Genomic DNA, 57671 nt, shown 5'->3' on the forward strand with positions numbered 1-57671 from the left:
GTTATCTGGTTGGTGCATTCGATGCGATGCGGGCGAAAAGCGGCATTACGCTACGTTTGTGGGGCGGGGTGTGGGGTACGGTCATATTGACGCTATGGTCAGCGATTGTGGGGGATGTGTGGGGACACGGCCTTATCCGTTTTTTGGCAGGGTGGGCGAGCGGATGGGCGATGGTTCTGGTTGCTGCATGGACAAATGAAAGTCTGGCACACTATGGTAAGCCTGCATTGAGCGCGGCGGTTTTTGCCGGGCCGGGCGCGGGAATATTGATCAGCGGCATGCTGGCTATCGGTGTACAAGGGATGGCGCTGAATGCTGCACAAGCCTGGTTGCTTTATGGGGGCGTCGCCTTGGTGGTTATTGTTGCGGTAAGCCGTCACCTGCCACGGGGAGGTATATCGATCCGACAGGTGGTAACGACGTTCGAACCGCTGGTATTAACACGACCGCTGAAGCGTTTGGTATGGAGCTACAGTCTGGCAGGATTTGGCTATATTTTACCCGCTACGTTCCTTTCGCAAATGGCGGCTGAACGTTTTCCCGGTAGCCTATTTGCACAGCTTGTCTGGCCGTTGTTTGGTGGTGCCGCGGTTCTGGGCATTGTGATTGGTATTACGACACGACATTTATTGACGACACATCAGCGACTTGCGTTGATGCTATGGGCACAGGCTATCGGTATCGTATGTGCTGTCAGTTTTTCTAATCTCAGTGGGTTGATTATTGCCTCCTTGTTGGTCGGTGGTGGTTTTTTAGCGGTGGTACAACTGTCTTTGCAATATGGCCGTGAGTTAGCACCATTGCATGTGCGATACCTTGCGGGATTACTGACCACGGGGTACGCCATCGGACAGTTGGTCGGGCCGTTGGTATCATCGTTGTCCACAATGCTGACTCACCAGTTGGAGCCTTCGCTGTATATCGGGATGCTTGCCCTTGTGGCCGCGGGGGTGTTGGTTTGGAAGGCATGAGAAAAGCTCGTTATCTATCAATAATCATTGAGCGATAGGCTTGTCATCAAGAAAAGAGGAAAACGTCAATGGCGTCTTCCTCTTGTCGTTTTTGGGGGAAAGCGTAATAAAATCAGATCGAATAGGATTATTCGCTTTTGCCTATTATTAGTATCGGTAAAAACAATGAGTTTTTAATTTATGTTTTTGGGTTTTCCCATTACATTGCGCCCGTCTTTATAAATTGCCGATAGCTGGGCGCCCATGTTTTTAATATGGCAATGAATAACAACCGTAACTTCTTTTTTAACCTGAACCAGCAACGGTGGATAAATGTGCTCACGCAGTTGCATCGATTAGTCGCATAGATTAGTGGCATTGATGATTAATAGGTCGCTACTGGTGAAAAATAGATATTTTTTTACAAAAAAATAAAAAAAACGGTGATTGTCATTGATCCCAATGCTGCTTGGCCTTGCAGCCCCGTATTAGGAATTTTCACAAAAACACGTTGTTAAATAAATCAATGTATAAATATGAATGATTTTTATTTTTACCATTAAAAACAGTTGGTTGATGGGATTGTGGCGGCGAGTTCTTTGCGCGGTGAACGTGATTTTCATCGCAGGTGTTTTATCAAGCTAGCGATCGTGAGTAGGTAAAGTGTCAGGCTGATTTGCCGATAATAAACATGTATAGCAAAAATAGCTGTCAATGGCGTCAAACGCCTATTTTTGTCGTAAAGGAGGTTTTAAGTCGGTGAGGTTATCTGCTCACTGGAATTACGCAGTGTCAGTCGGTTTTCAATTAAAAATGTGCACCCTAGTTTGAAAAAGCGCAGGTGAAAATCGCTAAATAATTTATAGGAGTCTTCTGTGAACTTTTTAAAAAATATCACCATCAGGGCAATGCTCTTAACCATACTGGGAATATTCCTACTATTATGGTCAGGTGTTTCACTCTATACGACATCATCGTTAAGCAATATGACGGTGTTATTAGAGTCGAGCGATGCGCAGCGAAAAAATGTAGAAGTATTAGTCAAAGGAAATGATCAATATTTTCGCACGGTTACCCGTTTGCTGCGGGCCATGGACTATCAACAAACGGGTGAAACCGCTGAAGTTGAGAAACTCCTGGTGTCAGCTTCTACTGCATTAAAAAATACCAGCGATGCGCTGACGGCATTTAAAGCAAACACGCATGTCGGCGTCGATAAAACGACGGTCGATGACATGACAAATGCCTGGACGCAATTGATTGAAGATGGTTTGAAACCATTAATGGCGGCTGTCAGCAATAACCGCGCCGATGAGTCTCGCCAGATATTCAGAAACAAATACCCTGCGTTAAGTATCGCGTTTGGCTCCAATATGGAGAAATACCAGACGACCATCATGTCTTCCTCGAATGATTCGTTGAGTCGAGTCTATGTGCTGGTTGATTGGAGTAAGAACATTTTGCTCGCGGCGGTAGTCATTGGTCTGATGATTCTATTCCTCACCGATCGTTATCTGCTGCACTATCTGGTTAAACCATTGAATATGATCAAGGGGCATTTCCAAGTGCTGGCCGATGGTCAATTGGGGTATCCACTGGCGGAATTTGGTCGAAATTGTGCAGGCCAACTAATCCCTTACCTGAAAGATATGCAAAGCAGTTTGATCAATACAGTCACGACGATTCGTGATAGCTCTGGTTCTATTTATCAGGGCGCAAGTGAAATTAGAAGTGGCAACAACGATCTCTCCGCCCGTACCGAGCAGCAGGCTGCGGCTCTGGAGCAAACGGCGGCCAGCATGGAGCAATTGGGTGCAACGGTGAAGCAGAATGCTGAGAACGTGCATCAGGCTAGCAAGTTGGCGCAGGATGCCTCGATTGCGGCTAAAAAAGGGGGAGAAGTGACAACCGAAGTGGTTGAAACGATGGCGAGTATTACCACCAGTTCGAAGAAGATCGCGGATATCACCAGTGTGATTAACGGTATTGCCTTCCAGACGAATATTCTGGCGTTAAACGCAGCGGTTGAAGCCGCAAGAGCCGGCGAACAAGGACGTGGTTTTGCCGTGGTTGCTGGTGAAGTGCGCAATCTGGCCCAGCGTAGTGCACAAGCTGCCAAAGAGATTGAAGGATTGATTGCCGAATCGGTAGAGCGTGTCAATATGGGCTCGCATCAGGTTATGCAAACGGGTGAAGCGATGGAGTCGATCATTTCTGCGATTACCCGAGTGAACGATCTGATGGGCGAAATCGCGTCGGCATCGGATGAGCAGAGCCGTGGTATCAGCCAGATCGGTCAGGCTGTGACCGAAATGGATGGTGTGACGCAACAGAATGCGGCGTTAGTGCAGGAATCTGCTGCGGCAGCGGCATCGTTGGAAGATCAGGCTCGCCAATTGACCGAAGCAGTTGCCGTCTTTCAACTGACGAGTGGTGAAAAACGTCAACGTAATGAAAGCGTGTTGCCCGGCAAACCGACGTCGGCACCGACGAAAACAGCATTGCTTGCTACAGGAACAGGAAGTGCCAAAAAAGGCAAAAACGACAGTGACAACTGGGAAACTTTCTGATTAAGCGCAGAACGGTGCTCATCCATTAAATAGGATGAACCTGCATCACACTCGCTTCTATAAGGCATCGGGTATACGCTCGGTGCCTTTGTTTTTGCTCGATAAGTGAAGATTGGAGTGCCTTGTACCTAGTGATATATCACCATACTTCAGGTTGTCTGCGTTATTCAAAAACGATAACGTGTTGTCATACAGCTCGCAGTATGCCGGAGATAAGCTGAATCTATTTCAACCATCATGACATACAATCACTGGATAATCGTTCCTCTCTCAACTAGAGTGTTGACGGCGTTTGGGGCAACCTTATTCGTCACTATAGGAACCGTGCGTCATTGGCATCTCCGCTTTCGTTGTAAAGATGGATTCTAGTAAGTGAGCCTAAACGAGGTCGGTTCTCAGTAACACCTGCAGGAGAATAATAATGTCATCTTTAAGTAAAGAAGCCGTTTTGGTGCATGAGGCGCTGATGGCGCGTGGCCTGGAAACGCCGTTACGTGGACCATTATTGGATCGGGATACGCGTAAGCAGCGTATTTCCGAGCATATGACGGAAATCATGAATCTATTGAGCCTCGATTTGGAGGACGATAGTCTGGCTGAGACGCCGCATCGTATTGCTAAAATGTATGTCGATGAAATATTCTCCGGTTTGGATTATGCTAATTTCCCGAAAATCACCATCATCGAAAATAAAATGAAAGTCGATGAAATGGTGACCGTGCGTGATATCACCTTAACCAGTACGTGCGAACATCATTTCGTGACGATCGATGGTAAAGCAACAGTGGCTTACATCCCGAAAGAGGGTGTGATCGGCTTATCGAAGATTAATCGTATTGTTCAATTTTTCTCTCAGCGCCCTCAAGTGCAGGAGCGGTTGACGCAACAAATCCTGATTGCATTACAAACGTTATTGGGAACCAGCAATGTCGCGGTTTCAATTGATGCAGTGCATTACTGTGTGAAGGCTCGCGGTATTCGCGATGCGACCAGCGCTACGACGACAACATCGTTGGGCGGGTTGTTCAAATCCAGCCAAAATACGCGTCAGGAATTTCTGCGGGCTGTGCGTCACCACAACTGAATGCGTTTCTGAATAGATGCTGGGGGATACCAATGCTTCCGGCATTTTTTTCGTTCTTACTCAGTGGCAGTAGCATCAGGCGTGTCTCTGCGACGTCTGTTGTATCAATAGAGTATCAGTAGAAAATACGTATGATTTCCCGCGTTCTGTTAATACAATTGCTGTTCCGATGAGTTAACGATCCGAGCATCATGTCTCTTCAATCTGTGCCTTCTCAACCTTTATCTTCCCAAACGATGCCTCCATCGCGGATCGCCACGCTGGATTTTGCCCGTGGAGTGGCTGTACTCGGTATTCTGCTGATGAATATCATTGCATTCGGTCTACCTAAAGCCGCTTATCTTAACCCTGCTTATCTAGGGCTCCCTGATTTGGATGATATCTGGGCATGGGCAATATCAGATCTGTTGGTGCAGGCAAAATTTTTGACCTTATTCTCTATTCTGTTTGGCGCGGGCCTGCAACTGCTGTTATCACGCGGAACCCGCTGGGTTCATGCCCGACTTTTTTGGCTGATGCTGTTCGGACTCATTCATTCCATTTTCTTTTGGGATGGCGATATTTTATTGGATTATGGTCTGATTGGGCTGGTGTGTTATGGCATGATTCGTCTTGCCGACAGCAGTCGCGCCTTGTTGCGAACAGGGATCGTCATGTATTTGGCGGGGATAGGGATCCTGTTTGTACTTAGCCAATTATTGAGTATGCAGCCAGGGCGATTTTGGCAACCAGGGGCAGCCGATATTGCCTATGAAATGTATTGGCAAACAGCGGGCGGATCTGAAGCCTGGCGTAATCGGGTTGATTTACTGGCAGAAAGTCTTCTGTCGCTCGGTGTGCAATACGGCTGGCTACTGGCGGGATCAATGTTATTGGGCGCGGGGTTGATGCGTAGTGGCTGGTTGAAGGGGGAATTTGCCCAGAACCACTATCGCTATGTTGCGCTGTGGTCCATTCCTCTCGCATTAGCGATGAATAGCATTGGTGTGCTTGCACAGTGGTGGGTGCAATGGGAATACCGTTGGAGCGGTTTGCTGTTGCAAATCCCGCGAGAGCTGAGTGCGCCATTGCAGGCTGTTGGCTATCTGGCATTGTGCTATGGCTTCTGGTCGACGCTATGTCAGTGGCGTTTCACCTACTGGATTGTGAATATTGGCCGGATGGCTCTCAGCAATTATTTGCTGCAAACGTTGTTATGTACGATGTTATTTAACCATTTGGGTTTTTTTATGCGGTTTGATCGCTTTCAATTGATGGCGATTGTCCCTTGTATATGGGGGGCTAATCTGGTTTTTTCGCACTATTGGTTACGGTATTTCAGACAAGGTCCACTCGAATGGCTGTGGCGCAAACTCACTGCGGTCGTCGCCAGCAAAGCGTAACGGAACACGTGAGTGTGGGGGCTCTCCAATGGTGATACCGACACCTCTCTGTTAGGGATACGGTTTTTCTGCTGTTTTATCGTGGCTGGTGGCCGATGGGGGTTCTTGAATGAACACTTGCTCAGGCGGAACTGCCGGGTATTCAGGCGCGTCATCGGGAACATTATGTTCGGCAGGAATTGGAATTTGCGGCCCCAGAAAACGAGGTTCCCGCTTCAGAATGTAGAGATCAAATAGCGCGCCTAATCTGGCGCCAAATTCACGAATGCGTACCGTCATCATATTTTTAGGCGAGGGAACGGTATAGCACTGAGCCTGAATGCCCAAATGTAGCGCGATGAACAGCGCTCGCTCACAGTGAAAACGCTGTGTGATGATCGTGAAGTCATTGGTATCGAACACTTTTCTTGTTCTGACGATCGAGTCCAAGGTTCTGAACCCCGCATAGTCCAGCACAATATCAGCCGGAGGAACACCCGCGGCAATTAAATCACGACGCATTGTCATCGGTTCGTTGTAGCTTTGCATCGCGTTATCGCCACTTAGCAGTAAATAACTGATTTTACCGCTGTTATAGGCATTCAACGCACCCTGAATGCGAAACTGGTAATACTGATTAATGGTACCGGTTCGATAGTATTTTGCTGTGCCTAATACCACACCGACCTGTCGTGAGGGCAACGTTTGTAATTCGTCGTAAATAAAAGGGGCGGTTTTCCAACTGATCCAACGATCGAGCGCAAAGGCAGACAGCATGAGTACGCCAATGGTAAGTAACAGGCCGATCATCAGGCGTTTATACATGCTTATGCCTCAGGCAAGGCTAGTAAAGTAGACAGGTTCTCAGGCTACTTTACCTGAACGGTCGACGCAAGACGCAGTCGGTCATGGTGATGTTTATTGACTGATTTTTCAACGATAGTGTGAAAATAGGTAGTATGAAGATAGTTCCATCGCGATTGTCTATCATCGATTGCCCGATTTTCAGGCAACCGATGATAGTTAACGGTCAAATTAGGCTCGGCTGCCCCACAGATCGTATTCGTCGGCGTGTTCGATTTTTACTTTTACAATGTCACCGACGTTAACGCCCGTTTCACCGTTTAAATAAACCGCACCGTCAATTTCCGGTGCATCGGCCATACTGCGTCCGATTGCGCCTTCTTTATCAACATCGTCGATTAATACCCACAGTTCACGGCCAATTTTATCCTGTAAACGTTGGGCTGAAATGCTTTGTTGTAATTGCATGAAACGATGAAAGCGTTCTTCTTTCACTTCTTCCGGAATTTGATCCGGCAGTTCATTTGCCGTTGCGCCTTCTACCGGACTGTATTTGAAGCAACCTACGCGGTCTAGCTGGGCCTCTTTGAGAAAATCCAGCAGCATTTGGAAATCTTCTTCTGTTTCGCCCGGGAAGCCAACGATGAAGGTCGAACGCAGCGTTAACTCAGGACAAATTTCACGCCAGCGCTTGATACGTTCCAGCGTTCTTTCGACCGCGCCGGGGCGTTTCATCAATTTCAGAATACGCGGGCTTGCGTGTTGCAGTGGGATATCCAGATACGGCAAAATTTTGCCTTCCGCCATCAGCGGAATGACATCATCGACATGTGGGTAAGGGTAGACATAATGTAAGCGAACCCATACGCCTAATGATGACAACTGTTCGCACAGGCTCACCATACTGGTTTTCACGGGTTGTCCATTCCAGAACCCCGTACGTTGCTTCACATCGGCACCATAAGCGGAGGTGTCCTGAGAAATAACGAGCAGTTCCTTTACACCTGCATCGACTAAGCGCTTGGCTTCATCCAGTACTGAGCCAATAGGACGGCTATCCAGATCGCCGCGCATTGAGGGAATAATGCAGAATGTGCAGCGATGGTTACAGCCTTCGGATATTTTCAGATAAGCATAGTGACGGGGTGTCAGCTTCACGCCTTGGGCAGGAACCAGGCTGGTAAACGGATTATGTTCCGGTTTGGGAACATATTGATGGACGTGTGACAGGACTTGCTCGTAGCTGTGTGGGCCGGTAATTTCCAGAACCTTTGGATGTACTTCACGGATTTGATTTTCTTTGGCACCCAGACATCCGGTTACGATCACCTTACCGTTTTCATCGAGTGCTTCACCAATCGCTTCTAGCGACTCTTGCACGGCACTGTCAATAAAACCACAAGTATTGACGATCACCAGCTCGGCATCATTGTAACGCGGAACGACCTGATAACCTTCGGTACGTAGTTCAGTCAGGATCCTCTCTGAATCCACTAGGTTTTTCGGGCAGCCGAGGGAAACAAATCCAATACGTGGTTGTTGCATGTTGTTTGCTCACAATTTATTCAAAAAGAAAAACCGCAGAATTCTACACTATAGTTGGATGACCTTATAGTCGATAAGGTAAAACTCAGCACTTTACTGATGCCTTTCTCTTATCCGTATTTAATCCTGCGTCACTTGCTACTTTCTTCAATAAATGTAAACGCCCGTGCGATTTTTTGCACAAACAGCGGAAGGCACCTAAATTTACAGAACTTTTGTTGAATGGAGACAACGTTATGTCTGATTTCACGGTGCCTCATTTATCTTATCGTCCACCTTATCCATTTTTGTCTCAGACATGGCGGCGACATGCTCGTTGGATGTTGATAGGCATGTCCTGCTTGTTTTCTGGTTATCTGTTGGCGGCGCAGCCTAAAGTGATTGAGTTACAAGATAAGCTCGATCATCCATGGTCATTGGCTTTTCTCCCTGGTGAACAAGGGATGTTGATTACTGAGCGATCGGGGAACTTACGTCGTTGGCAGACAATGGGCGGGTTGTCTGAACCTATCTCTGGCGTACCGGCGGTATATGCTCAGTCTCAAGGTGGCTTATTAGAAGTCGCGTTGTCTCCGAACTTTGCTCAGAATCGACGCATTTATTTGAGTTTTGCTGAAGAGGGCAGTGAAGGTAAAGCGGGAACGGCTGTCGGCTATGGTCGCCTGTCTGACGATTTCCAACGTCTGGAAAATTTTACGGTTTTCTTCCGTCAGACACCTAAATTGTCTACCGGAAATCATTTTGGCGGCAAGCTGGTTTTTGATCAAACCGGACATCTCTATATTGCATTGGGCGAGAATAACCAACGCCCGACAGCGCAAGATTTGGATAAGTTGCAGGGAAAAATAGTACGTTTGACGGCGGATGGGAAGGTGCCATCAGATAACCCATTCGTGAATAAGCCGCAAGCTCGTCCAGAAATCTGGTCATATGGTCATCGTAATCCACAGGGATTGGCTATTAATCCGTGGACGGGGACGCTATGGGAGAATGAACACGGCCCGAAAGGAGGCGATGAAATTAACCTCCCTCAGCCTGGTAGCAATTATGGCTGGCCTATTGCGACCCACGGAATCAATTATTCTGGCCTGAAGATCCCTGAAGCGAAAGGTGAGCAGGTCGCTGGAATGGTAGACCCCGTTTTTTACTGGAAGAAATCACCGGGTATCAGCGGCATGGCGTTCTACAATAGCGATCGTTTTCCTCAATGGAAAAATTCGGTGTTTATTGGGGCGCTGGCAGAGAAAAACCTTATCCGTTTGACGTTGGACGGTGACAACGTTATCGCGGAGGAGCGTTTGTTACAGGATCGCGGAGAACGTATCCGCGAAGCCAGAGTCGGACCTGACGGCTACCTTTATTTGCTGACCGATCATGACAATGGCAAATTACTGAAAGTAGGCTTGGAATAACGAACTAGCCACAGGCATCGTGAGATGCCTGTGGTGAAGAGAACATCAGGTAAGCGGGATCATTACCGTATTCTGGTAGGCTGGGCGCTCGGTAAGCTGTTGGTACCAGCGTTCCAAATGCGGATGTGGCTGACGAACAATATCCATGTTGAACCAGGCATAAGCGATACAGCCTAATGGGATGTCTCCAATGCCAAAGGTATCACCCGATAACCACGGCTGTTTTGCGAGTGCGGCATCCGCAATGGTCAGTAATCGTTCGCACTCAGCCTGGTTTTTTTCTACCATCGCCATATCGCGTTTTTCCGGGGCGGTACGCACTAGGCTGATAAAAACCCCGCCAAATGAGGCTGCCAGAGTACTTGCCCAGTCCATCCATTTCTCGGCGTTTGCTCGGGCTCCGGCATCGCGGAGGTACAGTGTGTCATGCCCGTACTGTGCGGCCAGATAGCGCACAATGGTATTGGATTCCCATAAGACTAATTCTCCGTCTTGAAGGCAGGGAACCAGACCATTTGGATTCATTGCCAGATAGTCGGCATCACGATTACGTCCAAATTGTCCACCGGCTAAAATAGGCTCATAGGGCAGCGATAATTCTGCCGCACACCAGCGAACTTTCTTAACGTTGGTCGAATTTTCTCGACCCCATATTGTTATCATATTTACCCCCGCATGATGAGAGAAAAAGCGACACTGCAACACGATCAGGAAATACGCGGCAGATGCTCAGTGATGATATGTCTTTTAGGCTTTATGGCTGAGTTTGTCATGCACTAATCATGACAAAATTATGTTTCGGTCTTTTCATTTCTTTGACTATCTTTACAGATTGAACGGTTTCATTGAGAGAAGTGACACGTTACCTTTGGATGTTACTAGCATTTTCAGAAAATATTGAAAATTAGGTGTATTAACAATTTATTACTGATGGATACCTCGGCGATCTCATGAAGACAACTCTTTTCCTCTCCAGTCTCAAATCCTTTACAGCGGGAACGGTATTACTTGTGGGAATGGCTCCGATGCTGCAAGCGGAACAGTTACCCGCTGTGCCGCAAATTGAATCGAAGGCATTTGTTTTGATGGATTACCATAGTGGCGTGGTGTTGGCTGAATCTAATGCGGATGAACGCCTTGATCCTGCCAGCCTGACAAAAATCATGGCGAGCTATGTTATTGGTCAGGCAATTAAAGCGGGGAAAATTCAGCCGACCGATCAAGTCACCGTGGGTAAAGACGCTTGGGCAACGGGAAACCCTGCTTTACGTGGTTCATCGCTGATGTTTCTTAAACCGGGCGATCGTATCCCGGTATCTGAATTGAATAAAGGTATTGTCATTCAGTCAGGCAACGATGCCAGCATTGCATTGGCTGATTATGTTGCCGGAAGTCAGGATGCTTTCGTTAGCCTGATGAACAATTACGCTAACGCATTGAAACTCACTAACACCCAGTTTCGTACGGTACATGGGCTGGATGCGCCAGGTCAGTATAGTACCGCCCGTGATATGGCCATACTTGGACAAGCACTGATCCGTGATGTGCCTGAAGAGTATGCGTTGCATAAAGAAAAAGAATTTACATTCAATAATATACGTCAACCGAACCGTAACAGATTACTGTGGAACACTAACCTGAATGTCGACGGCATCAAGACCGGTCATACCAACGGAGCAGGACATAATCTGGTGGCGTCTGCAACGGAAGGCAATATGCGTTTGATTTCTGTTGTTCTGGGTGCCGCGACGGATGGTATTCGCTTTAGGGAAAGTGAAAAATTACTCACGTGGGGTTTCCGTTTTTTTGAAACGGCTACGCCAATCAAAGCGGGTGTGCCTTTTACGACACAGCGCGTCTGGTTTGGCACGCAGGGAGAGGCTCGACTAGGGGTAGCGAATGATGCGGCGCTCACGATACCCAAAGGTCAGATGAAAAATCTGAAGGCCAGTTTTACATTGTTACAGCCTCAGTTGTCCGCGCCTTTGACCAGAAATCAAGTGGTTGGCACGATTGATTTCCAACTTGATGGTAAAAGTATTGGGCAACGCCAGTTGGTTGCGCTGGACGATATCCCCGAAGCGGGATTTTTCAGCAGGCTATGGGATAGCGTGATGATGAAACTTCAGCAATGGTTTGGTGGTTGGTTTAACTAGCCATCGGCATGGGCTAACAAAATACCGTTATGGTTAAAATAACGAGTGTATTCCGTTGGCGGTGTACGATTGGTAATTAGCGTATCAAATAGGGTGAGCGATCCGATACAGGCAGGCTTAACTTTCCCAAACTTGCTGTTATCGATCACTAAAATCGCACGCTGTGACAGCGCTAGCGCGCGATGCTTCATGCTGAGCTCAGCAAAATTAAAGCAGGTCGCTCCTGCTTTCAGATCGATGCCTGCGGCAGAGATGAACGCTTTGTTCGGGCAAATATGATCGAGTTCACTGCGTTGGCTGAGCGGCGTAAAAATGGCGTTATCGGGATGAAACTCGCCGCCGCATAGCATGACTTTACTGGCAGATTTTTCCTGCAAGGCCAAAAACGTATTGAGCGAATAGCAAATTCCGGTGAAGGGCAGGTCGTCAGGAATCGCATCGATGATAAAAGGTGTGGTGGTGCCGCAATCGAAAAATACCACATCATCAGGTTCGATGAGCCGTGCCGCTAGCTCACCCGCCACCTGCTTTTCTTCCACGTGCTTACTTTGCTGATCGGAAACGAAATAATTAGTGACATTATTGCTTTTCAAATCGCTGACAACATAGCCACCGAGTAGCACAACGGTCGAGGATTCGGCGTTCAGATCGCGTCGCACGGTCATTTCGGACACACCCAACAGTTGCGCGGCGTCTTTAAGACGAAGCTTGTCTGCTTTTTTCAGGGCTTGAGCCAGTTTGTTGATCCGTTCTGCACGCCGAGTTTCCATATAATTCCCTGATGATGAACCCGTTTATGCGGGATGAAGGTTAGTAGCTTCCTGCTGCGGCAGACTGACCCGATACGATAGCCACTCCGGAGCTGGTTCCGATACGCGTTGCCCCAGCGCGGATCATGATTTCTGCCGTGTGGCGATCGCGTACGGCACCAGAAGCTTTTACGCCGACGCCAGAACCGACGGTATCGCGCATGAGTTTGACGTGTTCTTCACGAGCGCCACCAGTGCTAAACCCCGTTGATGTTTTTACAAACGCAACGTTCAAGTCGCGACAGATTTCACAGACCAAAACAATCTGGGCGTCGTCAAGCAGACAGGTTTCTAATATTACCTTCAACGGTATAGCGGCGCAAACCTCGCGTACAGCCTGAATATCTGCTTTCACTGCATCAATATTGCCGCTCTTCAACCAGCCGACATTGATCACCATATCAATTTCTTGTGCCCCTGCATCAATAGCGGCCTTGGCCTCAAACACTTTAGACGCCGTAAGTCCCGCGCCTAAAGGGAAACCAATCACCGAGCAGACGTTAACCGCTGTGTCCTGTAATTGGCTGGCAACCAGAGGGACATAGCCGGAATTAACGCAAACGGCGTAGAAATGATGAGTTTTAGCTTCATCGCATAGCTTGATGATCTGTGCCTCTGTGGCGTCGGCGGCTAACAGGGTGTGATCGATATAAGGGGAGTAATCGCGAGTTTCGCTGTTCATGGTTGATTCCTTTAGCTGTTCAATAAATTTATTTTGTTATAATAATAACATTTAACATCGATTATCAATCTTTATTGTTCTAATTTTTGCATGTCACACGTTTAATCATGCGATATTTGTCACATTAATAACAAATGTGGATTGTTATTGTTACTGTAGTGACATTTAATGTTGAAAAAATGCCAGAGGGAAGTGTTATGGATATTGCAGTTATTGGTTCAAACATGGTTGACCTGATTACCTACATTAATGAAATGCCAAAAACGGGCGAAACGTTGGAAGCCCCTTCTTTTGAGATTGGCTGTGGTGGGAAAGGGGCGAATCAGGCTGTTGCAGCGGCGAAGCTTGGGGCATCGGTCATGATGGTCAGTCGGGTCGGGGACGATCTTTTTGCCGATAATACCGTTAAGAATTTACAGCACTTTGGCGTGGATACGCAGTACGTCACTGCCGTTGCCGGTGTATCGAGCGGCGTGGCTCCTATTTTTGTCGATGCCTCCTCACAGAATCGAATTTTGATCATCAAAGGGGCGAACGCTCATCTTTCTACACAGGATATCGATGCGGCATCTGAGTCACTTAAACAATGCAAGTTGCTGATCCTTCAATTGGAAATCCCGTTAGAAACGGTTTACTACGCCATTGATTTTGCTCGACGTCATCACATTCCCGTGATCTTAAATCCGGCTCCGGCTTCGCGTGATCTGGATATCGGTTATGCCTGTCAATGCGACTTTTTCATGCCGAATGAAACCGAGTTGGAAATTCTGACTGGTATGCCTGTCGATACCGAAGCGAATATTTTGCAGGCTGGTCGTTCGTTATTAGCGAAAGGGTTGAAGAATTTGATCATCACGATGGGGCACCGTGGGTCGGTGTGGATGACGGGCGATCAGGTACACCATGTTGACCCTGTTAGCGTTCATGCCATTGATACCAGCGGAGCAGGCGATGCGTTTATTGGCTGTTTTGCACACCATTTTGTTCGTAACGGAGAAATTAAATCGGCGATGGAATATGCCTCAGCTTTTGCCGCTTATAGCGTTACGGGGAAGGGCACGCAGCGTGCATATCCGGATGCGGCACAATTTCATCAGTTTCTTGCCAGCCATTCGCTTGCTAAATAATCCGGGGAAAACATTATGCGTCAGAACATCATCCAAATGCCTGATGGCTATCTGAATAAGACGCCATTATTTCAATTTATTCTGCTGTCGTGTTTGTTTCCGTTGTGGGGTTGCGCGGCCAGTCTGAACGATATCTTAATCACGCAGTTCAAGAGCGTATTTGAGCTGAGTGATTTCGCCAGTGCATTGGTGCAGAGTGCTTTTTATGGCGGCTACTTTTTGATTGCGATTCCGGCATCGGTGGTGATCCGGAACAGCAGTTACAAGATCGCTATTCTGATTGGCTTAACGCTGTATATTGCCGGATGCAGCCTGTTTTATCCGGCATCGCACATGGCGACCTATACCATGTTTTTGGCGGCGATTTTCGCCATTGCCATTGGCCTGAGCTTTTTGGAGACGGCGGCGAATACGTATAGTTCTATGATTGGTCACCGAGACTATGCCACGTTACGTTTGAATATTAGCCAGACGTTTTACCCGGTTGGGGCGTTAATGGGGATTGTTCTTGGTAAATATCTGGTCTTTCAGGAAGGCGAAAGTTTGGAAAGTCAGATGGCAACCATGACGCCCGATCAGTTGCACGCTTTCCGTCTGCAAATGCTGGAATATACCTTAGAGCCGTATAAGTATTTGATATTTGTGTTACTGATCGTCATGTTCCTTTTCCTGTTGACGCGCTATCCAAGCTGTAAAGCGCAAGCCGATACGCAGAATAAAAAATCACTTCCGTCCTTGGGAGAAACGTTGCGGTATCTGGCAGGGAATAACCATTTTAAGCGCGGTATTGTTGCTCAGTTTTTATATGTCGGTATGCAGGTTGCTGTTTGGTCTTTTACTATCCGTCTGGCTTTAACGCTGGGAGCATCTAACGAACGAGATGCGTCCAACTTTATGATTTACAGCTTTATTTGTTTTTTCATTGGTAAATTTGTAGCGAATTTCCTGATGACGCGCTTCAGTGCTGAGAAAGTCCTGATTGCTTATTCGATCGCAGGTGTTGCGACGCTGGCCTATGTCGTGATGGTGCCCGATTTTAGCGCTGTTTATGCCGCCGTTTTTGTTAGCGTTCTATTTGGACCGTGCTGGGCAACGATTTACGCAGGTACGCTGGATACGGTAGATAAAAAATACACTGAAGTAGCCGGGGCTATCATCGTGATGTCTATCGTGGGGGCGGCTGTGGTGCCAGCTATTCAGGGCTATGTATCCGACCATCTTGGTTCGATGCAAAAATCATTTGTCGTGTCGCTATTGTGTTTTGCCTATGTCGGCTTCTATTTTTGGGGCGAAATGCGCAATAAACAGCGTTTGGCTGCCAGTGATTCCGCTGTTAAACGTGAAGCCTAAATAAGGAAATGAAAATGAAAACGCAGATTCATTTGTCACGTACGATGTTCAGTGAGCATCCACGGATACTGTTGGAAAACGATCATTTTTCAGTCACGTTATTCCGCTATGCTTCAGGTATTGAAGCGATCAAACTGAAAAACTCACGAGGTTACCTCGTCATATTGCCTTTTTATGGGCAGATGATTTGGGATGCGGAATTTGATGGACATTCGTTAAGGATGACGAATCCGTTCACCGAGCCTAAGCCGGGTAGCAGCATTATTGATACTTATGGTTGTTTTGCTTTCCACTCTGGTTTGCTGAGCAATGGTTGTCCCGCCGCGGACGATACCCATCCTCTACACGGTGAAATGGCGTGTGCGACGATGGACAGCGCACGGGTGCTCATCGGCGACGGTTCTCTGTGTGTAACGGGGGATTATGAATATGTGAAAGGGTTTGGTCATCACTATCGAGCAACCCCTCGCGTCACGTTGATGGCCGACAGTACGTTGTTAAATATTGAGATGGCCGTGACAAATTTGGCAAGTGTGGCGATGCCGTTACAATACATGTGTCACATGAATTATGCCTATGTGGCGAATGCGACATTTAGCCAAACCATTCCTGATCAGGCATTTGCGTTGCGAACCTCTATCCCTGGTCATGTTCATCCTACGCCGCAGTGGCTGAACTATACGGAAAAATTAGCGCAGTCACCGGAGCAATTCACCGCGTTAACAGATCCGGATTTTTACGACCCTGAAATTGTCTTTTTTGCTGATGATTTATCGCAGTACGCGAAGAAGGTTGAGTTTAGTCTGCATGCACCACAGGGCCATCGTTTTGTGACTCGTTTTTCGACGGAAGAGTTGAATTATGCGACGCGCTGGATTCTTTATAACGGTGATCAGAAAGTCGCGGCGTTTGTTTTGCCTGCGACATGTCGTCCAGAAGGGTTCAATGCGGCACAACGGGCCGGGACATTAATTGAGCTTGATGCTGGTGAAACACGATGTTTCCGAGTTGAAACCGGACTGGCATGATACGAATGGTCATTGCTGCATAGGGACATCGATATCGTCTCAGAAAAGAAAAGGCCCATCGTTCTTGAACCAAGGTGGCGTGAACGACGGGCTCCTCAATATGGGGATATCAAAGAAAAGCAGTGGCACTTATTGAGACTGTAGGCTGATAAAAAAGTTCTGTTTACGCTAATAAATATTGACGTTTTTTTACATTTTTTATTAGCCAGGTAGTTCAGGCCAGATAATCACGATCAGGGAGCCGGCCAATGTCAATAATACGTTGGCAATGGCATAGGTTCCCGCATATCCCAACGCAGGAATATTGCTGCGCGCGGTATCGCTGATGATTTCCATCGCCGGGGCACAAGTACGGGCACCCATCATTGCCCCAAACAGTAATGCACGGTTCATGCGTAACACGTAGGCACCAAATAGAAAACAAATCACAACAGGTACCAGACTGACGATTAATCCTGAGATCAGCATTTGTGTGCCCACCTCGCCCAAGCTATTGTTGATGGTGCTGCCTGCGCTTAACCCCACACCAGCCATAAACACCATTAGCCCGAACTCTTTCACCATATTCAATGCGCCTTGCGGAATATAGCCGAATGTCGGGTGGTTAGCTCGCAGGAAGCCCAACATGATTCCTGCAAATAGCAGACCAGCCGCGTTACCGATTCCAAAGGTAAAATTACTGAACTGAAAAGTGATTAGGCCGACCATCATGCCAATGACGAAGAATGCACAGAAAGCCAGTAAATCGGTGACCTGACTGTGAATTGAAATAAAGCCGATGCGGTCAGCGATACTTTTCACCCGTCGTGCATCGCCGCTGACCTGCAACACATCGCCTTTATTCAGGACGACACCATCATCAATAGGCATTTCGATCTGGCTACGAATAATGCGGTTCAGGAAACAACCGTGATCGGTTAACTTGAGCTGGCTGAGGCGTTTACCGACGGCATTATGATTTTTCACCACAATTTCTTCGGTAACAATGCGCATATCTAATAGGTCACGGTCGAAGACTTCTTTTCCATCACGGAAGTTCGGGTTCAGCCTTGCATGCGCATCCGGATAGCCAACCAGTGATATTTCGTCACCGATTTGCAGTACGGCATCCCCATCCGGGCTTGCCAGAATGCCGTTGCGGCGGATACGCTCGATGTAGCAACCCGTCTGGCGGTAAATGCCCAACTCACGCAGATTTTTACCATCGGCCCAGGCCACTAACTCCGGCCCGACGCGATAGGCGCGGATAACGGGAAGGTACACTTTCCTCTGGCTGTCGGTATCCAGACCCCGCTCTCGGGCAATTTGTTGGGCGCTGGTTGGTAAATCCTGATGCTGGAGTTTAGGCAGATAACGCGCACCGAAAATAAGGCTAACCAAACCAATCAGATAGGTCAGGGCGTAACCAAGGCTAAGATGATCTTGTTCAACGCCCAACTGCGCACCCAGGCTGGCGGTATTTCGCAGTGTGTCACCGGCACCGACCAGTACAGGAGTGGAGGTCATTGAGCCTGCAAGCATCCCGGCCGTTAACCCAATGCCCCAACCAAACAATTTCCCTAATCCCAATGCTAAAATGAGAGCGCTTCCCACCATGACCAGTGCGAGCATTAAATAATTTTTGCCGTCTCGAAAAAAAATAGAAAAGAAATTGGGACCGGCTTCTACGCCAACGCAAAAAATAAATAACATAAATCCAAGGCTGAGCGCCTCGGTATTAATCGAAAAGTGTTGTTGTCCTAGCAATAACGAGACGACTAAAACACCAATGGAATTACCGAGTTGAACTGAGCCCAGCCGCAATTTCCCTAGGCAAAGTCCTAATGAAAGAACCACGAATAAAAGCAGAATGTAATTCCCGTTTAACAAATTAGCGACGTTTATATTCATGGCATGTAACGTGTTGTTTACCAGTAAGTTCTTGATATAAATGACTATAAGGGCTAGATTTAGTCATCGGATATAATGATCCCGTTGATACTGTCAATTAATGACAGCTGAAAGGAATCAGCCTTGTTTAGTATAAATTATCCATTGGTATTGTTCAGTCAATTATTATTTTTGAAATGATTGTGACGTCGCTATTTTAGCAGTTTGTTGGTTTTGCAACCAGCCAACAGCGAATAACTATCGGTGTAATATACCCCAAATAATTCAAGTTTCAGGAAGGCGGCAAGCGAAGGAATCCCGATGAGCTTACTTGAGTAAGTGATTCGGGTGACTGAACGCAGCCAACGCACATGCAACTTGAAGTATGACGGGTATAATGCATTGGTGCGTTAATCAATAGTGAAAAGACCTCACTTTGTGTCATATCGGGGATATTCGTCATCCATATTTTTTGTGTCGTCAATAACGTTGGACATCAGACAAATATGGTGTGGAGATGTGTACAGAGTTAAGGGAAGCATAGTATGGCAAACGATAGAGGTTGGGGTAGTGTCGCCTGTTGTTTCTTATTGTTTATCGTGGTTTTCTTGAGCCAAAAAATGGATGTATCAGATGTGGCAACAGGGGAAAGCTTACAAGGCGGACCCAGTATGTTGCTCTTTTTGCTGCCAGGCGTGATCGCTAGTTGTTTATCCGCTCGAGGTCGCCTGCTTTACCCATTGCTGGGTGCACTCATGGCTATGCCGCTTTGTTTGATTATTTTGCATCTATGGCGAGCGCCGCTGGGAGCGTTTTGGCAGGAAATTGCCTATGTGCTGAGCGCAGTTTTCTGGAGTGTGCTAGGGGCGTTGGGATTCTTATTCGGGAATGGAATATATCGCCACTATTTTTACAGTAGGACGCGAGGAAAGTAAAAGGCGCCGGTGGCGCCTTTTGTCAGAGATTATTGTTGGAACAGGCTAAGGTTTTCTTTGGCGTATGCTTCAAAATCAGTGCAGCCACCGATATGTTTTTCATCAATGAAGATCTGTGGCACGGTTTCAACGGGCTTGCCGACGGTTTTGGACAGGTCGTCTTTCGTAATGCCTTCTGCATGAATATCCACATAGCGGAATTTGAAATCATCACGTTGTGCAGTCAGTTTTTCTGCTAACTCTTTAGCGCGTACACAGTAAGGGCAGCCAGGACGCCCAAAAATAACAGCGAACATGTAAACTCCTTAGTAAAATTGAGAAAATATGTTTTCTAAACTGTTGGCATTGGCTAATGCCTATCGTTAATAGGGGTTACTATGCCCGCATTGTCCGGTGAACAAAAGTAGTAATTACCTGTTGCACTGATTTGTATTACCTATACCCGAAGGATATGCAGAGTGACGCCGACCATTGACCTACTACAGCGCCATCGTTCTATTCGCGCGTTTACCAACCAAGCGCTAACGGATGCTCAGCGTGCCGCGATTATCTCGGCGGCGCAAAGTGCGTCCAGCTCCAGTTTTTTACAATGTACCTCGATCATCCGTATCACGGATCCCACGCTACGTCAGATGCTGGTTCATTATACCGGAGAGCAGGCTTATGTCGCTCAGGCTGCGGAGTTCTGGGTGTTTTGTGCCGATTTTCATCGTCACGTTGAGATCTCTCCTCAGGCCGAAACCGGATTGGCTGAACAGCTACTCATTGGCTGCGTCGATACGGCCCTAATGGCGCAAAACGCGCTGATTGCGGCGGAGTCATTGGGGCTTGGCGGCGTATTTATTGGTGGGATCCGTAATCGCATTGCCGATGTGACGACATTATTAAAATTGCCACCTCTCGTGTTGCCGCTATTTGGCTTGTGTCTGGGGTATCCGGATGCTGATCCGTTGTTGAAACCGCGGATGCCAGTGACAATGTTGATGCATGAAAATGTGTACCAGCCGCTCGGTCGAGAAACGCTAGCGGAATATGATCAGCAAATGGTTGAGTATTATCTTCAGCGTACGGGCCATCGACGAGATAGCTGGAGCGAGCATGTACAGCGCACGCTGAAAAAAGAGTTACGTCCGTTTATGCTGGATTACTTACATCAACAGGGATGGGCGATACGTTAGTATCTCTGGGTCATTTATGAAGATAGCCATTCTGTCTCGTGACGGTTCGTTATATTCCTGCAAACGGCTGCGTGAAGCGGCGGAAGAGCGCAGGCATTGCATTGATATTATTGATCCACTGTCCTGTTATATGAATATAAACTCAGCGGCACCTTCCGTTCATTATCGCGGCCGACGACTGGACAAATATGATGCCGTTATCCCTCGAATTGGTTCACTGATTACATTTTATGGCACGGCAGTATTGCGGCAGTTTGAAATGCTGGGAAGCTATCCGCTCAACAATTCTGTCGCGGTTATTCGCGCTCGTGACAAGCTGCATTCATTGCAATTATTAGCTCGGGAAGGTATTGATTTACCTGTAACCGGATTCGCTCATTCTCCCGATGACACGGGGGATTTGATCGAAATGGTGGGTGGGGCACCGCTGGTCGTGAAGCTGGTCGAGGGAACGCAGGGAATTGGTGTTGTGTTAGCGGAGACGCGTCAGGCGGCAGAGAGTGTCATTGACGCGTTTCGCGGATTAAATGCGCATATTCTGGTGCAAGAGTATGTAAGGGAAGCGAAGGGACGGGATGTCCGTTGTCTGGTGATCGGGAATCGTGTTGTTGCTGCCATCGAACGGCAGGCCAAGCCGGGGGAGTTTCGTTCTAACTTGCATCGAGGTGGCTCCGCCAGTAAGGTCCGGATTACGGCGCAGGAGCGTGATATTGCGATTAGGGCCGCAAAAACGCTGGGTCTTAACGTGGCTGGCGTGGATATCTTACGTGCCGAACGAGGGCCGCTGGTCATGGAAGTGAATGCGTCTCCCGGTCTGGAAGGCATAGAAACCACAACAGGATTAGATATTGCGGGCATGATGATTGAATTTATTGAGCAACATGTGCGCTCGTTAGCGATATCGACGGCCACCGTGGGTAAACGTTAACGGGATAGGGGCTTGCCGATCAACATTGTCAATCAGATCGCGAGCTAGCATGATTTTAGGCGCTTTTATCATGGCGTAGGAATAAAATATTCCGTAAGCTATGCACCCTTTGGTAAGAACAGTCAGTATGAGGCAAATAACCATGGATTCACTCATCGTCCCGGATCTGAATATGCTACGGCGGTGGCTGGATCAGCTAAACATTCTGTTTTTTGAATGTGATTCCTGTCAGGCACTCCATTTACCTCATATGCAGAATTTTGATGGCGTCTTTGATGCGAAAGTCGATCTGGTTGATAACGTTATCCTGTTTTCTGCTCTGGCAGAGGTGAAACCCAGTGCACTGATTCCTCTGGTGGGAGATTTAAGCCAAATCAATGCCAGTTCGCTGACGGTCAAAGCTTTTATTGATATTCAGGATGACAATCTGCCTAAACTGATCGTCTGCCAGTCCTTTAGCGTGGCTGCGGGGATGTCTCTGGAGCAATTCCGACATTTCATGATGCAGTCTGAAGAACAGATTTCCATGATCATTCTTGAGGCGGGCGCTAATAATCTCCTGTTTATCAGTGAGGATGAAGAGGCCTCTGCTGGGAGATCTTACACATCTAATCTGCATTAATACTATTGCTGCCAACGGCAGCAATCAGTTTTCCTTATTTTCTATAAACCGTCGTTTATTCTAAATTCTATTCTTGCAACCAGATATTCACCGTAGTTACGGCGAAATAGCCGTATCACGTGGGCAAATAGTGAATAAATAATCGATAAAAACCATTTTTTACTTTCGACATATGGTATGCGCGAGTCGCTACGGTTATGCTTAATTTCAGTAACGATCTCGCGAGTCATTCGCCTTTATGTCAGTGTCTACTATGATAAATTTAGTGCATAGTCATTCACCGATATTACCGTGATCGTTTATGCGCAGGATAAAATCCTGTATCGAGATAATACTCGTTTACTCATATGAATCACCCCCTTGTATGGAGGAAGGAACGGATGTTCACCCAACGTAAAAAATGGTTATCGGGTGTTGTTGCCGGCTTGCTGATGGCCGCGTCCGTCACTGCATCTGCGGAAGAAAAAACGTTACATGTTTATAACTGGTCTGATTATATCGCACCGGATACGTTACAGAATTTCCAGAAAGAAACGGGTATAAAAGTCGTTTATGACGTGTTTGATTCCAATGAAGTATTGGAAGGCAAACTGATGGCAGGGAGCACCGGTTTTGATCTGGTGGTGCCTTCTGCTAGTTTTCTGGAGCGTCAACTTGCTGCCGGGGTGTTTCAGCCATTAGACAAGAGCAAACTGCCTAATTACAAAAATCTGGACCCAGAGTTGCTGAAATTGATTGCCCAGCACGATCCGGATAACAAATATGCGCTGCCTTATCTGTGGGCAACAACGGGGATTGGCTACAATGTGGAGAAGGTTAAAGCCGCATTAGGTGCTGATGCTCCCGTGGACAGTTGGGATCTGGTGTTGAAGCCGGAAAACCTGGAAAAGCTGAAAAGCTGTGGGGTTTCCTTCCTGGATGCGCCAGAAGAGATTTTCGCTACCGTCCTGAACTATCAGGGTAAAGATCCCAATAGCACCAAAGCGGATGATTACACCAAGTCGGCCACTGAGTTGCTATTGAAGTTGCGTCCTAGCATTCGCTATTTCCATTCATCGCAATACATCAACGATCTGGCGAACGGAGACATCTGTGTGGCGGTCGGTTGGGCTGGTGACATCATGCAGGCCTCTAATCGAGCCAAAGAAGCAAAAAATGGTGTTAACGTTCATTACAGTATTCCGAAAGAAGGGGCATTGGCTTTCTTTGATGTATTTGCCATGCCAGCCGATGCTAAAAATGCAGACGCAGCCTATACCTTCCTGAATTACCTGTTGAAACCAGAGGTTATGGCGAACATCAGCAACCACGTGTATTACGCGAGTGCAAATAAAGCATCTGTGCCGTTGGTACAGGAAGACATTCGCAATAATCCAGGGGTTTATCCGTCTGAGGATGTTCGTGCCAAAATGTTTACGCTCAAAGTTCAGTCACCACAGATTGACCGTACACGCACACGCGCCTGGACGAAGGTAAAAAGCGGTAAATAATCGTTTTCCAACCTGACTCAATGTGGTAAATAACAGGCGGCTAATACCCGCCTGTTGCGCTATATATGTGTCACAGTTTTTGGATGTACGACGCAGCGTATTCTTTGCACAAAACACGATAGAACGTGGCATTGAAAACCTGTACCAAACATTGTGACTTGTTCTGCTTTTGCCGGAGAGCAATGCTAAGTGAATGATGCTATTCCCCGTCCCCAGCCCAAGCCTCAAAAAGCGGCTACCCCGTTGCTGGAAGTGCGCAATCTGACCAAATCTTTTGATGGTCAGGCTGCGGTTGATGACGTCAGTCTGACGATTTACAAAGGTGAAATATTTGCCTTGCTGGGGGCTTCGGGCTGTGGAAAGTCCACGTTGCTCCGCATGCTGGCTGGTTTTGAACATCCAACACAGGGACAAATTGTTCTTGATGGTCAGGATTTGTCTTTGGTGCCGCCTTATCAGCGCCCCATCAATATGATGTTCCAGTCGTATGCATTATTCCCTCATATGACAGTGGAAAAGAATATTGCGTTTGGGCTGAAGCAGGACAAATTGTCTCGCAGTGAGATTAAGGATCGCGTCGAAGAGATGCTGACGCTGGTGCATATGCAGGAGTTTGCCAGTCGTAAGCCTCATCAACTCTCCGGTGGGCAGCGTCAGCGTGTCGCATTGGCTCGTAGTCTGGCAAAGCGTCCGAAGTTGTTATTGCTTGATGAACCGATGGGCGCACTGGATAAGAAACTGCGCGATCGCATGCAGCTTGAAGTCGTCGATATTCTGGAGCGGGTGGGCGTAACCTGCGTGATGGTGACGCACGATCAGGAGGAAGCGATGACCATGGCTGGGCGAATTGCCATCATGAATCGTGGGAAATTTGTCCAGATCGGTGAGCCAGAAGAGATTTACGAGCATCCGAATACGCGTTTTAGCGCTGAGTTTATTGGTTCCGTGAATATGTTTGAAGGCATATTAACCGAACGCCATGATGACTCGTTGATTATCCGTAGCCCGGGGTTGGTCCATCCGTTAAAGGTGGATTCCGATGTCTCCGTGATTGATGGTGTACCCGTTTATATTGCGTTACGACCAGAAAAAATCATGTTGTGTGAGGACGTTCCGGCCAACGGGTGTAATTTTGCTGTCGGTGAGGTGGTACATATTGCTTATTTAGGCGATTTGTCGATCTATCATGTGCGGCTTGCCAGCGGACAAATCATTAGTGCTCAGCTACAGAACGCTTATCGTTACCGTAAGGGTACGCCTACATGGGGTGATGAAGTGCGTTTGTGCTGGGATGCTGACAGCTGTGTGGTATTGACGGTGTAGTGGGGAATAACGCCATGTCTCTGTTTTCTGAACAAAACACCGAATTTTCTGAACAGCGTCCTTCAGAACCGCCGGATCACGCCAGAAGCCGTTTGCAGTTGTTAGTGGCTCGTTGGCGTCAAGATCATGGGCGTAAACTGGTCATTGCGCTGCCTTATCTGTGGTTACTGCTGCTGTTCATGCTGCCATTCCTGATTGTATTTAAAATCAGTTTTGCAGAAATGGCTCGGGCGATCCCACCGTATACCGACTTAGTCTCGTGGATGGATGACAAACTGGATATCTCCCTGAATCTGGGAAACTATCTGCATTTGTTAGATGATCCGCTGTATATCGATGCCTATCTGCAATCGTTACAGGTTGCGGCTGTTTCTACGCTATGTTGCTTGCTAATCGGTTATCCGTTGGCTTGGGCCGTGGCGCACAGTAAGCCGTCGACCCGTAATATTCTGCTGCTGCTGGTCATCTTGCCATCCTGGACATCCTTCCTCATCCGCGTTTATGCCTGGATGGGTATCCTGAAAAACAACGGCATACTGAATAATTTCTTGTTGTGGTTGGGCGTTATCAATGAGCCACTGGTGATTCTGCATACTAATGTGGCCGTTTATATCGGTGTTGTTTATTCGTACTTGCCGTTCATGGTGTTGCCGATTTACACCGCGCTCACGCGGCTGGATTATTCACTGGTTGAGGCATCGTTGGATTTAGGGGCTCGCCCACTCAAAACCTTTTTCAGCGTGATTATGCCGTTAACCAAGGGTGGCATTATTGCTGGATCCATGCTGGTTTTCATTCCGGCGGTAGGGGAATATGTTATCCCTGAATTGCTTGGTGGTCCTGACAGCATCATGATTGGTCGCATTTTGTGGCAAGAGTTTTTCAATAATCGAGATTGGCCGGTGGCTTCTGCGGTTGCCATTATCATGCTTTTATTGCTGATTATGCCAATTATCTGGTTCCACAAGCATCAGAGCAAAGCAGCAGGAGAAGGCGTATGAATAATCTACCTGTTGTCCGTTCACCATGGCGCATTGTGATTTTGGTGCTTTGTTTCACGTTTCTCTATGCGCCAATGCTGATGCTGGTCATCTACTCGTTCAATAGCTCGAAGCTGGTTACGGTATGGGCTGGTTGGTCAACGCGCTGGTATACCGAGCTGTTCCATGATTCAGCCATGATCAGTGCAGTGTTGCTTAGCCTGACGATTGCCGCTGCATCTGCGACGATGGCGGTGATCCTCGGCACGTTGGCAGCCGTTGTCATGGTTCGTTTCGGCAGTTTCCGCGGCTCTAACGGTTTCGCCTTTATGCTGACTGCACCGCTGGTCATGCCGGATGTGATCACCGGTTTGTCGCTGCTATTGCTGTTTGTTGCGCTCGGGCATGCGATAGGGTGGCCAGCGGAACGGGGAATGTTCACCATTTGGCTTGCCCATGTGACGTTCTGTACGGCTTATGTCACCGTGGTGATCAGTGCGCGTTTACGTGAACTCGATCGGTCCATTGAAGAAGCGGCAATGGATCTCGGTGCCGCGCCATTGAAGGTTTTCTTTATCATCACGGTGCCGATGATTGCCCCTGCGTTGATCTCAGGTTGGTTGCTGGCATTTACACTGTCACTTGACGATCTGGTTATTGCCAGCTTTGTCGCAGGGCCAGGTTCCACCACGCTGCCAATGTTGGTGTTTTCCAGCGTCAGAATGGGGGTTAATCCGCAGATTAATGCTCTGGCATCTTTGATATTGTTGGTCGTAGGGATCATCGGATTTATTGCCTGGTGGTTTATGGCAAGAGCGGAAAAACAGCGTCAACGCGATCTGCAAAAAGCGAGACGCGGTTGATGTGAAAAACGCACGAGCTTAGCCAATCACTGTCACGCCCACATCTTGTGGGCGTGACAGTCCTCAATCAGTGCAACCATGGGCAGTAGAAATAAGGTTTATTCGAACGGAGATCGTTGAAATTCTGTACACCAAAAAGGAAATGTCTCAGCGAAAAGTGTACGCCCCGGTTCCGGTCATGGTGGCGGGAACGGCTATTATTGCAACCCGCTTTTTGGGTGTTTTGTTATTGATATGGGAGCTCGGGCCAAGCGATTTAGGCGATTGGATTGGTCTCAGTGCTGAGGCTTGGGATTCAACGCTGGTCTTGTTACTTTCGTTCATTATCGTCTGTATTGAGATACGTTGTGGTTTTGCCGTGCTGGCAGGGGTTAACTGGGGGAGATGGGGGTATATCGTTTGCCAATGTCTGGTTACGCTATATTTGCTGTTGGCGTCAATGAGCGAATTTCTTCCCTCAATATTCCATATTTCTGGTGAAAACAATACGGCGGTGCTGCATCAATTACTGATCCAGAAGATACCGGATCTGCTGGTGATCGTGCTGTTATTTTTCCCTCATCGCAGTAAACGCTTTTTTTTACGACAGAAATAGGCGGATCGTTTACTCACAGAGTGTATACCCAAAATAATTCAAGTTTCAGGAAGGCGGCAAGCGAAGGAATCCCGATGAGCTTACTTGAGTAAGTGATTCGGGTGACTGAACGCAGGCAATGCACATGTAACTTGAAGTATGACGGGTATAGTGAGTTGAACGGTTAGCCGCACGTACTCTGAAATGTATCAGGACGGTGACCAGGACTGATATAATTCTTCTTATGAGATCTTCATTCAGATAGTTAGATTTTTATGCATTGTGCACGATATAGCGCAGGAACATGTCATTCCTGCCAATGGCTGGAAAAAGATTACTCACAGCAGTTATCTGATAAACAAAAAAATTTGGCTGATTTATTACAATCTCACCCGGTGCCACAGTGGTTACCTGCCTGTTATTCAGCCCAGTCAGCATTTCGTAATAAAGCGAAAATGGTTGTCAGCGGCAGCGTTGAACGCCCGCTGTTAGGTATGTTACATCGCGATGGTAGCGCCGTTGACCTTTGCGATTGTCCGCTTTACCCCATCAGTTTTCTTCCGGTTTTTGCTGTGCTCAAGCAATTTATTGCCAGAGCGGGGCTAACACCTTATAACGTTGCGCGTCGTCGCGGTGAATTAAAATATTTGCTGTTGACGGAAAGCACGCTACGTGGACAGTTGATGCTACGTTTCGTGTTGCGTTCAGAAACCAAGCTGAACCAACTCCGTTCCGCTTTACCCTGGTTACAACAACAGTTGCCTCTGCTTGCGGTTATTTCTGTCAATATTCAACCGGTACATCAGGCGATTCTGGAAGGGGAAACTGAGATCATTCTTAGTGAGACATCGGCGTTGGAAGAGCGTTTTAATCACGTTCCCTTGTATATTCGTCCCCAGAGTTTTTTCCAGACCAACCCGCAGGTTGCATCCCACCTTTATGCGACAGCCAGAGATTGGGTTAGCGAACTGAATATCACCAGCATGTGGGATTTATTCTGTGGTGTGGGTGGATTTGGTTTGCATTGTGCATCGTCTGAGATGCGTCTGACGGGGATTGAAATCAGCGCTGAAGCTATTGCCTGTGCCCGTCGCTCGGCAGAGCAGTTAGGGTTAACGCATGTTGCGTTTCAGGCACATGACTCTACTCGTTTTGCCACGGCTGAAAATGATCTTCCCGAGTTGGTTTTGGTCAATCCACCCCGACGCGGCATTGGCCGCGAACTGTGTGATTACCTTAGCCGTATGGCTCCGAACTATATTCTTTATTCCAGTTGCCATGCCGAAAGTATGGTGAAAGATATGGATGCTCTGGCGAACTATCGTGTTTTGCTGGTGCAACTGTTCGATATGTTTCCGCATACGGCGCATTACGAAGTGTTGACGTTGCTAAAAAAGAAGGAATAAAAGAAGGAACATGTGCTGTCGGGTGGGAAAACCACCCGACCTCGTTTACCAGTTATTGCGGGAACCACTTGTCGTTAATGGACTTATACGTTCCATCAGCTTTGATAGCATCTAAGGCTTTATTCAATTTTTCCAGCAGGGCTTTATCGTCTGGACGGACAGCAATCCCCAAACCCGTGCCAAAATATTCTGCATCGGTAACGTGTGAGCCAACGGTTGCCAGTGTGGGATTGGTTTTAATCCATTCATTAACCACTGCCGTGTCACCGAATACACCATCAATACGGCCATTTTTTAAATCCAGTATGGCGGTTTGATAGCTATCATAAGAAACGGTTTGTACCTCTGGATGCTTATCATGCATGTATTTTTGATGAGTTGTCCCGTTTTCCATGCCGATACGTTTGCCTTTCATAGCGGCGAAATCCGCAAACTTTCCTTTCTGTGCGATAACCACGGCAGAGTTGGCATAGTAGGGCTGGGTAAATGTCACTTGTTTGCTACGTTCCGGCGTAATATCCATCCCAGAAATGACAGCGTCATAGCGACGGAATTTTAGCGCCGGGATCAGGCTATCAAATGCCTGATTGGTAAATGTGCAGTTTGCCTGCATCTGTTTACACAGCGCTTTAGCCAAATCCATATCAAATCCGACGATTTCGTTATTCGCATCCAAAGACTCAAACGGAGGATACGTTGCCGATGAGGCAAAACGAATGTTATCTGCTGCCACTGCGTTGAATGCCGTTCCTGCCAATAATGTTGCGATCAGTAATTTTTTCATCTACCCGCTCCAGGTGTTTATTTTTTATTCATATGAGTCATTGCGCGGAATGGTTCCGGCTTCACGGTAGTTACTGTGACACTTAATGAATTTATATGCAAATAAAATGAGTAAAAAATCACTTTATTTATTGGTAAGGTCAGCAGGCCGATAAGTGACCTGCTGACGAGAGCGATGATGGCGGTGTGTTAGTTACGACGTTCGAAGACGAGGGCCCTGCGTTCAAGCAAACGCATCAATAGTGTGAGTAACCCATTGACACATAGGTAAATCACACCGGCAGCACCAAACACCATAACGTCATAGGTTCTACCGTACATGAGCTGGCTGTAGCCCATCACTTCCATTAGTGTAATGGTGTAAGCCAGTGATGTACTTTTAAATACCAGTACTACCTCATTTGAATAAGATGACAGAGCGCGCTTAAAAGCAAAAGGCAGTAAAATACGCAGCGTTTGTTGCTGAGACATCCCAAGTGCAGCACAGGATTGCCATTGCCCCGCAGGAATAGCCCTAACGGCACCGTAAAATAGCTGAGTGGTATAAGCGGCACTGTTTAATGCCAACGCGACCATGGCACAGAGCCACGGTTGTGACAGTAAATGCCACAACCAGGGAATTTGCTGGATCGATGTAAACTGGCCGGGGCCATAGTAAATCAAAAAGATTTGAACCAGCAGCGGGGTGCCGGTAAACAACGTGATAAAACCTTTTGCCAGAATGGAAAGTACAGGCGTTTTCAAGGTCAGAATCACGGTGAGCAGCAGCGACAGGATTAACGCGACAACAATTGCCACGGCGGTCAGTGTGAGGCTGGTATGCAGGCCTTTTAACAGCTCAGGTAGATAAGTGAGCATCAGGATGGCCTCCGTTCAAAACGCGTCGTGCGTAGCTCAATGCGTTTTAAAACGTACTGGCTTAACAAGGTAATCACTAAGTAAATCGCTGCGGCAACCACATACCAGGTAAAGGGTTCCTGAGTTCGCGTAGCAATACTTTTGGTTTGCAGCATCAAATCATTCACGCTGATCAGTGAAACCAGTGCGGTATCTTTTAATAACACCAACCATTGATTGCCCAGTCCCGGCAGGGCATGGCGCCACATTTGCGGCATAATAAGGCGAATAAAAATGGCCGATTGGCTGAGCCCTAGCGCCTGACCCGATTCCCATTGCCCCTGTGGAACGGCTTTTAATGCACCGCGTAATGTCTGCGATGCATAAGAGGCGTATAACAGGGCCAACGCGATGACGCCGCATAAGAATGGGCTTATTTCGAACATCTCTATGTTCAGTTTTACTGGAATCTGCACGAAATAGAGATTCAGGGTAAAGCCGTCTGCCAGCATCAGCAATAACTGGGATGAACCAAAGTAGATAAACAGCACCACCAAAATTTCTGGCAGGCCGCGGAGTAGCGTAACGAGTGCGGTTCCAGTCCAACTGACCAGTTTCCACCGCGCCGTTTCCCAGATGGCAAACAGCATGGCAAGAATAAGCCCGAGTACCAGTGCACAAATGGCAAGGCCGACGGTCATCCCGGCGGCGCTTGCAAGAGGTTGAAATTCAATCATTGAGCGTCAAATTAAGATTACTTCTGGAACCATTTGTTATAGATGGTTTGATACGTGCCATCCTGCTTGATTTTGTCGAGCGCATCGTTAAATTTCTTCAACAGCTCGTCGTTATTTTGGCGTACCGCGATACCTAAACCGATGCCAAAATAGTCTTTGTCTGTAATACCCTGGCCGACAGCAGACAGATTATCGTTTTGTTTCAGCCATTCATTGACGACGGCAGTATCACCGAATACGGCATCAAGACGACCATTTTTCAGGTCAAGTACGGCATTCTGATAACTATCGTAAGGGACGGTAGTAATTTCTTTATGCTTTTCCATCAGGTATTTTTGATGTGTAGTGCCATTCTGTACACCGACACGTTTGCCTTTCAGGGCGGCCACGTCTGCAACTTTATCTTTTTGCGCGATGAACAAGGCAGAGTTGTCGTAATAAGGCTGGGTAAATGAGACCTGCTGTTGGCGTTCTGGCGTGATATCCATACCGGAGATAACCGCTTCAAAGCGACGGAATTTCAATCCCGGTATCAGACTATCAAACGCCTGATTGCTGAAAGTGCAGGTCGCTTGCATCTCTTTACACAGCGCATTAGCAAGGTCAACATCGAAACCCTGCATATTATTGTTGGCATCCATGAATTCAAAAGGAGGGTAAGACGCTTCAGCCGCAAAACGGATGGTATCGGCGGCACTGGCCGATACGCTCAATCCTGCCAAGAGTGTTGCCACAATCAATTTTTTCATCGTAATTTTCCTGATATTGATCAATGAGATAAATAGCTGGCGAATTCAGGCGTTTGTGGCTGGGTAAAGTGACTGGCGTCCCCTTGTTCCACAATTCGTCCATTCTCCATATACACCACCCGACTGGCGGTCTTGCGTGCAAACTCGACTTCATGGGTCACAATCACTTGCGTGATCCCGGTTTGTGTCAATTCATGAATGATATTCACGACCTGAGCGGTAATTTCAGGGTCTAACGCGGCGGTTGGCTCGTCAAATAACAGCACCTGGGGTTCCATCATTAATGCCCGAGCAATCGCGACGCGCTGTTGTTGGCCACCTGATAGATGAAGGGGATAGCGATCGGCAAAATCGTTCAGGCGTAGACGAGTCAGTAACTTATCGGCACGTGCTTTGGCCGTCTCTTTACTGAGCCCCAGTACGCGGCATGGAGCCTCAATCAGATTTTGTGCGACGGTCAAATGCGGCCACAGATTGTATTGCTGAAAAACCATACCGACATTCTGACGCAATTCGCGGATAGCGCTATCGGCCGGGGCGTGATTGAAATCAAACTGATTACCCGCAATGGACAGATGGCCCGAGCGTGGCATTTCCAACAGGTTAAGCACGCGTAACAAGGAGCTTTTACCTGCGCCGCTTGGACCTAGCAGAACCAGCGTTTCACCTGCAGGACAATCGAGTTTAATGTCAAACAGCGCCTGATGTGCGCCATAGAAACAGTTAATGCTGTTTAGTTGAATACTCATGCGTAAGAATTGAATAGACAGTGATGCGGCGAATGTTAACGTCGGTAGCATAGTTATGCAATCGCCATGGATTAAAATTTGCGAACAAGCGATTTATTGCTTAAATAATAGCACAAAATGGTCGCTTACGGCCTGATGTAGTCGTTTTGTCGGGTAACGAAAACGGTCGTTCGTGTTAATCTGGTGAACCAAGGAGTTTACGATGCAATTATCTACAACACCGAGCCTGGAAGGGCTTACTATCACAGAATATTGCGGAGTGGTGACGGGAGAAGCCATTCTGGGTGCAAACATTTTTCGCGACTTTTTTGCGAGTATCCGCGATGTGGTCGGGGGACGTTCCGGTGCTTATGAAAAAGAATTACGTAAAGCACGGCAGATCGCATTTAAGGAGTTACAAATGCAAGCTGAAGATCTGGGTGCGAATGCCGTTGTAGGCATTGATATTGATTACGAAACGGTTGGCAAAGATGGCAGTATGTTGATGGTCACCGTCAGTGGTACAGCGGTCAAAGTGCGTCGTTAATCACGAGGAACACGTTATGAAGGAAAAGAGGAGATAACGGAAGCGTTATGGGTAAATGCATGATTATGCTGATGCTCTTGGTGTTGGCAGGATGCCAGTCTGCTGCGATCCCACACGATCAACGCGGATATCAGTTAGATACGACACATACCTCACGAGCTCAGGAGTCACGAATTCGCTTTTTAGTGATTCACTATACGGCAGAAGATTTTCCTTCCTCTCTGAATATTCTGACAAATCAGCAAGTCAGTTCACATTACCTGATACCGGCGATGCCTCCTTTGGTGAAGGGAAAACCGGTTGCCTGGCATCTGGTGCCTGATAACCAGGTGGCCTGGCATGCGGGCAGCAGTCGCTGGCGTGGTTTTGAACGCTTAAATCACACATCAATAGGGATTGAGCTGGAAAATCTGGGTTATCAGAAGACGCTTTCCGGTACATATTGGACACCCTTTCCGCCGGCTCAAATTGCATTGCTGACGTCAATTGCTCGTGACATTGTGACTCGCTATCAAATTGCGCCACAGAATGTCGTGGCCCATAGTGATATTGCACCGTTGCGAAAACAGGATCCTGGGCCGCTATTTCCCTGGAAAGCACTGGCGCAGCAAGGAATAGGTGCATGGCCGGATGAGGCCCGTGTGTCGTTTTATTTGCAGGGGCGCGCCTTTGATCAACCGGTGAATGCGGAACGCTTGTTGGATAAGCTGGTCCGTTATGGTTATCCAGTCACTATTGATATGAGTGAGCGACAAAAACGGCAGGTTATTGCCGCGTTTCAGATGCATTTCCGTCCAGAGAATTTCCAGGGGCACGCAGATGCACAAACCGAGGCTATTGCTGATGCTTTGTTGGAAAAATACGGCGCGGCATGACCTCAACTGTCGGGCGAGGCTGCCAATGTGGCAATACGTGCCGCCATACCACGAAAAATAAATAAATGAGCTGGCATCATCAAAAACCAGTAAACCAGGCCATTGAAACCCGCAGGGTGCCAGCGAGCTCGGACATCGAGTGTTCGATAGGCACCGTGATCGGTGATGGTGAACGTGAGTTTCCCCAATCCTGGCGCTTTCATGCCAAATAGCATGACCAACTGTCGTTGTGGTTTGATCGAAATGACTTTCCAACCGTCGATTTTGTCTCCTAGGGTCAATGTCGGACGCTCTGGACGTCCGTAGGTGACGTTGTTGCCTGCGAGATCATCCAGTCTGGCGCGTAAATTCCACAACATATTGGCGTAGAAATAGCCTTCTTTGCCGCCGATTTGCTGGATAACGTGCCACAGCGCCTGGCTGGATGCAGACGTCTTTATCGTGTGTCCAGCCTGTTTAGGGTAAAAACCATAATCCGGTTTCCAACGAGCCCGGACTTCCATATCGTCCCCCCAGTCGGCTCGTTGAGTGCTTTCCATCTCGCTTTGCAGCGTAGCCTGCACCGCCTGATCAAATGTCATCAGCGATTGTGGAATCAGCGCTTGTAGCGCGGAGCCATCCGCCTGAAGGTCATGTTTCAATCCTTGAATAAGCGCTCGGGCAATCGTCGGAGGAACGGAGGTAATCAGGTGTAAAAACCAAACGGAAACGAAATGTGTTGGCATGGGCACGGGGATCAAGACGCGGCGTTTTCCGCTGATGGCGATAAAACGCTCAAACATCGTTTGGTAGCTGATATAGTCTGGGCCGGTTGCGTCCATGATGCGATGTTGCGTTGCCGGAAAGTGGCGTATTTCAGTCAGGTAGACCAGCAAATTCTCCAACGCAATCGGGGCCGATCGTGAGCGCACCCAGCGCGGTGGCGTCAGTATGGGGAGGTTGTACACCATATCCCGCATGATCTCGAAAGCGGCTGAGCCGGTACCAATGATGATGCCAGCCCGTAATTCAGTGACGGGGATGCCACTCGTACGCAATATGTCACCGGTAATCTTTCTGGCTGCCATATGTGGCGTGCTATCGTCTTTTGCCTGTAAAGATCCCAGATAAACGATCTGTTTTACCCGGCTGGAGGAGAGCGCCAGTAATAGATTCATGGCCGACATACGCTCTTTGGCGATAAAGTTTTCACCATCGCCCATACTGTGAACCAGATAGTAGATTGTCTCTGCGCCCCATAGCCCTTCCGGCAGCGTATTCGCTTTGCACAAATCGACTTGCTGGCACTGCACTCCCGGCCAGCGTTGCGCGTCAATGGCTTCTATCTGACGCGCGGCGGCAATGACGGGGAGTCCTTGCTGGCTGAAACGCTTGGTTAAGTGGCGGCCAATATAACCGCTGGCACCCAAAATCAAAATGGGGGCAGGGGATGTCATCACTGTTGGGCTCCGTGGGGCTAATCATCATGCGGTTCACTACTATAGCCGGGAATGGAGAAAACAGCAGCACTGATGCGGTCACAAGGGATAAGTGACGGTGGCAGTTCAGTTCGACCACCATCACGCATGGGTATATGAGGGTAATAAGGGAAGACGGCAATCAAGCCAGAACGGTATCACCCTGCAACTGACAACTACAGGCTAGCACGTAGCCCTGCGCAATCTCAGCGGGTGTTAAGGTCATCGTGCTGGTTGTGGTGTAGTCTCCTGACAAGACCCGCGTTTTACAACTTCCGCAAACGCCAGCACGACAAGCTGCCAGCACGGGGATATGGTTGGCCTCCAGGGCAGCCAATAGACTCACGCCTACCGGTACGCGCAGGTTTTGCAATGGGCGGCTGATCGTTAGCGTTAACTGTTCGCTATCATCGTCAATGTCTTCGTCAACGGTACGGAATTGTTCTTTGAAGAAACAGCTTTCAGGCACCCCAAATTGTTGACTGAGTGTGCCAAGCTGTTTCATATAAGGTGCTGGGCCGCAGGTCATCACCGTACGGCTGGCAATATCAGGCACGTATTCGGAGATCAATTCTTTGCTGATGCGACCAGATAAGAAACCGGCTGTTGCGCCTTCTTCGGCGACGAGCGTTAACCGCAGACGCTGCGGATAATCTTGTGCCAGGCGTTGCCATTCGTCGGCAAAAATAACCTGTTGTGGATTACGCACGTTAAAGATGACGTGAATATCGGTTTGAGGCTTATTGGCCAGCAACCAGCGGCTCATCGACATAATTGGTGTCACGCCGCAACCGGCAGCGGCCATCAGATAGCGGTCACTGATGGTGTTTGCACAGGTGAACTCACCCTGAGCGTCAGATAACCACAGGTAATCCCCAGTTTTAAGTTGTTGCGTTAACCAGCGGGAACCGACGCCGTCATCCAGTCGACGAACCGTTAGGGTAATAAAACGGCTTAATCCTGGAGAGGAGGAAATCGTATAGGCGCGTAAGGTCTCTGGGCTGTTTGCAATGCTGACCAGTGCATACTGCCCCGGTTGGTAAGGGTAGAAATCGTGATTAATCAGAGAAATCGTCCATACATCTGGGGTTTCCTGAGAAATCGAATGTACCTGCATGCGGTTTGGGCAAAGCGATGTAGGCATGGTCATAACACATCTCCATAAGCGAGCGGACTGGCGTCAGGAAAGACTGAAACCCAACGCCATCCGCTCCATTTATCAGGCAGCCAGAATGGTCTTCATATCTTGTTCAACGGTAGTAATTGCGCGCATGCCAAATTTCTCATTGAGAATGGCCAGCAGGTTTTCGGTTAAGAATCCTGGCGCGGTTGGTCCGGTATAAATATTTTTCACGCCGAGAGACAACAGCGTTAATAGAATGACAATGGCTTTTTGCTCGAACCAGGACAGCACCAGACTGAGTGGCAGATCGTTCACGCCACATCCTAGTTTTTCGGCCAGTTTTACCGCCAGAATGATGGCAGAATAAGCATCGTTACACTGGCCGACGTCCAGCAGGCGAGGCAGCCCTTCCAGCGTACCGAAATCCAGTTTGTTGAAGCGATATTTACCACAGGCCAGCGTCATGATTAGGCAATCCTGAGGCACGTTCAATGTAAAGTCCGTAAAGTAGCTACGTTCTTCACGGCTGCCATCGCAACCGCCGACCAAAAAGACGTGGCGCAATTTCTTTTGTGCGACCAGGTCGATAACGGTATCTGCGGCGCTCAGCAGTGTTTCACGACCAAAGCCCACTGTGATTTGGTGTTCAATTTCGTTATAAGGGAAACCCGCCAGACTCTGCGCCTGTGCGATGACGGCACCGAAATCGTCACCTTCCAAATGGTTGACGCCCGGCCAGCCAACGATGCTGCGTGTCCAGATGCGATCGCCATAGTTTCCGACATTAGGATCGATAATGCAGTTGGATGTCATCACGATGGCACCGGGGAATTTAGCAAACTCGGTTTGCTGGTTCTGCCAGCCGCTACCGTAGTTGCCAACCAGATGTTTGAATTTTTTCAGTTCCGGATAACCGTGAGCGGGTAACATTTCGCCGTGTGTATAAATGTTGACGCCTGTCCCTTCCGTTTGCTCTAACAGCATACGTAAATCTTTCAGGTCATGGCCGGAAATCAGAATGGCTTTACCGGCGACAGGGCGCACGTTGACGGACGTTGGGGTCGGATGGCCGTAAGCTTCGGTTTCACCACGATCGAGAATCGCCATCACATTGAAGTTCATCTGGCCGATACCCATTGCGTTATTCAGCAGCGTATCGACATCGGCAGGCTGTGTGCCTAACCAAGCCATAAAGGCATGGTATTGAGCATAGATATTTTCATCATATTGCCCCAGCACATGAGCATGCTCCATATAGGCTGCCGCCCCTTTTAATCCATACAGACAGAGCATACGTAAACCGTGGATATCATCGCCTACGCTGGCTTTATCATTATCCAATGCGAAATCAGCAGCCTGTTGCAATAAGGTTGGAATATCGTCTCCTGCTAATTGCAATTCAGCCATTGGATGATCGACTTCGGCGTGTGCATCAAGCAGACGGCAACGAACCGCCAGCGATTGACGCAGTACGATGGCTTCCTGCGCGTAACCAATAATTCGTTGTGAATCGAAGTTGACATTAGTCAACGTGGAGAAAAACGCGCGCGGTGCAAAACTATCAATGTCGTGATCGATAAGATCTAACTCACGGGCTTTCAATGCCCACGCGGACAAGCCTTGCAGTACGGCGACCAGAAGGTCTTGTAAATCAGAGGTTTCAGCAGTTTTACCACACATGCCCTGAGCGTAAGAGCAACCATTTCCTGCCGGGGTACGAATCGTTTGTTCACATTGCACACAAAACATGATGACTTCCTTTTTTAAGTTGCATTTAAAATGCTTGTTTAAAGCATAGAGGGTCACAGCACCGCAAAAAAGGCTTTTTTTATGCAACTTTAGGTAAATTTGATTTAGCGCAATTTTAGGTGTGGGCAATGAAAATGACTCTCAATCAATGCCCGAAAAAAGGAGGAAAACAGCCAAGAATGGATAATTATGAGGAAAAGAGCGCCATCAATATTGGTGCGGCCAGACTCAGCAAGAAGCCATGAACTATCGCGGCAGGGACCATATCGACCCCTGCACTGCGCTGTAATACCGGTAGCGTAAAGTCCATCGATGTTGCGCCGCATAAGCCAAGTGCGCAAGAACGATTACGTTGTGCCAAAGCCGGAATGAGCATAATAGCGAGTAGTTCGCGAGCCAGATCATTGAAAAATGCGGTGCTACCGAGCACAGGGCCATACGCATCCGTCAGTAAAATACCGGATAACGAATACCAGCCGTAGCCAGATGCTAACGCCAGCCCGGTTTTGAGGGGTAAACCAAGGATCCAGGCCGCGCACAGGCCGCCAACCAGAGCACTGGCACCGACGATCAGTGCGACCGTCATTCCCCGGCGATTTAATACGATTTGGCGTAATGTCATTCCACTGTTGCGTAGCTGTATACCAACGAAGAAAAGTAACAGAATCAATGCATATTCGCTTCCCTGACTGGCATAAGTCAGCCCCGACCATTGCGTGAGCCCCAGCAGAAAGCCACCGAAGACCACCAGACACAGTTTTAGTGAGTCCAAAATCATGTGTAACCGAGAAGGTGGGGGTTCTTGCGCTAATTTTCCCGGCCAGAAATCCCGTTTTTCCCATAACCATAGAGACACAGCATTGGCGGCAATGATGCAAACGACAAAAACGGCGGTATAGCGAAAAATGAGTAACAAATTACTGCCAATATCATCCAAAAAAGCCAGACTAATGCCCATGAGAAACAGGATGACGTATACCATCCAACTCAGCAGTTGGTTAATGGTTCGTAATGCTTTTTTTGCGCGTAAAGGCACCAGATAACCAAAGATTAACGGTACTAAGATAATGAATAACCCTGAATACATCACAGAATTGACGTCCTTAAAGAGAAAAGCCGATAACTGGAGGGAAAAAAGACATAATCTATTAAAATTAAACAATTAATCATCGCGAGTAAAGCGTCGATATTATTGCGTTTCCACCGGTGAAGCAAAAACAGGAGATGCGGATGTATCTGGAAAATATAGAGATACTGGGATTCCGGGGGATTAATCGCCTGTCATTAGCGCTGGATGAAAATACGGTGCTGATTGGTGAGAATGCCTGGGGAAAGTCTAGTTTGCTTGATGCGTTGTCGTTGTTACTCGCGCCAACATTGCCGCTTTATCATTTCGATTTGCAGGATTTCTATTTTAAACCCGGCGACGAGAACAGCCGTGAACGTCATTTGCAGGTTATTTTCACCTTTTGCGAAACGGCACCCGGACATCATCTTGCACCACGTTATCGCCCGCTTAAACGGGTCTGGGTCGAAGGCGATGCATCGCGGCATCGCATTTTCTACCGTCTGGAGGGCGAAGTTGATGAAAGTCAGGCAGTCTTTACCTGGCGCAGTTTCCTTGATGCAGAAGGGCATCCCATCAAGCTAAATGACATTGATAATTTGGCGCGAGAAGTGATTCGTCTCCACCCGGTTTTACGCCTGCGTGACGCCCGTTTTATCCGGCGGCTACGTTCAGGAACGCTGGCCGCAACCATAGAAAGCAGCGATGAAAAGCTGGCGCAGCAGTTTGATCAGTTAATGCGTGAGTTGGTGCAGAATCCACAAAAGCTGACGGATAAAGAGTTACGTCAGGGTTTGGTGGCGATGCGACAATTATTGGAACACTATTTTTCTGAACAAAGCGCGATTTCCAGTGACCGGCATCATCGACATGAGCGGTCGCATAACGGTAAATCATGGCGCTCTCTGGATAACATCAACCGATTAATTGCCGATCCTAACAGTCGTAGTCGCCGCATTATTTTGCTGGAACTGTTTTCCACACTGTTACAGGCGAAAGGCTCGGTGGTGTTGGACCCACATGCACGCCCGCTTTTACTGGTTGAAGATCCTGAAACGCGGTTGCATCCGATCATGTTATCGGTCGCGTGGGGACTGCTAATGCAGTTGCCGTTACAAAAAGTGACGACGACGAATTCTGGTGAACTGTTATCGTTGGTGCCCATGGAGCAGGTCTGCCGTCTGGTTCGTGAATCATCGCGTGTGGCGACATTTCGTATTGGCATGCAGGGGATGAGCGCAGAGGATAGTCGCCGAATTGCCTTTCATATCCGTTTTAATCGCCCGGCATCACTGTTTGCTCGGTGTTGGCTATTGGTTGAAGGGGAAACGGAAGTCTGGATGCTTAATGAGTTGGCGCGTCAGTGTGGCCATCATTTTGAAGCAGAAGGTGTGAAGGTCATCGAGTTTGCTCAGTCGGGACTTCGTCCGTTAGTAAAGTTTGCCCGACGCATGGGAATAGAGTGGCATGTTCTGGTTGATGGCGATGACGCGGGTAAAAAGTATGCGGCAACGGCAAAAAGTATGTTGTCGGCACCGGGAGAGAATGAACGGGACCACTTGACGGTGCTGCCTGCGCTGGATATGGAGCATTATATGTATCGGGAAGGGTTCAGCCATGTTTATCATCGGGTTGCCCAATTGCCTGAAAAAGTCCCGCTCTCGATGCATAAGATTATAGTGAAAGCGATTCACCGCAGCTCAAAACCCGATTTGGCAATAGAAGTGTCGATGGAGGCGGCATCAATGGGACGTGAAGCGATCCCACCTTTAATTCGCAGCATGTTTTCCCGTGTGCTATGGCTGGCCCGTGGACGAGCCGATTAGCGAGTGGCAAAGAGGGCGGCAGGGCGACGGGCGGGTACTGCCATAAAAATCGTCGGAACGTCGCCCGTCATAAAAAATGCCGACCACAAGCGATCAGCATTTTCATTTTACTTGGATTTCTATCAGAAATCGTTGCGAGATAAACGGCCTACGTCAGGAGACCGCTTCGCTTACCAGTGGCACAATCAGGCTGGCATGATTACCTTTGGGTCCTTGGTGAACATCAAACCTGACGACTTGCCCGGCTTTTAGCGTCCGGTATCCGTCCATTTGAATCGTTGAGTAGTGGGCAAAGATATCTTCACCGCCGCCTTCAGGACAGATAAAGCCAAAGCCTTTGGCGTTATTGAACCATTTAACAGTACCTGTCTCCATGCATTGACATCCTTCGCAAGAGCGTTCTTTTAAGTAATTGAGGTGTGGTTATTTGGTTAACGTGGATACAAATTGATTAAAACCTCATCAATTCACATTACACTTTAGTGAAATCGATCTTTGCGTCAAGCGATCTGCATTTAAGGAGTGAAGGGAGTTTTTCAAAGTATGATGCAGATAACGCTATTGATGATGGTAGGTTAGAGGAACATAGCGAATCCGCGAGATGACAACGATTGATTTTTTGCTTTCTGACCACCATTTCGTTACCTGGATGGTAAAATAAAAACCATACGTGCTACTGTAAACATAGTGCACATTTTGATACTGAAATGACGTTGGGCAGAGAATGGGAAACGAGGATATAGGGTCACAATCAGAACAGCAAATTGCCGATCGGCATAAAGAAAAACTACAGCCTCCATCAATGTATAAGGTACTGTTAAACAATGATGATTATACACCGATGGAATTTGTTATTGACGTTCTGCAAAAGTTCTTTTCTTATGACATTGAACGTGCAACGCAACTGATGTTAACGGTGCATTATCAGGGAAAAGCGATTTGTGGCGTATTCAGTGCGGAAGTGGCTGAGACAAAAGTGGTACAAGTTAATCGTTATGCCAGAGAAAATGAGCATCCGTTGCTCTGTACGCTGGAAAAAGCCTGAAGTCAGGCAATTTATTGGGGGAGGTGCCTATGCTCAATCAAGAACTGGAACTCAGTCTCAACATGGCTTTCGCCAGAGCGCGTGAGCACCGACATGAGTTTATGACCGTGGAGCATTTGCTGTTGGCTCTGCTCAGTAACCCGGCCGCGCGTGAAGCACTGGAGGCCTGTACGGTCGATTTAGCCGCACTACGCCAGGAGCTAGAAGCATTCATTGAACAAACCACACCAACGCTACCGCAGAGCGATGAGGAGCGTGAGACACAACCGACGCTCAGTTTCCAACGTGTGTTGCAACGTGCCGTTTTTCATGTTCAGTCATCGGGGCGCAGCGAAGTCTCCGGGGCGAACGTGTTGGTTGCCATTTTCAGCGAGCAAGAATCCCAGGCTGCTTACCTGTTGCGTAAACATGATGTGAGTCGCCTTGATGTTGTGAATTTTATTTCTCACGGTACACGTAAAGAAGAGTCCGGACAGGCTCCGAGTCCGGAAACCCCTGTCAATGAAGAACAGGCCGGAGGGGAAGACCGTATGGAAAACTTCACCACCAATCTTAATCAATTGGCCCGCGTTGGCGGCATCGATCCCCTTATCGGACGTGAGAAGGAATTAGAGAGAACGGTTCAGGTATTGTGCCGCCGCCGCAAGAATAACCCTCTGTTGGTGGGAGAGTCTGGCGTAGGTAAAACAGCGATAGCTGAAGGTCTCGCATGGCGAATTGTACAAGGCGATGTGCCGGAGGTTATGGCTGATGCCACGATTTATTCACTCGATATTGGCTCCCTGTTAGCCGGGACGAAATACCGTGGTGATTTCGAGAAGCGTTTCAAGGCGTTGCTAAAACAGTTGGAGCAGGATAAGAACAGCATTCTGTTTATCGATGAAATCCACACGATCATTGGTGCTGGGGCAGCCTCTGGTGGGCAGGTCGATGCGGCAAACTTGATCAAACCTCTGCTTTCCAGCGGTAAAATTCGTGTCATTGGTTCCACAACGTATCAGGAATTCAGCAATATTTTTGAAAAGGATCGTGCGTTGGCCCGTCGTTTTCAGAAAATCGATATTACTGAACCCAGTGTGGATGAAACCGTACAGATTATTAACGGTTTGAAGCCTAAATATGAAGCGCATCACGATGTGCGTTACACGGCAAAGGCCGTTCGTGCGGCCGTGGAACTGGCGGTGAAATATATCAACGATCGCCATTTGCCTGACAAGGCGATTGACGTGATTGATGAGGCTGGTGCGCGCAGTCGTCTCATGCCCGTGAGTAAACGCAAGAAAACGGTCAATGTGGCGGATATCGAGTCTGTTGTGGCGCGTATTGCGCGTATTCCAGAAAAAACAGTATCGGCTAGCGATCGCGATGTGTTGAGGAATCTCAGTGACCGTCTGAAAATGTTGGTATTCGGTCAGGATAAAGCGATTGAAGCCTTATCGGAATCTATCAAGATGAGCCGGGCTGGATTGGGTCAGGAACGCAAGCCGGTTGGGTCTTTCCTGTTCGCTGGTCCGACGGGGGTGGGTAAAACAGAAGTGACTTTACAGTTGGCTAAGGCGCTGGATATTGAACTGCTTCGTTTTGATATGTCTGAGTATATGGAACGCCACACCGTCAGCCGTCTGATTGGTGCGCCTCCGGGATATGTTGGTTATGATCAAGGCGGTTTACTCACCGATGCCGTGATTAAACATCCGCATTCAGTGTTATTGCTTGATGAGATCGAAAAAGCGCACCCTGACGTGTTTAACCTTCTGCTACAGGTCATGGATAACGGGACGTTAACGGATAATAACGGGCGCAAGGCAGATTTCCGCAACGTTATTGTGGTCATGACTACGAACGCGGGTGTACGTGAAACGCAGCGTAAATCTATCGGTATTATCCATCAGGATAACAGTAGCGATGCGATGGAAGAGATCAAGAAGGTGTTTACGCCGGAGTTTCGTAACCGACTTGATGGCATCATCTGGTTCAATCATTTGTCGCCTGAAGTGATTCAGCAGGTGGTGGATAAATTCATTGTTGAGCTGCAAGCCCAATTGGATGCGAAAGGCGTGTCGCTGGAAGTCAGTGATGAGGCCCGTGATTGGCTGGCAGAAAAAGGCTATGACAAAGCCATGGGCGCACGTCCAATGGCGCGTGTAATGCAGGAGAACCTGAAAAAACCGTTGGCGAACGAGTTGCTCTTTGGTTCATTAGTCGATGGTGGTTCGGTCAAAGTTGAACTGGATAAATCGGCTCAACAGTTAACTTATGGTTTCCAGAGTGCACAGAAACGTAAAGCCGATGAGGGCGCGGTTCACTAGTGTGATGAGCTGATTATTGGTTCATCTCTCCCGTGAAGGCGCTGTCTTTTATATACCCATCCCCGATGCATTCGTCGGGGATTTTTTATGTTGGGTCATCCTTGGCAATGACCACACAGCCTCTATCGTAATAAAACAATCTTTTTAGGGAAAAAATGATGCATAGGTATTACAGCAAACAGGATGTCATGGCATTGATCGCACGAGCACAAACCGGAGACGTTGAGGCTTGGTTCGAACTTAGCAGCATGCATACGTCATTGAGTTGTTTGGGAAGTACGGCAGATTCAGTGTCCGAGACTACGGTGATAACGACTCGGGAGGACGCACAGGCACTAACGGCACGCCTGCTGGATTATTCTGCCAAGCGTCGAGCATTCCTTGAAAAGCATGGCGCTGGTGATGAGCTTGTACAGGCTTGCCATATCACCGATTTTTTCGATCTGATGCTGGTTCAGCGCAAATATGCTTTCGAAAGGGATGGTCGCTGGCAGGTGGAAGATCGCGCACCTGAAGACGGAGAGGCGGGACGCTGGTGCATCGATGTCTATGCTATCTTCCATGCTGGTAACGGACAGCATCATGCCTGCGTGATGTTACCGTTATCTGCTCAGACGCCTGTCGGACTGACGCATCAAAACGATGCCTATATCATTGAGGGCGAACAGGGCGCACCGTATGTTATCCGCATATGGAATCTGTTGTCTTATATCATCGACCAGGAATTGCTCCCACCAGTTGCAACCGAGGAGGAGATAGAAACCTTTTTTCTCGATACGCTGATTGAAAATCCCCGTCCCATTGTGTTGCCTGATTTGGGAACCTTTGAATTTGCACTTGATGCAAAGAAATTTTACGGCACGCTGAATGTGAATGGCGATCGTGTGCGAATTGAGATACCCAGAGCGGATCGTCCGGTTGTCATTGAAATTATTGAGCAGTTTGCCAGGCAATGTGCCCGACAGGAGCAGTCCGCCCGCCGTTATATTATGCAACAGTGGTCAGCATTGTGTGGTGCTGCTGGTGATGGTACGGTTCCGAATGCGGAAACGATGCCAGACCGTTTGCATCTACGGGAGGTATCGCTGAAGCGGAATGGCAGCAGTCAGTGGACATATGGTATAGGCGACGATGAAGATGGGCGCTTGACGGTAGAAGCGATTAATAAACGCTTCAAGTTGACCGGCCTGCAATGCCGTTCTGGAGTGCCTGAAGCATTAAGCGAGCATGTACGGTTATTTGCCGCAGAGCAAGCTGGTGCTTTCTGGAATGGTATATGGCAAGCGACGGATTGTACTGATGTGTTACCTATCGCGGATTTTGTGTCTGCATTGCATTTGTTAGCGGTCAAGCTGGATGACAAAAAACGCTTGTTGTTCACGTTTGAAACGGCTGGTGAGATCGGTTGTGGTATTGAGATAGCCTATACGGCTCGCTACGGTTGTAAGCTGGTGCGGCAATTTGTACGCATTGAAGCTGTTTCAGATAAGGCGATTGCTCCCCATTGCGAAATTGCTGCCCGTTTACGGCAACTGGAAACAAAAGCTCGCCAACAAGCAGCCAAGGACTTATTGATATTCTGGAACGAAGATTGGCGAGATGTCGATTTTGAAGACGAATTGACCGCTGAGCAGTTTGCGGCGCAGTTGGTGCTGCAAGACATCGTATTTGAAGGCCAGAAAAAACTGGCGTTGGAGTACGTTATTTCGGAGCCGCCGATTTCAGTTAATATCAGTTGTACGCCACAGCGTGGTTTTGTTTACGCTTCACTGGGAGAGTAACAACAGTTAGTGATCTTGGATATGGGACGTGGTATCGACCATATCCTGACGTACCTTCATCAGCGCAAATCCCAACAAATTTAGACCGCGCCATAGAGTAGGGTTGCTTGCTCGCGCGTCATCTTGAGCGAGTCCAATCCCCCAAATACGATCTACAGGGCTCGCTTCGACCAGAATACGTGATTTTGTTTGTACCAGATAGTCACGTAGTTTAGGGTTTTGACTGAATTTAGCTTGATTAGCCCGTACTACGATGTTGAAACGTTGAGCTAGCCATTCGGTATCAACAAAATCTCGAACTTGCCGGCCCAGATCTTTGGCTGCTCCCGGTGTGGACGCTAGCAGAATTTTTTGGCGGGTGGGTTCGTCGTTAAAAAGACGGGCTTTTTCCGCCATCATAAAATGTTCAGCACTAGGATAGTGATCACCATCGACCACAAAAGGGGCGCAGAACCATTGGCTGAAGCAACTGGCCGTTACATCGGATTTATCGGATCGGTGGCCCCAGAAAAAAATGTATTTGAGTTTTTCACCTTGACTGAAACGCTGCTGCAGCGCAGTTAAGTACTGAGTATCGTCAACTCGTGGGAAACTTTTGCTGTAGTGATTCATGGATAACCCGGAATAATATGGTCAATGACTGTGGTTTCTACTGAGTAATGTGGCATAAACACAACAACCCTTGCCGATAACGGAAAGGGTTGCGGAGATAGGACATCCTCGGAAATCGCTGAAGGTCAGCGATGGGCGAACCGGTTAACGGCTGCGGAAGACAATGCGGCCTTTGCTCAGGTCGTACGGGGTCAGCTCTACAGTGACTTTGTCACCCGTCAGGATGCGGATATAGTTTTTACGCATTTTACCGGAGATATGAGCGGTAACCACGTGCCCGTTTTCCAATTCAACGCGGAACATGGTATTGGGCAGCGTATCAAGCACGGTGCCTTGCATTTCAATATTGTCTTCTTTGGCCATCGAATCCTCTAGGTCTAACTACCTTTGTTTTTTTAACCGGCAAGATAATGCCGAAAAACCCACATTATGTAAAGAAGCGTTCATAAGCAGAATGTTGTTTACGAACGATGCATTTCTCTATCGTATGGGTTCCGCCAATATTTGGGGTACCCAACAACGGTCAACAACAGGGATATCCCGTAGCTGAAAAAGAAACTGTAAAAAGTGTTCGCGGGGTATTTCACGAACGCCCAATGAGGCGGTATGTGCATTCAATACCTGACAATCAATCAACCTACCGCCGCAATCGGTAAAATGTTGTTGGAACGTCAGCAAGGCATACTTGGAAGCATTCTCTGCGAGACTGAACATGGATTCGCCGCAAAACAAACTGCCTTGTGCGATACCGTATAGTCCACCAACAAGTGCGCTATTCTGCCACACTTCGACAGAATGTGCTTGTCCAGACTGATGAAGTTCGCAATAAGCAGCGATAATTTCCGGTGTAATCCAGGTTCCACCTTCGTGTTCGCGTGAACAGGCCGTAATCACGTCGTTAAAGGCACGATTTATCGTGACAGAATAATCATGCTTACGCAGAAATTTTTTTAGACTACGGCTAATGTGAAACTCATTAGGAAATAACACCGCACGAGGATCGGGTGACCACCATAAAATTGGTTCACCAGGAGAATACCAGGGAAAAATTCCCTGCCGATAGGCGGTTTTTAATCGGACAGGGGAGAGATCGCCACCAAATGCCAATAGTCCGTTTGGTTCATGCAATGCATAACCCGGTTCGGGAAAATGAAGCGGATCAGATGAAAGTTGATACAGTTGCATAACGTTTTAGGTTAGACCCCATGAGAATCAATAGTCTGGCGGAATTGCCAGTAACGTCCCTGTTGCTGGATGAGTGCCTGATGGCTACCTTCCTCAATAATCTGGCCGCCATCCATGATGCAAATGCGATCCATGGAATCGAGGTCATACAAACGGTGAGTGATGACAATGAGCGTCTTTCCTGCACAATGTTGACGCAGTAATCGCAATATTCGCCGTTCGGTTTCAGCATCCAGACCTTCGGTTGGCTCATCAAGAAGCACTAGCGGTGCGGAGTGCAACAATGCCCGAGCAAGACCGATACGGCGCTGTTCTCCGCCAGAAAGTTGGCGGCCTCCTTCTCCATACCAACCGTTCAGCCCCTCATTCTCCAGAAGCCTCTCCAGGCCGACTTGTTGCAATACCTCAACAAGCTGCATATCACTGGCATCGGGCGCTGCGAGGGTGAGATTGTCACGCAACGTAGCGCTGAACAGGTGTACGCGTTGTGGGACGACGCTCATCATGGCGCGTAATTCATTTTCTGCCCAGGATGAAAGTGGCTGGCCATTTAATAGAATTGTGCCTTGATCGCTGTCCCAGGCGCGGGTAAGCAGTTGCAGTAGGGTGGATTTGCCACACCCTGTACGGCCAAGCAGTGCAATGTGTTCGCCAGCCTGAATATTCAATGAAATTCCCTGTAAGACGGGTAAAGGCTGTTCGGGGTAGGTAAAACCGACGTTATGCAAAACTAACGCTGCCTCTGGCACGGCTGATGGCCCCTGTTCAGGAAATGTCACCATCGGTGTTTGACGGATGAGGTGATCGACCCTTGCGGCGGACGCGATCACCTGTCCCATATGTTGAAAAGCGCCTGCGACGGGAGTGAGTGCCTCAAAAAGCGCCAGAGAGGCAAAAACGAAGAGTGCAATCAGTGCGCCAGGTTGCGTATCACCGCCAACGCCGTCTGCAGCGAGCCATAGCATCAGGGTGACGGTCAGCCCGCTGCACATAATCATTATCGCCTGTGAGAGTCCGGTTAAGTTAGTCTGCTGTTTCTGACGCTGTAGCCATTCGCTTTCCAGGGTTGCTAGCTGCTGACGAAATATTGACAACGCGCCAAATACCGTCAATTCAGCCTGACCCTGTAACCAGGTAGTCAGTTGCGTTCGATATTGTGCTCGTAGCGCGGTCAAATCATGCCCGATCGTTTTACCGGCCCGATAAAATACGACAGGAAGAATAAACCACAGCGCCAGCGTGATGGCACATAGCGTCAAGGCCAGTGAGGTATCCAGCCAACTGAGGCCGTAAGAGACCAGGAGAATGACTAATAACGCACTGACCAGAGGGGAAATAACGCGCAGATACAAATGGTCGAGTGTATCCACATCGGCGACCAGACGATTTAAGAGTTCTGCCTGACGAAAGCGTGCGATGCCCCCCGGGGACAGCGGAAGAATACGAGAAAAGGTAAAAACGCGCAGATGCTGCAAGACACGGAAAGTCGCATCGTGGCTAACCAACCGTTCAGCATAACGTCCTGCCGTGCGGGTAATCGCAGCTCCCCGGACGCCAGCGGCAGGCAGCATATAGTTGAACGTAAGAAGGCCCGCAATACCCGCCAGCGCAGCGCCGGCTAAAAACCAGCCGGACAAGGTAAGTAGGGCGATGCTAGCCAATAGCGTAAAAATCGCCAGAACGACCCCGAGGCTTAATCGCCAAATATGGCGTCGATAGAGGGCAAGAAAGGGCTTTAATACTTGTCTTGTCGTTCTGGATGTTGTGACATCGGACATATTATAGCTCTCCCTGTCGCTGTGCTATCAGGTCGGAAAATGCGCCGGATTGTGTGCTGAGCGACAGGTAATCACCTTGTTGAATCAGACGGCCATTCTCCATAACCCAGATAGCATCGTAATTAACCGTATCGTTTAATTGATGTGTGACCAAAAGCGTTGTTTGATGGTGTGAAGCTTCACTTAACGCCGTCATTACACGATGCTCGCTATGGGCATCCAGACTGGCGCTGGGCTCATCCAGCAGCAAAAGCGCACAGGGTTTTATTAACGCCCTAGCCACAGCGACACGCTGTGCCTGACCAACGGAAAGACGAGCCGCTCCATCGCCGATAGTGGTTTCCAGACCGTGTGGTAACAGTGGGAGAAACTCATGGACGTATGCTTGTTCCAGCGCTTTCTGGCAGTCATCATCGGTGGCCTGACGGTTACCCAACAGAATATTTGCACGCAGCGTCTGTTCCGGCAAGTGGGGGTTTTGCCCCACCCAACTGAGTTGTTTACGCCACGAATCAGGGGTGAGTGTATTGAGTTCGATACCGTTAACGGTGAGTGAGCCGCGGTAGGGCAGAAAGCCGAGTAATGCATTCAAGAGCGAACTTTTTCCCGCGCCACTGATACCGACTAACGCAATCCGTTTGCCAGCCTCAATAGTAAATGACAGTGGCTGCGTTAACGGGGTGCCGTCTGACGCCAGTACGACCAGATCGGTGGCCTGAATCTCGATGGGGCCTTGACTCTGGTATTCCCGATCGCCGAAGCCGACCGTTTCTCCCTCTGTTGCTAAAAAGGTGACCAGCGATTCTGCTGCGCCGACTGCCTGTGCCTTTGCATGATAAAACGTACCTAGGTCACGTAATGGCTGGAAGAACTCTGGAGCCAGGATCAGAACCAAAAATCCGGCAAAGAGTGTAACGCCCGTACCGTAGTGTCCGAAATTCAATTCGCCTAAATAGGAAAAGCCAAAATAAACGGCAACGACAGCAATGGAGATGGAGGCAAAAAATTCCAGTACCCCCGAGGATAGAAATGCCATTCTCAGCACTTCCATTGTTCGGCTGCGAAATGCCTCGGAAGCATCATGGATGCGATCGGTTTCTGAACGACCACGATGAAATAATCGTAGTGTTTCCAATCCGCGCAGGCGGTCGAGAAAATGGCCACTTAAGCGAGCCAGTGCCTCAAAATTGCGCCGGTTAGCATCGGCTGCTCCCACGCCAACTAATGCCATAAACAGAGGGATTAATGGCGCAGTGAGAAGCAGAATGAGGCCAGCGGCCCAATTGATCGGGAAAATCGCTATAAGTATCAGTATCGGGATGAGTACCGCCAGATACATTTGTGGAAGGTAGCGGGAATAGTAATCCTGCATATCTTCAATTTGTTCTAGAATCATCGTGGCCCAACTTCCCGCCGGTTTGCCCTGAATCCAGGAGGGACCTAACTGTTGCAATCGGTCCAATACCAGCTTGCGTATCTGCTGTCGTACCGCCTGTCCGCACATAAAACCAACCCGTTCGCGTAACAGGTTATTGAGTGCGCGTAATACGAAAATGGTACCCAGCAATAGAAAAGAAGAAAGTAATGACTCTTTCGGTGCCTGTTCAATAATCAGCGCATGGAGCAACGTCGCTAATAACCATGCCTGTGCAACAATAAATGCACCGCTCAGAAAACCGAGTAAAAGTGAAATGCGTAACCAACGCTGCGCCAATTTGCTTTGTTGTCGGAGCCATTTGGTCAGTTCTTGTTGTCTGGTTTGTTTCATCAGGCACCAGGTTGTCATGTCACATGAAGAGTGTTAATGATAAATAACGCTTACATAACCAACGCTTAACAACTTTATTCATTAATCCTCAGAATGGGGTCATGTTACCTCGACAAGAGCGGACTGCAAATCAAAAGGAGGCATGGAATGAGGGGAATGATCAATTTTGGGCTGATAGGAGGGCACAAGAGAAATGCATCCAGAAAGCGGTGAGTCTTTACCGGATGCAATGAGGAAATGTTATTTCGCTGAGGATAAACCATCCAGATAACGTTCAGCATCCAGCGCGGCCATACACCCTGTACCCGCAGAGGTGATCGCCTGTCGATAGATATGATCCATCACGTCACCAGCAGCAAAAACACCGGGAATGCTGGTTTGCGTGGCATTACCATGAATACCTGACTGGACTTTGATATAGCCGTTTTCCAGTTCAAGCTGGCCGCCGAATACGGCGGTATTCGGGCTATGACCGATCGCAATGAAAACGCCAGCCAGTTCCAGCTCTTCTGTCTTATCGCTGCCCGTATCGCGCAGACGTACACCGGTAACGCCCATATTGTCGCCGAGAACCTCATCCAGCGTACGGTTGGTATGAAGAATGATGTTGCCGTTTTTTACCTTATCCATCAGGCGATTAATCAGAATCTTTTCTGAACGAAAACTGTCACGACGGTGGATTAAGTGCACTTCTGCGGCGATGTTGGATAAATAGAGCGCTTCCTCAACGGCTGTGTTTCCCCCCCCAACCACGGCAACTTTCTGGGCGCGGTAGAAAAAACCATCACACGTCGCGCAGGCAGAAACCCCTTTACCTTTAAACGCTTCTTCTGAAGGCAAACCTAAATAACGAGCCGATGCGCCTGTCGCAATAATCAGCGCATCACAGCTATATTCATCGCTATCACCAAATAAGCGGAATGGTCGAGTCTGCAAATCGACTCGCTGGATATGATCGAACACAATCTCAGTATTGAATTTTTCAGCGTGAGCGTGCATACGCTCCATCAACAGAGGACCGGTTAAATCATCCGCATCACCAGGCCAGTTCTCCACTTCGGTTGTGGTCGTTAACTGTCCTCCTTTTTCCATCCCTGTAATTAATACCGGGTTAAGATTCGCCCGTGCAGCGTAAACTGCTGCAGTGTATCCAGCCGGGCCAGAACCCAGAATCAATAGTTTGTGGTGTTTAACGGTACTCATGCGTGCCTCATTTCATGACGACGGACAATATGACGATTGTAAGGAAATTGCCTGAGTAAAAAAAGTGTGAGAAAAAGTTGTTAGCTATTTGTTTAATTGTTGATAGCTATTAGAGGCACAATCTGCTGATAGAACAGCTATATTCATAAGTAAAATGACTGAAAGAAGGCCTTAAGCACGTTTTATCTTATTTAATCTGGCACTTTCTTCTGATTTTAGTTGTTTTACTTTGACAATCGGCTGGGCTTTTGCGAAAACATCTGGGGAAGAGGAAATTTTTTGTATGTGAACAGCTAAAAGCTCGGCTTTTCGTTCGTGTGCTGTCTGGTTGGCCTTTGTGCCATGGAAACCGTGTTTTTGCTGGGTAGAGTTTGGATTAAACTGGCAGAACAGCGACGGATAAGCGCCGGATGACAAAGGCTTTTGCCATACAAAATAGAGAGTGGGTCTTCTTTAGGGCAGCTCTGATGCATTGAAGTCTGTCGGAGTGTAGCAGGGGCAGGGAAAAGTGAAGAGAGACAATAATAATGGTAGACACTAAAAAACGACCAGGAAAAGATCTCGATCGTATTGATCGTAACATCCTGAACGAACTACAAAAAGATGGGCGAATTTCCAATGTCGAGCTTTCTAAACGGGTAGGGCTGTCACCGACACCTTGTCTAGAACGTGTGCGCCGTCTGGAAAGGCAAGGATTTATTAACGGCTATACCGCATTGCTAAACCCCCATTATCTGGATGCGTCGCTGCTGGTATTCGTTGAGATAACGTTGAACCGAGGTGCGCCGGATGTGTTTGAGCAGTTCAATACTGCGGTGCAGAAATTGGAGGAAATTCAGGAGTGTCATCTGGTTTCCGGCGACTTTGACTATTTGTTGAAAACGCGTGTGCCTGATATGTCTGCGTACCGTAAGCTGTTGGGTGAGACACTGCTGCGGTTGCCGGGTGTGAACGATACGCGTACCTATGTGGTGATGGAAGAAGTTAAGCAAAGCAATCGTTTGGTTATCAGAACACGATAAATGCATGGGTGCAAAACCCGATAAATTCAGTTACACTCCTGTGAATTTATACAGTCCCAGCGCCGGGTTTTTCTCGGCGCTTTGTCATAACCCTTTACAGGCCCCTGGAGAGACGCTTGAGCCAGGAATATACAGAAGATAAAGAGATTACCCTGAAAAAACTCAGTGGTACTCGTCGTTTACTTGAAGCGATTTTAATCGTAGTGGGGCTTTTTGCCGTTTATCTGGGTGTCGCCTTACTGAGCTTTAGTCCCTCTGACCCCAGTTGGTCACAAACTGCATGGCATGAACCGATCCACAATTTTGGTGGCATTGCGGGTGCGTGGCTGGCAGATACCTTGTTTTTTATTTTTGGCGTGTTGGCTTATGCTATTCCGCCGATCATGCTGTGTCTGTGCTGGGCGGCGTTCCGCCAGCGAGATAATCAGAATGCCGTTGATTACTTTACTTTTTCTCTGCGTTTGATTGGTACATTAGCGCTCATCCTTACTTCTTGTGGTTTGGCGGCGTTGAATGTTGACGATCTTTATTATTTTGCGTCAGGTGGTGTATTAGGGAGCCTGCTGAGCAGTTCTATGATCCCGCGCTTTAACAGCGTTGGTGCAACATTAATCCTGTTATGCGTTTGGGCTGCTGGATTGACGTTGTTTACTGGCTGGTCGTGGTTGACGATTGCGGAAAAAATAGGGGCCGGCGTTCTTGGGTGTCTAACTTTCATGTCCAACCGTTCTCGCAGAGAGAATGACTATCTGGATGATGATTCAGCAGATTCTACGCACAGTGCCGATCCACGAGACCAAATGGATTCGCCAGTAATCGATACCGATGATGCGCTGTTTTCTGCCCCTTCAACTGCGGATAGTGCAGTGCCAGCGACGGAAGGGGGAGGGAATGCTGATGTTGCAACAGAGTTAAGTTCGATAGCGGATTTAGATCAGCAGCAATCTGCCGCATCTGTGGCAAGCATACCGGAGCATTCTATCCTTCACTCGGTGCAGGAGCAGTCAGCCGTTCAGCAGAAAATAGATGCATCGTCATCAATGAATCCGCCGTTATATTCCTTTGAACTGCCTACTTCTTCTGATAATTATCACGATCGCGCTGACGTTTCTACGCCCTATGGCGATAAAGACATTTCGCCTACTCTGCCGCCGTTGGTTATACCGCCTGATGAGCATCGACCGAGTCTGGCTCAATCAGAAGCGGCAATGGCGGCAGGAAATACAGAATATCCAGCGAACAATACCTTTATGCCTGCGTTTACCGCTACGAGTGACGGTAATTCACAGGTTAAACAGGTTGATGGCCCTGAATTACCTCGCCCCAACCCTGTTCGTATTCCGACCCGTCGAGAATTGGCTTCCTATGGCATCAAGTTACCGTCGCAGCGGTTAGCCGAAGAACAGGCAAAATTGGCTCAATCCCAGAACGATACGAATGACATCGGGGTGAATCCAGATCCAGATAATGGATATGCTGACGATCCGGATAATATTGCCTTGCAGGAAGCAGCATTACAGCAAGAATATATTGCACAACAGCGTCAGCGCTATGGCGAGGAATATACTCAGCAGGAAGAGGATGAAGATGCGCTTTTACAAGCGCAATTAGCCAGGGATTTTGCGGCTCAGCAAAACAATCGTTATGGTCACTCCGATGAATTGGCGGCAGATGAGCGAGATGTTGTCGCTGAATCTCCTGATGAGAATTCGCTCCCCCGACGCCAAGAGCCTTTCCTGAGTGAAAGCATGCTGGCTGCATTATCAGCAGATCGTCAGGAGTTCGGCTTTTCACCCTATGCCGATCTGGTTGATGACACACCTACTGAGCCGTTATTTACACTTTCTGCTCAACCGCAGGATACTGAGCTTCCGGCATCGGCCGATGATGCAAGCAGAACTGGGGGCATTTCTGAATCAGCGCCCACTGTTCCAGCGGCAAAGGAACCTGTTGCAGAGGATGTGCAATCCTCTGAACGTTCGCCAATTATGGATAGCCTGATCCATCCGTTCCTGATGCGTAATGAACAGCCTTTGCAAAAACCAACAACCCCGCTGCCAACGTTGGATCTGCTAACCGCGCCGCCAGCCAGTGAGGCCCCCGTTGATAATTTTGCACTTGAGCAAACGGCCCGTTTGATTGAAGCCCGTTTAGCTGATTTTCGTGTGAAGGCCGAAGTCGTCGATCACCATCCTGGTCCAGTGATTACGAGGTATGAATTGGATCTGGCGCCTGGCGTGAAGGCTGCGCGTATCTCTAATTTGTCGAGAGACCTCGCTCGCTCGCTCTCTGTTGTCGCGGTGCGTATCGTTGAGGTCATTCCCGGCAAAACGTATGTGGGGCTGGAGTTACCGAATCAGCATCGCCAAACCGTCTATCTACGAGAAGTGCTGGATTGTGCTCGCTTCCGTGACAATCCCTCTCCGCTGACAATTGTGTTAGGGAAAGATATTGCCGGGGAACCCGTGGTCGCCGATCTGGCAAAAATGCCACATTTGCTCGTTGCGGGGACGACGGGGTCAGGGAAATCAGTCGGCGTTAACGCCATGATACTCAGTATGTTGTATAAAGCGACGCCGGAAGATGTACGCTTTATCATGATCGACCCGAAAATGCTGGAGCTGTCGGTTTACGAAGGTATCCCTCATTTGCTGACAGAAGTGGTGACCGATATGAAGGATGCCGCGAATGCGTTGCGGTGGTGTGTCGGAGAAATGGAACGTCGTTATAAACTGATGTCGGCGTTGGGTGTTCGTAATCTGGCTGGTTACAACGAACGAGTGAGAGAAGCGAATGCGATGGGGCGTCCTATCCCCGATCCTTTCTGGAAACCTGGCGATAGCATGGATATGACGCCGCCAGTATTGGAAAAACTGCCCTATATCGTTGTTATGGTTGATGAGTTTGCCGACCTGATGATGGCGGTTGGCAAGAAGGTTGAAGAGTTGATCGCACGACTGGCGCAGAAAGCTCGTGCAGCCGGTATTCATTTGGTTCTGGCGACACAACGTCCTTCGGTTGATGTGATTACCGGCCTGATTAAAGCCAACATCCCAACGCGTATTGCTTTTACCGTATCCAGTAAAATTGATTCGCGTACTATTCTTGATCAGGGGGGTGCGGAATCCCTGTTGGGCATGGGAGACATGCTTTACATGGCACCTAACTCATCCATACCTGTACGTGTTCATGGCGCTTTTGTTCGCGATCAGGAAGTCCACGCGGTTGTTCAGGATTGGAAAGCACGCGGACGACCTCAATATATTGATAACATTGTCAGCGGTGGTGATGATGGTGAAGGGGGAACGCTTGGACTGGATGGCGATGAGGAACTCGATCCTTTATTTGATCAGGCCGTTGCCTTTGTGGTCGAAAAACGCAGAGCATCAATCTCAGGCGTACAGCGACAGTTCCGTATTGGTTATAACCGTGCTGCTCGAATCGT

Annotated in this window: 52 protein-coding genes (2 of these 52 running past the window's edge); 27 read left to right on the top strand and 25 right to left on the bottom strand. The window is 48.3% G+C overall.

From position 1 onward, the window contains the following. Positions 1–971, top strand: partial view of a YbfB/YjiJ family MFS transporter gene (locus ACKPVM_RS10255; RefSeq protein ID WP_409308947.1) — the 3' portion only. 154 nt of this gene lie to the left of the window's left edge; the window shows 971 of its 1125 coding nt (coding positions 155–1125); its start codon lies off the left edge, out of view; the stop codon is at positions 969–971. A gap of 173 nt (positions 972–1144) precedes the next feature. On the opposite strand, the gene ACKPVM_RS10260 is transcribed toward ACKPVM_RS10255, so the two are convergent. After that, positions 1145–1303 carry a hypothetical protein gene (locus ACKPVM_RS10260; RefSeq protein WP_409308948.1) on the bottom strand — a complete coding sequence of 53 codons (159 nt, stop codon included), beginning with the start codon at positions 1301–1303 and terminating at the stop codon, positions 1145–1147. A 522-nt stretch (positions 1304–1825) separates the two neighbouring features. Between ACKPVM_RS10260 and ACKPVM_RS10265 the strand changes: the two genes are divergently transcribed. The 3 genes from ACKPVM_RS10265 to yeiB all read left to right on the top strand — a co-directional run bounded on the left by ACKPVM_RS10265 (position 1826) and on the right by yeiB (position 5986). After that, the gene (locus ACKPVM_RS10265; protein ID WP_409308949.1) at positions 1826–3520 is read left to right on the top strand and encodes a methyl-accepting chemotaxis protein; all 1695 of its coding nucleotides are present in this window, start codon (positions 1826–1828) and stop codon (positions 3518–3520) included. 421 nt (positions 3521–3941) lie between these two features. Next, positions 3942–4604, top strand: coding sequence for a GTP cyclohydrolase I FolE (folE, locus tag ACKPVM_RS10270; protein ID WP_409308950.1), 663 nt, complete (start codon positions 3942–3944; stop codon positions 4602–4604). A 191-nt stretch (positions 4605–4795) separates the two neighbouring features. Then, a complete protein-coding gene (gene yeiB, locus ACKPVM_RS10275; protein WP_409308951.1) occupies positions 4796–5986 on the top strand; it encodes a DUF418 domain-containing protein YeiB in 1191 nt (396 codons plus the stop codon). A gap of 51 nt (positions 5987–6037) precedes the next feature. Here yeiB and sanA read toward each other — a convergent pair whose 3' ends face one another. Further along, entirely contained in the window at positions 6038–6790 is a 753-nt protein-coding gene (gene sanA / locus ACKPVM_RS10280; protein ID WP_409308952.1) for an outer membrane permeability protein SanA, read from the bottom strand. Positions 6791–7000: 210 nt separating this feature from the next. Beyond that, positions 7001–8314 carry a 30S ribosomal protein S12 methylthiotransferase RimO gene (rimO, locus tag ACKPVM_RS10285; protein ID WP_409308953.1) on the bottom strand — a complete coding sequence of 438 codons (1314 nt, stop codon included), beginning with the start codon at positions 8312–8314 and terminating at the stop codon, positions 7001–7003. A 320-nt stretch (positions 8315–8634) separates the two neighbouring features. Here rimO and ACKPVM_RS10290 point away from each other — a divergent pair, with 320 nt between their 5' ends. Beyond that, entirely contained in the window at positions 8635–9726 is a 1092-nt protein-coding gene (locus ACKPVM_RS10290; protein WP_409309034.1) for a PQQ-dependent sugar dehydrogenase, read from the top strand. A 45-nt stretch (positions 9727–9771) separates the two neighbouring features. On the opposite strand, the gene ACKPVM_RS10295 is transcribed toward ACKPVM_RS10290, so the two are convergent. Next, positions 9772–10389: a glutathione S-transferase family protein gene (locus tag ACKPVM_RS10295; protein WP_409308954.1), complete on the bottom strand. Its 618-nt coding sequence runs from the start codon at positions 10387–10389 to the stop codon at positions 9772–9774. 287 nt (positions 10390–10676) lie between these two features. Here ACKPVM_RS10295 and ACKPVM_RS10300 point away from each other — a divergent pair, with 287 nt between their 5' ends. After that, positions 10677–11882: a serine hydrolase gene (locus tag ACKPVM_RS10300; RefSeq protein WP_409308955.1), complete on the top strand. Its 1206-nt coding sequence runs from the start codon at positions 10677–10679 to the stop codon at positions 11880–11882. Here the strand turns inward: ACKPVM_RS10300 and deoR are convergent. Both deoR and deoC read right to left on the bottom strand, forming a co-directional pair. Then, complete coding sequence (deoR, locus tag ACKPVM_RS10305) at positions 11879–12652, bottom strand: DNA-binding transcriptional repressor DeoR (RefSeq protein ID WP_409308956.1); 774 nt, start codon at positions 12650–12652, stop codon at positions 11879–11881. The two genes, ACKPVM_RS10300 and deoR, sit on opposite strands and share 4 nt — an antisense overlap. Before the next feature lie 40 nt (positions 12653–12692). Next, positions 12693–13373: a deoxyribose-phosphate aldolase gene (gene deoC, locus ACKPVM_RS10310; protein WP_409308957.1), complete on the bottom strand. Its 681-nt coding sequence runs from the start codon at positions 13371–13373 to the stop codon at positions 12693–12695. Between the two features lie 197 nt (positions 13374–13570). Here deoC and rbsK point away from each other — a divergent pair, with 197 nt between their 5' ends. Genes rbsK through ACKPVM_RS10325 form a run of 3 tightly spaced genes read left to right on the top strand, consistent with a single transcriptional unit; the run spans position 13571 to position 16878 of the window. Further along, complete coding sequence (gene rbsK, locus ACKPVM_RS10315) at positions 13571–14500, top strand: ribokinase (protein WP_409308958.1); 930 nt, start codon at positions 13571–13573, stop codon at positions 14498–14500. Between the two features lie 15 nt (positions 14501–14515). Then, positions 14516–15850 (top strand): L-fucose:H+ symporter permease, encoded by a 1335-nt coding sequence (gene fucP, locus ACKPVM_RS10320; protein WP_409308959.1) that lies wholly within the window; start codon positions 14516–14518, stop codon positions 15848–15850. A gap of 14 nt (positions 15851–15864) precedes the next feature. Next, positions 15865–16878 carry an aldose 1-epimerase family protein gene (locus ACKPVM_RS10325; protein ID WP_409308960.1) on the top strand — a complete coding sequence of 338 codons (1014 nt, stop codon included), beginning with the start codon at positions 15865–15867 and terminating at the stop codon, positions 16876–16878. A gap of 201 nt (positions 16879–17079) precedes the next feature. On the opposite strand, the gene ACKPVM_RS10330 is transcribed toward ACKPVM_RS10325, so the two are convergent. Continuing rightward, positions 17080–18768, bottom strand: a complete 1689-nt coding sequence (locus ACKPVM_RS10330; RefSeq protein WP_409308961.1) for an aspartate:alanine antiporter — start codon at positions 18766–18768, stop codon at positions 17080–17082. A gap of 524 nt (positions 18769–19292) precedes the next feature. Here ACKPVM_RS10330 and ACKPVM_RS10335 point away from each other — a divergent pair. Further along, positions 19293–19682, top strand: a complete 390-nt coding sequence (locus ACKPVM_RS10335) for an inner membrane protein YbjM (protein WP_409308962.1) — start codon at positions 19293–19295, stop codon at positions 19680–19682. Positions 19683–19711: 29 nt separating this feature from the next. Here the strand turns inward: ACKPVM_RS10335 and ACKPVM_RS10340 are convergent, their stop codons facing one another. Next, positions 19712–19978 carry a GrxA family glutaredoxin gene (locus ACKPVM_RS10340; RefSeq protein ID WP_409308963.1) on the bottom strand — a complete coding sequence of 89 codons (267 nt, stop codon included), beginning with the start codon at positions 19976–19978 and terminating at the stop codon, positions 19712–19714. Positions 19979–20140: 162 nt separating this feature from the next. On the opposite strand from ACKPVM_RS10340, the gene nfsA reads away from it, so the two are divergent. The 9 genes from nfsA (at position 20141) to rlmC (ending at position 29046) form a co-directional block, all read left to right on the top strand. Next, the gene (nfsA, locus tag ACKPVM_RS10345; RefSeq protein WP_409308964.1) at positions 20141–20860 is read left to right on the top strand and encodes an oxygen-insensitive NADPH nitroreductase; all 720 of its coding nucleotides are present in this window, start codon (positions 20141–20143) and stop codon (positions 20858–20860) included. Positions 20861–20876: 16 nt separating this feature from the next. Then, the gene (gene rimK / locus ACKPVM_RS10350) at positions 20877–21788 is read left to right on the top strand and encodes a 30S ribosomal protein S6--L-glutamate ligase (protein WP_409308965.1); all 912 of its coding nucleotides are present in this window, start codon (positions 20877–20879) and stop codon (positions 21786–21788) included. 142 nt (positions 21789–21930) lie between these two features. Beyond that, positions 21931–22410 carry a type III secretion system chaperone family protein gene (locus ACKPVM_RS10355; protein WP_409308966.1) on the top strand — a complete coding sequence of 160 codons (480 nt, stop codon included), beginning with the start codon at positions 21931–21933 and terminating at the stop codon, positions 22408–22410. Between the two features lie 380 nt (positions 22411–22790). After that, complete coding sequence (gene potF, locus ACKPVM_RS10360) at positions 22791–23900, top strand: spermidine/putrescine ABC transporter substrate-binding protein PotF (protein ID WP_409308967.1); 1110 nt, start codon at positions 22791–22793, stop codon at positions 23898–23900. A gap of 189 nt (positions 23901–24089) precedes the next feature. Further along, positions 24090–25223: a putrescine ABC transporter ATP-binding subunit PotG gene (gene potG / locus ACKPVM_RS10365; RefSeq protein WP_409308968.1), complete on the top strand. Its 1134-nt coding sequence runs from the start codon at positions 24090–24092 to the stop codon at positions 25221–25223. Between the two features lie 14 nt (positions 25224–25237). After that, a complete protein-coding gene (gene potH, locus ACKPVM_RS10370; protein ID WP_409308969.1) occupies positions 25238–26224 on the top strand; it encodes a putrescine ABC transporter permease PotH in 987 nt (328 codons plus the stop codon). Then, positions 26221–27066: a putrescine ABC transporter permease PotI gene (gene potI / locus ACKPVM_RS10375; protein ID WP_409308970.1), complete on the top strand. Its 846-nt coding sequence runs from the start codon at positions 26221–26223 to the stop codon at positions 27064–27066. The genes potH and potI overlap by 4 nt, the downstream gene beginning before the upstream one ends. 142 nt (positions 27067–27208) lie before the next feature. Then, complete coding sequence (locus ACKPVM_RS10380) at positions 27209–27661, top strand: YbjO family protein (RefSeq protein WP_409308971.1); 453 nt, start codon at positions 27209–27211, stop codon at positions 27659–27661. Positions 27662–27915: 254 nt separating this feature from the next. After that, positions 27916–29046 carry a 23S rRNA (uracil(747)-C(5))-methyltransferase RlmC gene (gene rlmC, locus ACKPVM_RS10385; RefSeq protein ID WP_409308972.1) on the top strand — a complete coding sequence of 377 codons (1131 nt, stop codon included), beginning with the start codon at positions 27916–27918 and terminating at the stop codon, positions 29044–29046. Positions 29047–29098: 52 nt separating this feature from the next. Here rlmC and artJ (ACKPVM_RS10390) read toward each other — a convergent pair whose 3' ends face one another. From artJ (ACKPVM_RS10390) to artP, 5 genes are all read right to left on the bottom strand, one after another. Then, the gene (gene artJ / locus ACKPVM_RS10390; RefSeq protein ID WP_409308973.1) at positions 29099–29830 is read right to left on the bottom strand and encodes an arginine ABC transporter substrate-binding protein; all 732 of its coding nucleotides are present in this window, start codon (positions 29828–29830) and stop codon (positions 29099–29101) included. A gap of 188 nt (positions 29831–30018) precedes the next feature. Continuing rightward, positions 30019–30687 carry an arginine ABC transporter permease ArtM gene (gene artM / locus ACKPVM_RS10395; RefSeq protein ID WP_409308974.1) on the bottom strand — a complete coding sequence of 223 codons (669 nt, stop codon included), beginning with the start codon at positions 30685–30687 and terminating at the stop codon, positions 30019–30021. After that, positions 30687–31403 carry an arginine ABC transporter permease ArtQ gene (gene artQ / locus ACKPVM_RS10400; protein WP_409308975.1) on the bottom strand — a complete coding sequence of 239 codons (717 nt, stop codon included), beginning with the start codon at positions 31401–31403 and terminating at the stop codon, positions 30687–30689. Before artQ ends, artM begins: the two co-directional genes overlap by 1 nt. Before the next feature lie 17 nt (positions 31404–31420). Next, positions 31421–32152: an arginine ABC transporter substrate-binding protein gene (artJ, locus tag ACKPVM_RS10405; RefSeq protein ID WP_409308976.1), complete on the bottom strand. Its 732-nt coding sequence runs from the start codon at positions 32150–32152 to the stop codon at positions 31421–31423. Between the two features lie 20 nt (positions 32153–32172). After that, on the bottom strand, positions 32173–32901 hold the full coding sequence (gene artP / locus ACKPVM_RS10410; RefSeq protein WP_409309035.1) for an arginine ABC transporter ATP-binding protein ArtP: 729 nt from the start codon (positions 32899–32901) through the stop codon (positions 32173–32175). Positions 32902–33103: 202 nt separating this feature from the next. On the opposite strand from artP, the gene ACKPVM_RS10415 reads away from it, so the two are divergent. Together ACKPVM_RS10415 and ACKPVM_RS10420 are read left to right on the top strand one after the other, a co-directional pair. Further along, positions 33104–33427, top strand: coding sequence for a heavy metal-binding domain-containing protein (locus tag ACKPVM_RS10415; protein WP_409308977.1), 324 nt, complete (start codon positions 33104–33106; stop codon positions 33425–33427). A 47-nt stretch (positions 33428–33474) separates the two neighbouring features. Further along, positions 33475–34302 (top strand): N-acetylmuramoyl-L-alanine amidase, encoded by an 828-nt coding sequence (locus tag ACKPVM_RS10420; RefSeq protein ID WP_409308978.1) that lies wholly within the window; start codon positions 33475–33477, stop codon positions 34300–34302. Positions 34303–34304: 2 nt separating this feature from the next. On the opposite strand, the gene ACKPVM_RS10425 is transcribed toward ACKPVM_RS10420, so the two are convergent. The 4 genes from ACKPVM_RS10425 to ACKPVM_RS10440 form a co-directional block, all read right to left on the bottom strand. Beyond that, the gene (locus tag ACKPVM_RS10425; RefSeq protein ID WP_409309036.1) at positions 34305–35738 is read right to left on the bottom strand and encodes a DUF2867 domain-containing protein; all 1434 of its coding nucleotides are present in this window, start codon (positions 35736–35738) and stop codon (positions 34305–34307) included. Between the two features lie 163 nt (positions 35739–35901). Further along, positions 35902–36909 (bottom strand): NADH oxidoreductase, encoded by a 1008-nt coding sequence (gene hcr, locus ACKPVM_RS10430; RefSeq protein WP_409308979.1) that lies wholly within the window; start codon positions 36907–36909, stop codon positions 35902–35904. Positions 36910–36978: 69 nt separating this feature from the next. Beyond that, positions 36979–38631, bottom strand: a complete 1653-nt coding sequence (gene hcp / locus ACKPVM_RS10435) for a hydroxylamine reductase (protein WP_409308980.1) — start codon at positions 38629–38631, stop codon at positions 36979–36981. Positions 38632–38818: 187 nt separating this feature from the next. Continuing rightward, positions 38819–39718, bottom strand: coding sequence for a LysO family transporter (locus ACKPVM_RS10440; RefSeq protein WP_409308981.1), 900 nt, complete (start codon positions 39716–39718; stop codon positions 38819–38821). Between the two features lie 143 nt (positions 39719–39861). On the opposite strand from ACKPVM_RS10440, the gene ACKPVM_RS10445 reads away from it, so the two are divergent. Next, entirely contained in the window at positions 39862–41523 is a 1662-nt protein-coding gene (locus ACKPVM_RS10445) for an ATP-dependent endonuclease (protein WP_409308982.1), read from the top strand. Positions 41524–41676: 153 nt separating this feature from the next. On the opposite strand, the gene cspD is transcribed toward ACKPVM_RS10445, so the two are convergent. Beyond that, positions 41677–41898, bottom strand: a complete 222-nt coding sequence (cspD, locus tag ACKPVM_RS10450) for a cold shock-like protein CspD (protein ID WP_109055519.1) — start codon at positions 41896–41898, stop codon at positions 41677–41679. A 349-nt stretch (positions 41899–42247) separates the two neighbouring features. Between cspD and clpS the strand changes: the two genes are divergently transcribed. The 3 genes from clpS (at position 42248) to ACKPVM_RS10465 (ending at position 46658) form a co-directional block, all read left to right on the top strand. Beyond that, positions 42248–42568 carry an ATP-dependent Clp protease adapter ClpS gene (gene clpS / locus ACKPVM_RS10455; RefSeq protein WP_409308983.1) on the top strand — a complete coding sequence of 107 codons (321 nt, stop codon included), beginning with the start codon at positions 42248–42250 and terminating at the stop codon, positions 42566–42568. Positions 42569–42597: 29 nt separating this feature from the next. Next, entirely contained in the window at positions 42598–44877 is a 2280-nt protein-coding gene (gene clpA / locus ACKPVM_RS10460; RefSeq protein ID WP_409308984.1) for an ATP-dependent Clp protease ATP-binding subunit ClpA, read from the top strand. Positions 44878–45032: 155 nt separating this feature from the next. After that, complete coding sequence (locus ACKPVM_RS10465) at positions 45033–46658, top strand: hypothetical protein (RefSeq protein WP_409308985.1); 1626 nt, start codon at positions 45033–45035, stop codon at positions 46656–46658. A gap of 6 nt (positions 46659–46664) precedes the next feature. On the opposite strand, the gene ybiA is transcribed toward ACKPVM_RS10465, so the two are convergent. From ybiA to ACKPVM_RS10500, 7 genes are all read right to left on the bottom strand, one after another. Further along, positions 46665–47270 carry a riboflavin biosynthesis intermediates N-glycosidase gene (gene ybiA / locus ACKPVM_RS10470; RefSeq protein ID WP_409308986.1) on the bottom strand — a complete coding sequence of 202 codons (606 nt, stop codon included), beginning with the start codon at positions 47268–47270 and terminating at the stop codon, positions 46665–46667. Positions 47271–47414: 144 nt separating this feature from the next. Next, positions 47415–47633: a translation initiation factor IF-1 gene (gene infA, locus ACKPVM_RS10475; protein ID WP_002211347.1), complete on the bottom strand. Its 219-nt coding sequence runs from the start codon at positions 47631–47633 to the stop codon at positions 47415–47417. 117 nt (positions 47634–47750) lie between these two features. Next, on the bottom strand, positions 47751–48455 hold the full coding sequence (gene aat / locus ACKPVM_RS10480; RefSeq protein WP_409308987.1) for a leucyl/phenylalanyl-tRNA--protein transferase: 705 nt from the start codon (positions 48453–48455) through the stop codon (positions 47751–47753). Positions 48456–48466: 11 nt separating this feature from the next. Beyond that, positions 48467–50233 carry a heme ABC transporter ATP-binding protein/permease CydC gene (gene cydC / locus ACKPVM_RS10485; RefSeq protein WP_409308988.1) on the bottom strand — a complete coding sequence of 589 codons (1767 nt, stop codon included), beginning with the start codon at positions 50231–50233 and terminating at the stop codon, positions 48467–48469. A 1-nt stretch (position 50234) separates the two neighbouring features. Beyond that, entirely contained in the window at positions 50235–52001 is a 1767-nt protein-coding gene (gene cydD / locus ACKPVM_RS10490) for a heme ABC transporter permease/ATP-binding protein CydD (protein WP_409308989.1), read from the bottom strand. Between the two features lie 240 nt (positions 52002–52241). Further along, positions 52242–53204: a thioredoxin-disulfide reductase gene (trxB, locus tag ACKPVM_RS10495; protein ID WP_409308990.1), complete on the bottom strand. Its 963-nt coding sequence runs from the start codon at positions 53202–53204 to the stop codon at positions 52242–52244. A gap of 171 nt (positions 53205–53375) precedes the next feature. Next, positions 53376–53621 carry a hypothetical protein gene (locus ACKPVM_RS10500; RefSeq protein WP_409308991.1) on the bottom strand — a complete coding sequence of 82 codons (246 nt, stop codon included), beginning with the start codon at positions 53619–53621 and terminating at the stop codon, positions 53376–53378. A gap of 110 nt (positions 53622–53731) precedes the next feature. Here ACKPVM_RS10500 and lrp point away from each other — a divergent pair, with 110 nt between their 5' ends. Continuing rightward, positions 53732–54226: a leucine-responsive transcriptional regulator Lrp gene (gene lrp, locus ACKPVM_RS10505; protein WP_196906846.1), complete on the top strand. Its 495-nt coding sequence runs from the start codon at positions 53732–53734 to the stop codon at positions 54224–54226. Positions 54227–54342: 116 nt separating this feature from the next. Beyond that, on the top strand, positions 54343–57671 hold the 5' portion of the coding sequence (locus tag ACKPVM_RS10510; RefSeq protein WP_409308992.1) for a DNA translocase FtsK 4TM domain-containing protein. Its footprint extends 85 nt past the window's final position; 3329 of the gene's 3414 nt are visible here — the first part of the coding sequence; its start codon is at positions 54343–54345; its stop codon lies beyond the right edge, outside the window.

The organism is Pectobacterium hainanensis (genome assembly GCF_046237015.1).
Classification (GTDB): Bacteria; Pseudomonadota; Gammaproteobacteria; order Enterobacterales; family Enterobacteriaceae; genus JBJYIN01.

Excerpts from the sequence above, each read along its gene's own strand:
- ACKPVM_RS10260 (WP_409308948.1), bottom strand. The coding sequence starts at position 1,303 with ATGCAACTGCGTGAGCACATTTATCCACCGTTGCTGGTTCAGGTTAAA.
- folE (WP_409308950.1), top strand. The coding sequence starts at position 3,942 with ATGTCATCTTTAAGTAAAGAAGCCGTTTTGGTGCATGAGGCGCTGATG.
- yeiB (WP_409308951.1), top strand. The coding sequence starts at position 4,796 with ATGTCTCTTCAATCTGTGCCTTCTCAACCTTTATCTTCCCAAACGATG.
- sanA (WP_409308952.1), bottom strand. The coding sequence starts at position 6,790 with ATGTATAAACGCCTGATGATCGGCCTGTTACTTACCATTGGCGTACTC.
- rimO (WP_409308953.1), bottom strand. The coding sequence starts at position 8,314 with ATGCAACAACCACGTATTGGATTTGTTTCCCTCGGCTGCCCGAAAAAC.
- ACKPVM_RS10290 (WP_409309034.1), top strand. The coding sequence starts at position 8,635 with ATGTTGATAGGCATGTCCTGCTTGTTTTCTGGTTATCTGTTGGCGGCG.
- ACKPVM_RS10295 (WP_409308954.1), bottom strand. The coding sequence starts at position 10,389 with ATGATAACAATATGGGGTCGAGAAAATTCGACCAACGTTAAGAAAGTT.
- ACKPVM_RS10300 (WP_409308955.1), top strand. The coding sequence starts at position 10,677 with ATGAAGACAACTCTTTTCCTCTCCAGTCTCAAATCCTTTACAGCGGGA.
- deoR (WP_409308956.1), bottom strand. The coding sequence starts at position 12,652 with ATGGAAACTCGGCGTGCAGAACGGATCAACAAACTGGCTCAAGCCCTG.
- deoC (WP_409308957.1), bottom strand. The coding sequence starts at position 13,373 with ATGAACAGCGAAACTCGCGATTACTCCCCTTATATCGATCACACCCTG.
- rbsK (WP_409308958.1), top strand. The coding sequence starts at position 13,571 with ATGGATATTGCAGTTATTGGTTCAAACATGGTTGACCTGATTACCTAC.
- fucP (WP_409308959.1), top strand. The coding sequence starts at position 14,516 with ATGCGTCAGAACATCATCCAAATGCCTGATGGCTATCTGAATAAGACG.
- ACKPVM_RS10325 (WP_409308960.1), top strand. The coding sequence starts at position 15,865 with ATGAAAACGCAGATTCATTTGTCACGTACGATGTTCAGTGAGCATCCA.
- ACKPVM_RS10330 (WP_409308961.1), bottom strand. The coding sequence starts at position 18,768 with ATGAATATAAACGTCGCTAATTTGTTAAACGGGAATTACATTCTGCTT.
- ACKPVM_RS10335 (WP_409308962.1), top strand. The coding sequence starts at position 19,293 with ATGGCAAACGATAGAGGTTGGGGTAGTGTCGCCTGTTGTTTCTTATTG.
- ACKPVM_RS10340 (WP_409308963.1), bottom strand. The coding sequence starts at position 19,978 with ATGTTCGCTGTTATTTTTGGGCGTCCTGGCTGCCCTTACTGTGTACGC.
- rimK (WP_409308965.1), top strand. The coding sequence starts at position 20,877 with ATGAAGATAGCCATTCTGTCTCGTGACGGTTCGTTATATTCCTGCAAA.
- ACKPVM_RS10355 (WP_409308966.1), top strand. The coding sequence starts at position 21,931 with ATGGATTCACTCATCGTCCCGGATCTGAATATGCTACGGCGGTGGCTG.
- potF (WP_409308967.1), top strand. The coding sequence starts at position 22,791 with ATGTTCACCCAACGTAAAAAATGGTTATCGGGTGTTGTTGCCGGCTTG.
- potH (WP_409308969.1), top strand. The coding sequence starts at position 25,238 with ATGTCTCTGTTTTCTGAACAAAACACCGAATTTTCTGAACAGCGTCCT.
- potI (WP_409308970.1), top strand. The coding sequence starts at position 26,221 with ATGAATAATCTACCTGTTGTCCGTTCACCATGGCGCATTGTGATTTTG.
- ACKPVM_RS10380 (WP_409308971.1), top strand. The coding sequence starts at position 27,209 with ATGTCTCAGCGAAAAGTGTACGCCCCGGTTCCGGTCATGGTGGCGGGA.
- rlmC (WP_409308972.1), top strand. The coding sequence starts at position 27,916 with ATGCATTGTGCACGATATAGCGCAGGAACATGTCATTCCTGCCAATGG.
- artJ (WP_409308973.1), bottom strand. The coding sequence starts at position 29,830 with ATGAAAAAATTACTGATCGCAACATTATTGGCAGGAACGGCATTCAAC.
- artM (WP_409308974.1), bottom strand. The coding sequence starts at position 30,687 with ATGCTCACTTATCTACCTGAGCTGTTAAAAGGCCTGCATACCAGCCTC.
- artQ (WP_409308975.1), bottom strand. The coding sequence starts at position 31,403 with ATGATTGAATTTCAACCTCTTGCAAGCGCCGCCGGGATGACCGTCGGC.
- artJ (WP_409308976.1), bottom strand. The coding sequence starts at position 32,152 with ATGAAAAAATTGATTGTGGCAACACTCTTGGCAGGATTGAGCGTATCG.
- artP (WP_409309035.1), bottom strand. The coding sequence starts at position 32,901 with ATGAGTATTCAACTAAACAGCATTAACTGTTTCTATGGCGCACATCAG.
- ACKPVM_RS10415 (WP_409308977.1), top strand. The coding sequence starts at position 33,104 with ATGCAATTATCTACAACACCGAGCCTGGAAGGGCTTACTATCACAGAA.
- ACKPVM_RS10420 (WP_409308978.1), top strand. The coding sequence starts at position 33,475 with ATGGGTAAATGCATGATTATGCTGATGCTCTTGGTGTTGGCAGGATGC.
- ACKPVM_RS10425 (WP_409309036.1), bottom strand. The coding sequence starts at position 35,738 with ATGACATCCCCTGCCCCCATTTTGATTTTGGGTGCCAGCGGTTATATT.
- hcr (WP_409308979.1), bottom strand. The coding sequence starts at position 36,909 with ATGACCATGCCTACATCGCTTTGCCCAAACCGCATGCAGGTACATTCG.
- hcp (WP_409308980.1), bottom strand. The coding sequence starts at position 38,631 with ATGTTTTGTGTGCAATGTGAACAAACGATTCGTACCCCGGCAGGAAAT.
- ACKPVM_RS10440 (WP_409308981.1), bottom strand. The coding sequence starts at position 39,718 with ATGTATTCAGGGTTATTCATTATCTTAGTACCGTTAATCTTTGGTTAT.
- ACKPVM_RS10445 (WP_409308982.1), top strand. The coding sequence starts at position 39,862 with ATGTATCTGGAAAATATAGAGATACTGGGATTCCGGGGGATTAATCGC.
- cspD (WP_109055519.1), bottom strand. The coding sequence starts at position 41,898 with ATGGAGACAGGTACTGTTAAATGGTTCAATAACGCCAAAGGCTTTGGC.
- clpS (WP_409308983.1), top strand. The coding sequence starts at position 42,248 with ATGGGAAACGAGGATATAGGGTCACAATCAGAACAGCAAATTGCCGAT.
- clpA (WP_409308984.1), top strand. The coding sequence starts at position 42,598 with ATGCTCAATCAAGAACTGGAACTCAGTCTCAACATGGCTTTCGCCAGA.
- ACKPVM_RS10465 (WP_409308985.1), top strand. The coding sequence starts at position 45,033 with ATGATGCATAGGTATTACAGCAAACAGGATGTCATGGCATTGATCGCA.
- ybiA (WP_409308986.1), bottom strand. The coding sequence starts at position 47,270 with ATGAATCACTACAGCAAAAGTTTCCCACGAGTTGACGATACTCAGTAC.
- infA (WP_002211347.1), bottom strand. The coding sequence starts at position 47,633 with ATGGCCAAAGAAGACAATATTGAAATGCAAGGCACCGTGCTTGATACG.
- aat (WP_409308987.1), bottom strand. The coding sequence starts at position 48,455 with ATGCAACTGTATCAACTTTCATCTGATCCGCTTCATTTTCCCGAACCG.
- cydC (WP_409308988.1), bottom strand. The coding sequence starts at position 50,233 with ATGTCCGATGTCACAACATCCAGAACGACAAGACAAGTATTAAAGCCC.
- cydD (WP_409308989.1), bottom strand. The coding sequence starts at position 52,001 with ATGAAACAAACCAGACAACAAGAACTGACCAAATGGCTCCGACAACAA.
- trxB (WP_409308990.1), bottom strand. The coding sequence starts at position 53,204 with ATGAGTACCGTTAAACACCACAAACTATTGATTCTGGGTTCTGGCCCG.
- lrp (WP_196906846.1), top strand. The coding sequence starts at position 53,732 with ATGGTAGACACTAAAAAACGACCAGGAAAAGATCTCGATCGTATTGAT.